Source organism: Vibrio sp. Isolate32, assembly GCF_022397955.1.
Classification (GTDB): domain Bacteria; phylum Pseudomonadota; class Gammaproteobacteria; order Enterobacterales; family Vibrionaceae; genus Vibrio.
In genome coordinates this window covers 57,672-115,342 of record NZ_JAKEUQ010000006.1, presented here as the reverse complement: position 1 = coordinate 115,342, position 57,671 = coordinate 57,672, and the positions used below count along the sequence as shown (strand labels likewise).

The following is a 57,671-nucleotide window of genomic DNA, read 5'->3' as shown; positions in this document are numbered from 1 at the left end:
CACTATATAAACGCCTTTAGTGGTAGTACGTTAAAGGCGTTTTTTGTCTCAATGGTATGCAACGAAGGTACTAATATTGCTTGTTTGTGTGATGCCAATCGTTTTATTGTGAAACTTGAAATCTTATTGCCATCATTGGTGTGAGGTGTATCACTTTATTTTGTGGTGAGCTTGGTTAGAGTGTGTTCGTACCCCACGAATTTACTATGAGCTTAAATAAGGGTAAAAAGCCCAATAAGCCAAAAGGAGCGAACTATGTCTCAAGCTGTTTTCCATTTAGGTGTTACTGAAGCAGATCTTAACGGTGCTACTCTTGCGATCATTCCAGGTGATCCTGCTCGTGTACAAAAAATTGCAGAAGAGATGGAGAACCCAGTATTTCTTGCTAGCCATCGTGAATACACACTTTACCGTGCAGAACTAGACGGTAAGCCAGTGGTTGTATGTTCAACAGGTATCGGTGGTCCATCTACCTCTATCGCTGTAGAAGAGCTAGCTCAACTGGGTGTTCGCACTTTCCTTCGTGTTGGTACTACTGGTGCTATCCAACCTCACGTAAATGTAGGTGACATGATTGTTTCTACTGGTTCTGTTCGCCTAGACGGTGCTAGCCTACACTTTGCTCCAATGGAGTTCCCAGCGGTTGCTGACTTCGAAGTTGCGACAGCAATGAAAGCAGCAGTTGAAGAAGCTGGTGCAACAGTTCACATGGGTGTAACGGCTTCAAGTGATACTTTCTACCCAGGTCAAGAGCGTTACGACACGTTCTCAGGTCGTGTAGTTAAGCGTTTCCAAGGTTCTATGCAAGAGTGGCAAGACATGGGTGTTCTAAACTTCGAAATGGAATCTGCAACATTGCTAACTATGTGTGCAAGTTCTGGTTTGAAAGCGGGTTGTGTTGCTGGTGTAATCATCAACCGTACTCAAAAAGAGACGCCTGATCACGACACACTAAAAGTAACAGAAGCACGTTCAATCAAAGTGGTTGTAGAAGCTGCTCGTAAAATGCTTTAAGTTGCAAAAGTGCTTCAGGTCTCAATCTGACAGCAAATTTTGAAATGGCTGCATCGATTGATGCGGCCATTTTTTATTTACTCGTTAAGTGACAGAGAAAAAACAGACAAGAAAAAGGCGAGTCACTAAATAGCGACTCGCCTTTGTTATATTGGTTTAAGAGATTTTTGCTCTTAGCATTCTTGATCTTCGTTACCGCCAGCAGCCGTAAACCAAGCTGTTAGGTGTGTTTTAAGATCTTTCAACTCATCAGGGCCGATCAAAGCAAGACCAAGATCTTCTGCGCGTGTTATGTCGCTATGGCGAAGCGGGCGGAAGCTCACTAGCATGGCGCGGGCTTGTAGACCACCTAATAGGTCTCTTAGTGATTCCAGTTTGTATAACGTGTCATCACCATCATCACGCATGCCTTTGGTCTTACATTCGATGATGTGAAGTTTATTGTTCACCACAGATGCCACATCTAGCTCATTTCGAACTTCACGCGCGCCGAGCTCGCGGTATACCTGAACATTCAAAGAGCGATCTTGAATAGTCGGCATGTCATCTTGGATCTGTTTTACTGTGCTGTGAACGAGAGTTTCAAGCCACTCGCCATTCGAGAAGCGTCGAGCATCTTCATTGGCAAAGGTTAGGGTGCCATTCTCATAAGTCGCAATTTGCGCTTCTACTAAATCGCTTAAAAGCATATTCAGTTCACGATAGCCTTGTTGCTTCTCTGATAACTCAACATCCAGCTTCTGCTCTTTACGACAGGTGGTTGCAAGGTAGTTAAGTGTCGCAAGACCAGGACCTAATTCAAGTGCGTTACTTGCCCAACGTTCACCTAGCTCGTATAGCTTCTGATCGAGTTGCGGAGGTAGCTGCACATCACTGAATTCGCCACGGGCGCCAAATACGGTTAGGTAGTCATCGATAGTGATGCGGTCTTGAACTTGCGCGTCTTCTTTTCCGTTCGGGTAAAGCCAGCAAAGCTTGTCACTATTTGGTTCTACAACGAAGATAGGCCAGTGGTAAGTTCGGAACACTTCGTAAACCGAAAGTAGACGGTGACGCAGACCACAACTTGCGTTGAGTTTTACTTCTTGGCCACGTGCTTTTAAATCTTCCGCAAGGTTTTGAATGGATTCTTTAATTACTGACGTGTTTACGATCGTCGGAATTTCAAAAAACTCGCTCGTAATATCACGTTTTTGTAAAACGCTGTCTAAGCGCTGATACATATCGACTTGATTCTTATCGCCGATGAACACGATGTGCGTGCTGATCGTGCGGTTATCAAGCAGTGGGGTAAGCAAGCGAATGGGGTCTTGATCGATAATGCCAACATGAACAGCCATATAAATTCCTTAATAGCGGCTCGCTCATAAAGGTAAAAGAAAACGGGAAACAGCAAGCCTTAATAACCATATAATGACAAAGCTCATAAAAAACAAGGGCAACTCTTGATAAAAGTTGCCCTTGTTCAAATAGTTACCACTATTGGGTAGGAAGTCCCAACAATCTCACCTAATAACTATGGTTTCATCATTTATCTATAGCTTAAATTGATGAACCAAATCTCCTTGTTGGTTCGCAAGAATCGTTAGGTTTTGGCTCGCCTCAGCGATCGATGACATTGCTTGATAACTTGCATCGGCAATTTGGTTGATGTCTTCAATATTACGCGCAATATCGCCTGACGTTTCACTCTGTTCAGCTGCTGCCTGAGAGATATGAGTACTCATATGGCTGATTTCCAGAATCAAGGCTTGAATTTCTTCCATTGCACTGTTGGCATTCGATGCTTGTTGTACCGACATGTCCATATCGCTCATACAGCTTTCAATCACATTACTTGCTGTCTTCGAACTTGATTGTAGGTTACTGATCATGGTCTCGATCTCAGAAGTCGATTGTGTGGTCTTCTGTGCTAGCACTCGAACCTCATCAGCTACCACGGCAAAACCTCGCCCTTGCTCACCTGCACGCGCCGCTTCAATCGCAGCATTCAGTGCCAGAAGGTTCGTCTGATCTGCAATGCCGCGAATTACGTCTAGGATTGAGCCAATTTGGCTACTCATCTGTTGCAGTTCACCCACAGCACTAACTGATTCGGTTAAGCGAGTTTCCAGTTGGTTGATGGTGCTGATGTTGGTGTTCATGATCTGACGACCCGATTCAGAAGCCGTCTCGACTTGCTGAACCATAGTCAAAGAGCTTTGTGCGCTATTTGCCACTTCCTGTACTGAGTGAGACATCTCTGTCATCGCAGTCGCTACTGTCGCAGTTTGCTCACGCTGGCTGTTAAGTTGAGCCTGAGTTTCTGAAGAGGTCTTCTGATTGACGCTTGCTGTTTTGGTTAGGTCATCTGACGCATCGTTAAGCTTCACAAGAATATTGTGTAGGTTATCGGCTAAGGTGTTGATGTGACCACTGACGCGGCTAAATTCGTTGTTGTAACGAATATCGATGCGCTGAGTCATGTCGCCTTCAGTTAAGCCTTCTAATGTACCTAGAATACGAGTTAATGGTTCTCTTACACTATGTGCAATGTGGTAACCAATTACTGCTGCGAACACGGTTACAACCAGGCCAATTGCAATCGCGTTGAATAGACCTTTATCGTAAATGCTGCTCGCGTCCGCTAGCGAAGAGCTAAGCAGCTCCTCCGCGCTGACGTTGAATGAATCCAAAACAGCCATCGCTTGGTCAACTTCAACCGCTAGGTTAGCAATGTTCACATACAGCGCTTGTTTCGCTTGCAGGTAATTGTTGTGTTTATCAAGAACGCCACCCTTTTGGCCAACATCTTTGGTAAATTTTTGAACTGATTCGTCGAACACATTTTTAAGAGCAGGTAGCTGTGTTGCCAAACCGCGGTAGGCGTAGTTTAGGTGAGTAACGGCTTTCTTGTTTTGGTTAACGGCTTTTTGTACGAATGCAACATCAGAGCTCGCAAGTGCGTCTGATGTGATCACTTCTGCGTCTTGCAGTTTAATGAAGTAGCTTTTTGCCATTACTTTCACAGAGATACTTTTTTGATCGGCAACGTAATCTTTCATACCAATCGTTAATTCTGAATGCAGACGTTGGAAGTCACGGGATGCTTTTTGCACTTGCTCTTGTGCTTCAAACATAGCAACGTAGTTATTCATCGCTTCATCCGCTTCGGCGAAGTAGCGTTCTTCCATTGCTCTTAACTGGGTGATACGTTCGGTAAGAGAGGTGTTGTTTTGACTCGCAGCTTCTAGATTGCCTAGGACTTCTGAGAAAGCGTTTTGTGATGCAGCAAACTCTGTACGTATTGCAGACATGCGTTTAGCGTTTTGTGTGGTTAAGAAATCTTTGAACGATTTATCGGCAGAAAGCAATTGAACACTTGTTTGATTTGAAAGCTCAACAAGCGGTAATGAGGTTTCTGAGACACTCTCGAAATTGCTGTGTATCTGATTCATGCTGTTCATCATGATGGTTATCGTGACTGCGAACATGATGATGATCAGTGCGAAACCAGCGTACATACGCTTGATCACAGATCCCTTCATGGCTTTCTCCCTAAATAAAAATGCAGACCTAATGTCAGGTTAAAGTAAAACTAACAAAATTATCAGCATTTTGTTGAGCTCGGTTTACGCATTTTATGACGCATACGTCAAAAATAACCCTCAGTTATAACCAACATGCCATTCTTGAGAAATAAGACTCGTTTTCTTTGATTTGAACGGTGTTTTTTATTATGCTTTAAAGCAGATTTATTGTGGTTTGATGCGGCATAGCGCATACTCAAAGCATTAAAAAATATATGTTTTATCGGAGAGAAACATGGCTGAAGAAACCATTTTTAGTAAGATCATTAATAAAGAAATTCCAGCAGATCTGCTATACCAAGACGATTTAGTGACAGCGTTCCGTGACATCAACCCACGCGCTCCTAGTCACATCCTTATCATCCCTAATAAGCTGATCCCAACGACCAACGATGTTGAAGAGGAAGACGAAGCAATGATGGGGCGCATGTTTACTGTTGCTCGTAAGCTAGCAAAAGAAGAGGGTATCGCGGAGGATGGTTACCGTCTTATCGTGAACTGTAACTCTCATGGTGGCCAAGAGGTTTACCACGTCCACATGCACTTAGTTGGTGGCCGTCCGCTTGGCCCTTTACTTATGAGTTAATCAAATAAGTTAACGAGTTAACAAAACAGTCCATGAACGAACTAGAAAGTTAATGAGTTAATTAACACAAACAGCAAGTTGGAAAATTTGTTGTTTGTATGCCAACTTTAATTGTTGTCTGTTGTCTGAATATCGGCTTTGCTTAGCCAGAGCCCGATGAAGCAAGCACTTACTTGCTTTGGATCCTTTTTACAGCACGTTTCGTTTTGATAACGAGACCATTGAAGTTGGCATTTTAAACATGCACGGAGACGATAAGTGAAGCAACAGTTTAGATTCGCTTCCATTGCCCTACTATCGGCGCTGACCACGGGATGTGCGAGTATGTCTGCAGGTAACCTGTTCAGTCATTACAGCGCACAAAATAAAATTATCTACCAAGCCGTTAAATCTGGAGATTATTCAGAAGCTCAGCAAGAGTTACCAGATTACGCAGCAGGCGATGTTCTCGATAATTTTGAGAGAGGCAGAATCAATCTGTTGGATCAAAAATACCCAGAGAGTAAGTCTTCGTTTGAAGCGGCGGATCAGGCTGTTACCGAGCAGCAGAGAAAAGCCGTAATCTCAATTTCAGACAACGCAACCAGTGTGGGTGCATTGGCTGTGAATGACAACATTACCGAGTATGTGCCGCCCGATTACGAGTTGGGCTTTCTTCATCTCTACCTCGGTTTGAATTATCTAAAGAAAAACGATTTAGAAGGTGCGGTGATTGAAATGCGTCGCGCTAACCAAGTTCAAGAGCAAGCAAAGAAGCAGCGTGAGGCGGAGCTAGAAAAAGCAGCCAGCGATGCGAAGAAGCAGGGGCTATCTGCCAATGTTGGCAGTATTCTCGCGAATTACCCAGATGCGGGTAAAAAGCTGCAGTCAGTGCAGAACGCTTATCTGATGTTTTTATCGGGTCTGCTTTATGAAGCTTCAAACGATCTTAACAGTGCTTATGTCGATTATCGACGTGCACTGGCGGTGATGCCTGATAACCAAGAGATTATCGACAGAACCATGGCTACGGCCGCACGCTTAGGTATGCGCCAAGATTTAGCCACACTTGAGAAGCGTTACAAACAGTCATCTAAGTTAAGTAGTGGTCAAGGGCGCGTGATTGTTCTTCAAGAGCAAAGTGCTGTTCAAGCAATGGACAGTTGGCGATTAGATTTACCTGTTTATGACAGTCGCGATCGGGGAGCAATATACTCTCTTGCGCTGCCATATTACCCAAGCCAGAACGTAGAGCGTTTTTCTCCGTTACGAATCAGTGGGCAGCCGCTGCAAGAGCATTTGATCACTAATGTAAACGCCATGGCTCAGAACGATCTATCTGAGCGTATGACGACAATTGTTATTCGCCAAGCGCTGCGTGTGGTCGCAAAAGACCGCATCCGAAAAGAGGCAACCAAGGGTGATGATGTTGGCAACATTTTGTTCAATGTGTGGAACACGCTGACAGAGCAACCAGATACTCGCAGTTGGCAATCATTACCAGCTCAGATTAAGAGCAGTACGTTTGTAGCAAACAGCGGCCAATATACCCTGGAAGCGGGTACTAAAACCTACGATTTTGATATTCGAGAAGGGCAGACCACTTTGGTATGGATTTCTCGACAAGGAAACAACGCAACAATGTGGCATAAACAGCTAGGGAGGCTGTAATGAAAAAGTGGTTAGTGAGCTTAGCAGCGGTTATGGCTCTGGCTGGTTGTGCTGATAATACAGCCGGCGTAAGGGTTGATAGTCTGACTCAGAACGTATTCTTTGGCGACAATGTATTGGGCAGCCGTTTACAGGTTGAAGATATCCGTACTGATCAAATTGATGGACATACGCGAGGCATTGTTCGCTTAAACAGTAACGATAAAGGTGACCAACATATCCTTTATCGTTTCTATTGGTATGACGATGCTGGGCTTGAGGTCAACTTGAAACAGGGGCCTTGGAAGCAAGCGATTGTACGTGGCTTTGAAAGCATTTCGTTGTCGGAAGTATCGGTAAACCCGAAAGCAACTCAATTCCGAGTGCAGTTCCGAGAGCAGTAAGAACAGATTTAGTTATAACCGGTGCTAGTTAACGTCGACTAGCACTTAAGAAAGCGAATTGATTCGCACAGATAAAAGTTTAAGAGTGTGGGTAACCCCACTCAATGATAAGTTGAGGAAACATCATGAAAAAGAGTGTCATTGCGCTACTAGGCTTAGCGGTTATTTTAGGCGGTTGTTCGAACAAGGTAAGCTACGGTGATGCACAAGCAGTAGAAACCACAACAATCGATTTCGGTTCAACTGACCTTCAAACTATTGCTGGTGAGATGGTTGATAGCATGATGGCTTCTGGTTCAGTGTCTTACATTACTCGTGATCAGCGTCCAATCGTGTTCGTAGAGCGAATCAAGAACAAAACAAGCGAGCACATCGATACTGAGTCAATCACTGACACAATCAGTACTAAAATGCTGAACTCTGGTAAGTTCCGTTTCGTTGATATGGACCGTGTAGAGTCTGTTCGTGACCAACTAAACTTCCAAAACAACGATGAGCTAGTGAACCAAAGCTCTGCGATTCAGTTCGGTAAGATGGTTGGTGCTCAGTACATGCTGTACGGCAACCTATCAAGCATCGTTAAGAAAGCGGGCAGCGACGAAGATGTGTACTACAAAATGACCATGCGCCTGATGGACCTTGAGTCTGGTTTGATCGAGTGGGCTGACGAGACTGAAATCCGTAAGCAGCAATCTAAGAGCCTACTAGGTCTTTAATTTCGCTTAACTGCCAACTATGAACACTTACTATTGAAAGTGAATAGATTAGTCACACGCCAATTCAGTACATGATGTGCTGATATTTGAAGACACTGGCTCTGGTCAGTGTCTTTTTTGTAGGGAAACGAAGACGTTTATAGGGAATGAGCAATGGCAATTTTTTCTTGGTCTGAGGCTAAGCTTCTTGACATCAGTTTGAGTTCGCTTGATGGCTATTTTTCGCAGCCGCCAGTGAAGGCGCAGACACTCACCGGTGGTCTGACTAACCGATGTTGGAAGTTATTTTCTGCTGATGGCGCTGAATACGTGTGGCGTCCGATCACACCAATTACCAGCGCCTTCTTTATTTCCCGTCATGAAGAGTACCAAGTGTTGTCTGGCATCGAGCGTCTTGGTATTGGACCAAGCCCGATAGTGGTGAATGAGCAGGGCTTATTGGTTGAATGGGTTGCTGGGGATACGCTCTATGAAGGTTTAGATATTGATGACCTTCTGAAAACGCTTATCTCTGTGCATTTGGTGAACATCGCGCGATTACCACTTAAGCCGTTTAGCTTTACAGCGCGAGTGGACCATTATTGGCTTCAGCTTGATGCCGTTCATAAGACTGAAGCGTACACCAAGGTTTATAAAGAGTGGCGCACAACGCCAAGTATCCCGAGTGTTGAGCTTTCTTTATGTCACTTTGATCTAGGCGGTTATAACCTAGTGAAGAACAGCGACGGGATTAGAATCATTGATTGGGAATACGCGGCAATTGCTGACCCTAGGTTAGATTTAACGTTAACCATTTCAGTCGCAGATGTCCCGGTGCAAGAAACGGTTGAAAAGTATTGCCAGCTATGCGGAATTCACGATGTTCAGCCCTGGCTAGATGGTGTAGAAGCGTGGTTACCACGAAGTCGAATGATGGCAATGTTGTGGTATTTGCTCGCTCATCAACTGTGGGGAGATGAAAGTTACCTGCGTGAAGCTGAGGCTCTTAGTCATACTTTCTGTAGCTAGGATCACGTTTAGGAAGTGAAAAATATAATTTCGATGGTCTTCCCTTTAAAACCTTGTTTTTCGTGTTAGATTGATCAAAACGTACCAATATTCAATGGGGGAGGTACAATGATCATCTATCTTCACGGCTTCGACTCAACAAGCCCGGGCAATCACGAGAAAATACTGCAGTTGCAATTCATTGATGATGACGTTCGTTTCATCAACTACAGTACTTTGCATCCAAAACACGACATGCAGCACCTACTGAAAGAGGTGCATAAAGTGATAGAGCAATCAGACGACCCGCACCCAATTATCTGTGGTGTTGGCTTAGGTGGTTTTTGGTCTGAGCGTATTGGCTTCTTGTGTGGTATCAAACAGGTTGTTTTCAATCCAAATCTTCAACCTGAGAAGAACATGGTGGGTCGAATTGATCGCCCTGAAGAATATGAAGATATCGCGACTAAATGTGTTGAGCAGTACCGCATGAAAAACAAAGGTCGCTGCCTAGTGGTGCTTTCTCGCGAAGATGAAATTCACGACAATAGCAAAACCGCCGCTGCACTTGAAGACTACTACGATGTGATTTGGGATGAAAAAGAGAGTCATAAATTCAAAAAAATCTCTCAACATCTTCAAGCAATGAAAGCTTTCAAAGACGCTTAAGATCCTAAGTATTTTATAAAAAGCGGCACTCAATGAGTGCCGTTTTTTTTATTTTGAATGTAACGTTACTATTGATGATGCTGTCGTAGCTGCTATGTTGATAAGTTTGCGCAAACGTTAACTATTTGGCGGCGAATCCTCATTGAGGGTAAGGATTTTAGTTGCGGTCATCGGTTTGCTATATATAATGTTCCAAAGCAAAATATTTTGATAAATATCAAAAAAATTGAGAGCGAGTGATAAAACTTGCCCATTATTTGTGTACTGCCTCTAAGGTCGTCACCTTTTTTTATCCACGTGAGCAAGTGGACAAGCGGATGTTTGTTGCTTGTAATCCCTCTAACTACTCGGTGAGCTGTCGTTATTCTTTTTCGCGGTTATCCAATATGTCACAGCCTTATGTAAAGGCCGGGTAGATACATAGAATTTATCGGTTGGAGTAATCGAGCCGAACCCTATTTATTCATTTTGTAGAGGATTGTCATTGTGACAAAAATTATCGTAGTAGGCGGCGGTGCTGGTGGTTTAGAGCTAGCAACTAAGCTAGGCCGAACTTTAGGCCGTAAGAAACGTGCCCAGATCACTCTGGTAGACCGTAAAGCAAGCCACCTATGGAAACCATTACTTCATGAAGTAGCAACTGGCTCACTGGATGAAGGTGTTGATGCACTAAGCTACCGCGCACACGCAAAAAACCATTACTTCGACTTCCAAATGGGCAGCCTGAACGACATCGATCGTGAACGTAAAGTGATTGCACTGAGCGAACTGAAAGATGAGCACGGCGAGCTGTTGATGCCAAGCCGTGAACTTGAATACGATATTCTTGTTATGGCACTGGGTTCAACGTCGAACGACTTCAACACTCCTGGCGTTCGTGATAACTGCATTTTCCTCGATAGCCCAGAACAAGCGCACCGTTTCCGTACTGAAATGAACAACCAGTTCTTAAAACTTCACGCTAAGAACGGTCAAGGTACGGTAGACATCGCGATTGTTGGTGCTGGTGCAACGGGCGTAGAGCTTTCTGCAGAGCTACATAACGCGGTAAAAGAGCTTCGCACTTACGGTTTCGGCGACCTAGATTCCAGCAAGTTGAACGTTAACCTTGTTGAAGCGGGTGAACGTATTCTTCCTGCTCTTCCTCCTCGTATTTCAAGCGCCGCACACTCTGAGCTAACTAAGCTTGGTGTAAACGTTCGTACTAATACTATGGTGACGCAAGCTGATTCTGATGGTCTAACAACCAAAGACGGTGACAAGATCCCTGCTCAAATCATGGTATGGGCAGCAGGTATTAAAGCGCCAGATTTCATGAAAGATATTGGTGGCCTTGAGACTAACCGTATCAACCAATTGGTTGTGAAAAATACGCTGCAAACCACGCTTGACGACAGTATCTTTGCTATCGGTGACTTGGCACAATGTACACAAGCGGATGGTTCATTCGTTCCACCACGTGCACAAGCGGCTCACCAAATGGCAAGCTGTGCATTTAGCAACATCATTGCTAAGTTGAATGGCCGTGACCTGAAAGACTATATCTACAAAGATAAAGGCTCACTGGTTTCACTAAGCCGTTTTTCTACAGTGGGTAGCTTGATGGGTAACCTGACTAAAGGTTCGATGATGGTTGAAGGTCGTATTGCTCGCGTGGTTTACATCTCTTTGTACCGCATGCACCAGATGGCGCTTCACGGCTTGATCAAAACATCACTGATGATGTTGGTTGGTCGTATTAACCGTGTACTTCGTCCAAACTTAAAGCTTCACTAATCAGCTAAGCCTGATAAATAGCTTCATGTTGATAATAAAAAAGAGCTCTTAGGAGCTCTTTTTTGATCGTGTCAGTTAAGTGACATTTACCCAGTTTAGTGTTATTTGCGCTTATCACTGAGCAGCAACGGTTAAGCCGTTGGCGGTAATACTGAGTAAACGATGCCATCTTTCGGCTTTCCGTTAAAGATAAATCGATTCTTGGCGATGGTTTCTCGCTCTGCACCACACCTCTCTATCAGCTTTTGGCTTGGTAGATTTTCGGTATCACAAACGATCTCCAAGCGCGTTAGCTTAAGCTGAGCAAAGCAGAATTCAAACAAGGCTAGCATCGCTTCTTTGGCAATACCTCTCCTTTGAAATTCGTCACCGACCCAATAACCTAAACTTGCCATATTGAAGGTTTGGTAAAGCTCATTGATCGCCACCATTCCGACCAGCTTATCGGTTTTTTGCTCAAAGATACCAAAACCAAACGCATCGGCTTTTACCCAATTGAGGCGAGTTGCCAGAATGAATTTTTCGGCTTCGACGATAGAAAGCTCATCATGACACCAGTCTACCCAAGGTAATAAGCTTGGTGAAGATTTGATCAGTTGAGCAAACTCTTTAGCATCTGAGGGTTCAATGATTTTGAGGCTGAGATTCTGTGTATTGATCTGAAAGTCTGGGCTCATAGGATGCACCAAATAATGTGTAACGGCTAATAAAACGCCCTCATAATGGAGGGCGTATTGAATGCTTAATTCAACTTCAATGCTTTATACCAAGTTCCACTCTCTGTAGGAGTAGTTGAGCTGCTAGTTGAAGACTGATTACATGGCTTATTGAGCGACGCGACGTACTTGAATCACCATGCCAAGAAGCGGGTGGTCTAGGTAATGAGTCTCTGTACTGCGCATGCGACGTTTTTGGTCCATACGGTAGCTCTTAAGGAACTCCTGCACTTCTACGGTCGGAGATATCTCGGTAAGGTTACCCACCTGAACATTGCTCTCTGCACCACTTACTGGCGAGTCTAGTTCGATTTGCTGTTCTTGTAGAGTCACCTCACGAACGCTTGGCGCTTTCAAATCGAGTGTCGTTTCTGCATATAGGTAGTGCTGCACGTAGATTTGAAGTTTGCCATCTAACTCGTAAAGCGGCTTATCAATCGTCTCTTCTTGGAAGCCATCCGGGTTTGATGCAGTCACAGCGCCTTTCTCAGAACCGTCCGCATTAAACTGTTTAGAGAAGTCTTTACCTGCTTGAATGTGGAAAACAGGTGCTGAACTCTTACCTTGGTCACCTTGACGCCAAGCAGTATGCATCAGAACTTCAAAGCCTGCGTGTTTGCGTAGCTTGTCTTTCTGAGGTGTTAACTTGTATTCCGAGTAAGGAAGCATCTGCACGCCTTTCTTCGCTCGGTATTGGGTATCTTGAAATGAACCAACGCGCTCAAGTGAAATCTTTGGCTGTGTGTTTGGCCAAGATTCATTCACTTTCTCTGCATCAACAGCGCGCTTAAAAATGATCACTTCTATATCAAATTGTCTCTGTGCCAAACTTGGCAGTGAGACGAACAATAGTAGCAGTGGGATCAGTCTTTTCATTTTTACTCCGTCTTCCAGCCGAACTACCGGCTGGATAATTTATATGTGCAAGTGGGTTGGGTCTTATGCTGAAGGCAGCAAGTTTTGTCTGAATTCGCCCAATAAATCACTAACAAATTGAATTCGTTTCCGTCTGTCGACCAATGGTATCGTAAACTTGAACTTTGTTGGTCCTTCCATTGAAAACTTTTGCGGTTGAGATTGCAACAGTTTAACAAGGTAGGTTGGGTTTATGTCAGCATCCGGGTAGAATTCTAAGAACCCCCCCTTATCGTGAGCTTCAATTTTTTTAGCCTTGATAGACGCCGCGGCTAATTTTAGCTCTGAAACTGACAACAAGTTTTTGGTTGCATCAGGCAGAAGGCCGAAGCGATCAATCAGCTCGACTTTCAATTCTGCCAATTCGTCGGTATCACTCACACTCGCTATACGTTTGTACGTTGATAAGCGTGTGTTGATGTCTGGGATGTAGTCATCAGGCAATAGCGCAGGCAGACGCATTTCAATCTCAGTTTGCTCACGCAGTAGGTCATCAAGCGATGGCTCTCGACCTTCTTTCAATGCTTCAACTGCTTGTTCAAGCATCTCCATGTACAAGGTGAAACCAACCGATTGAATTTGACCACTCTGTTCATCACCTAACAGTTCACCCGCCCCACGAATCTCTAAGTCATGGGTTGCTAGGGTAAAGCCTGCGCCCAGGTCTTCGAGTGAAGCAATCGCATCCAATCGCTTGATCGCATCTTTGGTCATTGCTTTAGGGTGTGGCGTTAACAAGTAAGCATAAGCTTGGTGGTGAGAACGACCGACACGACCACGTAATTGGTGCAGCTGTGCTAAACCGAGGTTATCGGCTCTGTCCATCAAGATGGTATTGGCCGTTGGGACATCGATACCCGTTTCAATGATGGTTGTACACACCAGTAAGTTAAAGCGCTGGTGGTAGAAGTCATTCATGATGCGTTCTAGTTCACGCTCACGCATCTGGCCATGAGCCACGGTAACGCGCGCTTCTGGAATCAGCTTCTGTAGTGACTCTGCTGTTTTCTCAATCGTGTCCACTTGGTTGTGCAGGAAGTAAACTTGACCACCACGCATTATTTCACGAAGTACCGCTTCTCTTACGATGGCATCATCACTCTCGCGAACAAAAGTCTTTATTGCCAAGCGTCGTGCGGGTGGTGTTGCGATGATAGACAAATCACGCATGCCACTCATTGCCATATTCAGCGTTCTCGGGATTGGTGTCGCGGTAAGCGTTAGGATGTCGACATCCGCGCGCATCGCCTTCACTTTCTCTTTCTGACGCACACCAAACCTGTGTTCTTCATCGACTACTAACAAGCCAAGGTCTTTAAATTTAATATCACTGGAAAGTAGCTTGTGAGTACCAACCAAGATGTCGACTTTACCGTCGGCGACATCTTGCATGATTACTTTCTGCTCTTTAGCTGACTTAAATCGAGACAGTACCTCAATACGAATCGGCAAGTTGGCGAAACGGTCTCGGAAGTTTTCAAAGTGTTGCTGAGCAAGTAGGGTGGTTGGTACTAATACCGCGACTTGTTTACTGTTGTCAGTACAAACGAATGCCGCACGCATCGCCACTTCTGTCTTACCAAAACCAACATCACCACACACCAAACGGTCCATGGCTTTGGCTTGGCACATGTCAGACATAACAGCATTGATGGCCATCGCTTGGTCATCGGTTTCTTCAAATGGGAAACCAGACTTGAAAGTCGCGTATTGGCCACGGTCGAGCACAAATTTGTAGCCAGGTTTTAGCTCACGTTTAGCGTAAACATCAAGTAATTCTGCGGCAACGTCACGGACTTTCTCCGCCGCACGCTTGCGCGCTTTCTGCCAGGCTTCACCACCGAGCTTATGCAGTGGTGCAGAGTCTTCAGCGCCGCCAGAGTAGCGTCCGATGAGATTCAAAGAAGCAACAGGCACGTACAACTTGGCATCGTTTTGATACTCAAGGGTTACGTATTCGGTTTTCATGCCACCGGCTTCGAGTGTCTGCAGGCCGATGTAACGACCAATACCGTGGTCAATGTGAACAACTGGCTGACCCGGTTTAAGTTCCGCAAGGTGACGAATTACGGTGTCGCTATTGACGCTTTTCTTATCTTTCTTACGACGCTGAACAACGCGATCGCCAAGTAAGTCGCTTTCACAGATAAGCGCGATGTTTTGCTCTTCATGGATAAAACCATGTTCCGCAGAGCCAAGGATGAGGCTGAACTTGTCCTTGGCTTTAATTGCGCCATCGAGGTTTTCAACTTCGCTTGGTCGTACTTTAATACCACGAAGCAGTTCACTCAGTGCTTCACGGCGACCTTCTGATTCAACCGAAAATACCACTTTGCCATTGAAGGCCTCTGTGAACTTTCTTAGGTTAGCTAAAGGTTCTTTATTTTGATGCTGAACGCTGAGGTCAGGTAATGACACGACAGGTAAGTTAGTGCGGCCTGCTTTCTCTTCAATCGACTCTAGGCTTAGGCTGACCTGTGGCTTCTGTTTGAAGTGTGCGAATAGTTCGTCTTTCTTCAACCAAAGTTGCTCAGGCGTCAGCAGTGGTCGCAGTGGATCAACGCCACGTTGCTCGTATCTGTGAGCGACATCAGCAAGGAACGAATCAACAGCGGTTTCTACGTCACCAAGAACCAAGAGTTGCGCTTCATCGGCAACATAGTCAAAAAGCGTTTCTGTGTGATCGAAGAACAGTGGTTGCCAATACTCAATACCAGCCGGCCATGTGCCTTTAGATACCTGCATGTAAACCGATTCTGGTTCGCGGCGGGCATCAAACTGTTGGCGCCAACGAATACGGAAGTCTTCAATCGCCGTTTCCGAGGTTGGGAATTCGTGAGCAGGTAACAGGCGGATCTCAGAGATGTCTTCGATAGAACGTTGGTTTTCAGGATCGAAGGTACGAATGGTATCGATCTCATCATCGAAGAAGTCGATACGATAGGGGTCTTTGCTGCCCATCGGGAACAGATCGAGAATCGAACCACGGCTTGCGTATTCACCCGGGCCAAACACTTGGTCAACGTAACGATAGCCCGACTTTTCAAGTTGCAGGCGTAGTTTCTCAAGCGAGTAGAGATCGCCCGTTTTCACCATTAGGGTGTGTTGCAGCAAGAAGTCACGCGGTGATTGACGCTGAAGTAGCGTGCTGATCGGTACGATCGTGATGCCGTCTTTTAATGTCGGTAAGGCATAAAGGCGCGCGATACGATCTGAAATGATCTCTTGGTGCGGCGAAAAGCTGTCGTAAGGCAGTGTTTCCCAGTCTGGGAATAGTGCGACTTCATGTGCCGTAAACTGTTCAATTTCAGATTGCAGCTTAAGTGCCACTTGTGGGTCTGGCACTGCAAGTACAGTATGGCTGTTGTGCTGCTCTGCGAGTTTAGCGATGGCTAGAGCGAGAGACGAACCGACTAGGTTACCGATGTGCTTTTTGTCACCGGCTCCTTTGAGTGTAGGTAGTGTAAAAATAGATTGTTTGGTCATGTTAATTTACTTGTTATCTCGTTCTAGAGAGCGTTGACGCAAAAGTTTCTGTTGTTGATGAAGTGCCGCTTTGATTAGCAGGTCTTGGTCGGTATCGCGAAGATGAGCGTATTTGAAGTTGATTTCGAAACCTGAATCTTTAGGTTGGCTGGCAAACACTTCTGCATAGCAATAAATGGCTGCGGCAGGGTGTTCTAGAAACAGTTTAGCTTTTACCAAACGTCCCGCTTCGATATCTGTTTTTGAAAAACAGGAAAATTGACTCGCACCGAAAGAGTAGGTGTGAGTACGAAACTTCTCTTCATCTTGCTGCGATAACATAAAGCTCAACAACAGGTTTAATTTAGAGTTTTGTGCATCCAATAAACTGGTGACATTCTTCAAGTCGCTGTTTTTCAGTTCAGCGCGAGCACTGTCGGCTAACAGGTCCAATTGGCTAAATTCACTCGCCACAACAAAAGGGGCAGGGATCTCCGATTCGAACTGAATTTGAGAAGGTAAAGTGAAGTTACTTTCCATTGGTTCTATATTAGCGGTAAGGCTGTGGTGAACGGTGAAAAACTCTTGTTCTGTCATGCGTTAGTTCCTTGAAGTGATCTATTGATTATCGCTATGTGGCCGCAGTAATCAAGGTCAGTTAATTGAAACTATCAAATAGTTGTTTGAAATTTGGTGTTTTGACAGGGTTCTGTTTTTCAGGCCTAACTAATTGAGTTAATTCACTCTATATTTTCAATTAACCCCTACACAGTAACAGCAATACCCGTTACATTAACCCGCATCCCTTTTTGATGGTTCAAAGTATGTTTCATCCTATTTCAATGTTTGTTGGCCTGCGTTATTTGAAAGGCCGTTCAGGTGATCGCTTTAGCCGTTTTGTTTCTTATATGTCGACAGCGGGTATCACCATTGGTGTGCTGTCTTTGATTACTGTTTTGTCGGTAATGAATGGATTCGAAGCGCAATTAAAAGACCGAATTCTCGGCGTTCTTCCTCAAGCTGTGGTTTATGAGCCAGGTGGTAAGACGCTACTCTCTGAACAAGCTCCTAGTTTTGCTAAGCAGATTTCGCTTAATGGTCACGTTGAACCGGTTGTTCGCAGTGAGGCGGTGATTCAGAGCCCTGCTCAGCTGTCAGCGGGCCTCTTGATTGGCATCCAACCCAATTCTGATGACCCACTTCAAGACCACCTTATTGCGGGTCGATTATCTTCACTTAAAGCTGGACAATATCAGCTATTTCTCGGTCACACGTTGGCGAGAAACCTAAAGGTATCGATGGGCGACAAGGTTCGTCTAATGGTGACCAGCGCCAGCCAATACACACCACTTGGCCGTATTCCTAGCCAACGTAATTTCACCGTAGCCGGTATCTTTAATACGGGCTCGGATATTGATGCGCAGCTCATGGTAACGGATATTCAAGACGCTGGGCGTTTGATGCGTTACAAGTCAGACACGATTTCAGGCTGGCGACTGTTTTTTGATGACCCGTTTGAAGTCGAGGAGCTATCTAACCAACCTTTACCAGATGGATGGTTGTGGAGCGATTGGCGCGACCAGCGTGGCGAACTGTTCCAAGCGGTTCGTATGGAGAAAAACATGATGGGCCTAATGCTTGGGCTGATCATCGGGGTTGCCGCATTTAATATTATCTCTGCGCTGATTATGGTGGTGATGGAGAAGCAATCTGAGGTTGCGATACTTAAAACCCAAGGCATGACCGATGGCCAAGTTATGGGCATCTTTATGGTTCAGGGGGCAAGTAGTGGTGTGATTGGCGCACTATCCGGCGGCGCACTAGGCGTTGTTCTGGCAATGAACCTTAACCCGATTTTAGAAGCGATGGGTGTTGCTCTATTTTCGTTTGGTGGTCAGTTACCTATTTTGATTAACCCAGTTCAAATCGCCGTTGTTGTGGTACTTGCTATTGCACTTAGCTTGATTGCTACTATTTTCCCTTCTTACCGTGCATCTTCTGTGAAACCTGCTGAGGCCCTTCGTTATGAGTAATTTTCTTCAATGTAATGATATCTGTAAAACGTACCGTGAAGGCTCGTTGGATACTGAAGTCCTCAAAGGGGTAAGCTTTGAGATCGAAAAAGGTGAACTGGTTTCTATCATTGGTACTTCTGGTTCAGGTAAGAGTACGCTCCTACACATATTAGGAGCGCTTGATGATGCTTCTGCGGGGAGCGTGAGCTTTCTTGGTCAAGACTTAGCGTCACTGAGCTCGAATAAGCAGGCTAAGCTTCGCAACCAACACCTTGGTTTTGTGTATCAGTTCCATCACTTGCTATCCGACTTTTCTGCACTAGAAAACGTCGCTATGCCACTGCTGATAGGCGGTGAAAAGCCTGCGAAAGCGAAACAAGAAGCGCAGTTGCTACTTGATAAAGTGGGGTTAAGCCATCGTGTTGATCACCGACCTTCTGAGCTGTCTGGTGGTGAAAGGCAGCGTGTGGCGATTGCCCGTGCATTAGTCAACAAGCCAGCTCTTGTATTAGCGGATGAGCCGACGGGTAACCTTGACCACAATACAGCGCTTTCTATTTATGACTTAATGCGAGAGTTAAACCGGGAATACGATACAGCCTTTTTAGTCGTGACCCATGATGGAGAACTCGCTGCCAAAATGGATCGTCAACTGCACATGCAAGATGGTTTGTTGGTTAACGTAGAAAAAGAGGAGCGCTAAGTGTTTTCTTCTTTATCTCTATTGATAGGCGGCCGCTTCAGCCGTGCTAAACAGCGAGACAAGATGGTGTCTTTCATCTCTTTGTCTTCTACGATTGGTATTGCGGTTGGTGTAGCGGTGATCATTATCGGTCTGTCAGCGATGAATGGTTTTGAGCGTGAACTAGAATCACGCGTTCTATCTGTGATTCCCCATGGTGAGTTTGAAGGGGTTAATGAACCTGTAACTCGCTGGGAACATGTGATAGAGCAGTCGGTCAAAAATGACAAAGTCGTTGCAGCAGCACCTTATGTGAAAATCACAGCGCTGGCTGAAAAGGGCAAAGAACTTAAAGCGATTGAAGTGCGTGGTGTTGACCCACAGCTTGAACCACAGGTATCGAGTCTATCAAGCTTCATTGATAAGCAAGTGTGGAGCGATTTCAAAGCAGGACAGCAGCAGATCATCTTAGGCTCTGGTGTGGCTAATGTGCTTGGTGCGCAAGTCGGTGATTACTTGACCTTAATGATCCCAACAGTCAACGGTTCGGTTAAGGTTCAGGCGCCCAAGCGCGTACGAGTAAAAGTTGCCGGCTTACTGACGCTTAATGGACAAATTGACCATAGCTTAGCGCTCATTCCGATTGGTGATGCTCAAGTGTACGCGAACTTAGGGGAGGCTGTGACGGGTGTCTCTTTGAAAGTGACCGATGTACTGAACGCGAATGAGATTGTCCGAGAGGTCGGTAATCAGCTTGATGTGTATGTTTACCTGCGTAGTTGGCAACAGAAGTTCGGCTTCTTATATCGAGATATTCAATTGGTTCGCACCATTATGTATTTAGTCATGGTGCTGGTGATCGGTGTGGCGTGTTTCAACATTGTCTCGACATTGATGATGGCGGTAAAAGATAGAGCTTCGGAGATCGCAATCTTAAGAACCATGGGCGCTTCCGACGGTTTAGTTAAACGTATCTTTGTTTGGCAGGGCGTGTTCTCTGGTGTATTGGGTAGTTTAGTTGGCAGTACGATAGGTGTTTTGGTGGCACTCAATCTGACCACTCTTATTAAAGGGCTTGAGAAGTTGATCGATCACCAGTTCCTGTCTGGTGATATCTACTTTGTCGACTTCTTGCCATCGCAACTGAATATGATGGATGTCGTTGTGGTATCAGGTACTGCAATTGCTTTAAGTTTGCTGGCGACATGGTACCCAGCATCTCGAGCTGCGAAGTTAAATCCAGCTTCTGTGCTGAGCTCCAAATAACAAATCTACTGTTTCGACAGATACAAAAAAGGATCCCTGGTGGGATCCTTTTTTATTGAATTCAAACTGTATTATCTAAGACTTTCATTACATGCCTATCATCTAATGGCTTATAACTTGTCTGATTTTTATCGCTACCCGTTAAAAGTGGAGAGCGCGTCAGTATAGATTCACTATCTTGCTTGTCGTTTCTTCCAGCTTCTTACTACTGAGTAGCGCCATAAGCCACGAATACCGAAATAACCAATCATTGCTGAAATCACACCACAAATCATACAGCCCAGCAGGAACGGAGGTCCGATGGTGCTCATTTGCTCCAAGATAAAGTCCCAAGATAGTTCGAAGTGAAAGGCTTGCGGCGGAATATGCATAACGAATGCACCTACTTTATAAGCAAAGTAGAACAAGACTGGCATGGTTACGGGGTTACTGATCCAAACGAGAGCGACAGCCAGCGGTAAGTTAACACCGCATACAACGGCTAAGCCTGCAGACATAATCATTTGGCTAGGTAGAGGGACAAACGCCATGAATAACCCAACAGCGAACGCGCCAGCCGCGGAGCGACGATTAAGGCACCATAAGTTGGGGTTGTACAAAACATTGCCAAAAACTTTTAATGCTTTCTGACGCTTGATGAGCTCATGGTCAGGCATAAATCGTTTGATAAACTTTCTTGGCATAGGAGGAAGCTACTCTCTTGTTTAACACTTGGTTCTTGATTTCATTTGCTGCGACAGTTGTGTCAGCCAGCTTCTGGCCTGTGATGCCACATTGGGTCTTGGCACCAATGATGCTGTTATTACTTATTGTATCAATAAAGTATAGCGTTTTCCGGCTTACAAGAGGTCTAGCTACTGCGTTGATACTCGTTGTATGCCTAGGGAATGCGATTGAAATCCAAACAAGTCGCTTATTTCAATCAGGGCAGAATACTACCATAAATGCCTCAGTAGTTAGTCTTTTTAGTAAAAATAGCCATGGTTTTGAAAGCGTAGTAGTAGTTAGATCAATTGACGGTGAAAAATTAATCTTTCCTCAATTGATAAAATTGCGATTGTTTACGCCTTTCAAGCTAACTTTGGGTGATGAAGTATATTTGTCGGTAAGTCTCAAGCCTGTTTTTGGGAAGCTTAATGAAGCGGGTTTTGATTTAGAAATGTACGTGTTTAGCACTGGGGTTACGGCAAATGCGAAATATAGAACGGATACTAAATATAGAATCCACTCTAGCAGCCATCTACGTGCGAGGTGGTTCGATCGCAGTCTTGATAATCTTAGCCAGCTAAAAAATAACGACCTAATTGTCGCTTTGAGTTTCGGCTACCGAGAGCTTATTCCTCCTCAGCGATGGGAGCTGTTAAAAAGCAGCGGCTTGATTCATTTGATGGCGATTTCAGGGCTTCACATTGGTATTGCATTTGGTATCGGTTATCAGGTAGGGAAGTTGGCGCGTTTGTTGTCTCATCAGCTGTTATGGTTTCCGACACTATTTGGTTTAGGCTTCGCTTATTTCTATAGCTGGTTTGCTGGGTTTACCCTGCCGACCCTGAGAGCGCTAGTGATGTGTATTGTGGCGGGTTACTTTCTGTGGCGTGGACAAAGTATCAGCGTGGCACGCTATGTTTTAATCAGCTTGTGTATCGTTCTCGTTATTTGGCCTTTTTCTGCGTTATCCAGTAGTTTCTGGTTATCTTTTGGTGCATTGGGTGCGGTTCTCTACATTGCATTCAATAGTAATCCCTCTTCTTCACAGCCTACCTTTATTGAACGAGTGCTTAAACTCATCAAAATACAGGTCATGCTGACCTTGTTAATTGCTCCGTTTTCGATGTTGTTTTTCAAAGGCGTTAGCTTGATCTCGGTCGGCTACAATTTGCTGCTAATGCCTTGGGTATCAATGGTGACGATACCTTTGCTGTTTTTGTCGATGTTTCTAAGTTTAGTGGCTGAGTCTTTATTTGGGAGCAGCGCCTCAATGGCTCGTTTCTCTGCTCAGTTATGGAAACTGGTTGATTTGTCACTTGAACCATTGGTGTTTAGCTTGCCTTTTTCTGAACAGTTTTGGATTCAGGTGGATCATCACGTAACCGTGTTGCTCGTTTTTCTTATCTTATTCTTCGGTTTTATTGCTCGATACCTCAAACATGGGGCAGCTGCTGTCATCATTTCTGTATTCCTGTTGTGGTGGGAGTTTGGCAAAGTTAAACAGGACCAGTTAACTATTGATGTCTTGGACGTAGGGCATGGCCTGTCTCTCATCTTTGAAAAGAACAACCACGTGGTGGTGTACGATTTAGGCAACGCGTGGCCGGGAGGATCGATGGTCGAGTCACTATTGGTTCCTACTTTATCTCAAAGAGGTATTGATGAAATTCAAGGAGTGATAATTAGCCATTTCGATTCTGATCACGCTGGTGGTTACTCTGCGCTGCTTGAGAGTTATCAACCTGAATGGATCAGAGCTAGCCAAAGTTTGAATCACCAAATGAGCTCAGTCATGCAAGCATGCACGCTAGGTGAGGTATGGGAATGGCAGAGCGTGCAGTTCGAGGTGTTATGGCCGCCACAAATAGTGAATAGAGCGTATAACCCACACTCTTGTGTAATAAGGGTTGTTGAACTAGGTTCGGGCTTTTCGTTGTTGCTCACGGGTGATATTGAACTTGTCAGTGAGTGGTTACTTGCTCGGGAAGGCGAACGGCTAAAAAGCGATGTCATGCTAGTACCTCATCATGGCAGTGACACTTCATCTATTACACCTTTGATAGAAGCCGTTTCACCAAAGTTAGCAATTGCTTCGTTGGCAAAAGGTAATCAATGGGGGATGCCAAGTGAGTCGGTCATTCAACGTTACCTACAAAGTGGAAGTGCTTGGCTTGATACGGGTGGAAGTGGACAAATAACCATCACTATTGACCAAGAAGGTTGGCATTATCATACGATTAGAGAGGAACAAGGACGGCAGTGGTATAGGCAGATGCTTCGTAAGGGAGTAGAATAGATAGATTATTGTGAGAAAATTAAGCGATTTTATGTCAACACAAAAAGATGAAACTACCTGGGTCACATTTAAACGACTTTGGACTTATATTCGACTATATAAGGCTGGCCTTGGTGTTGCGGTTATTGCGCTTATTATAAATGCCGTCTCTGATACCTACATGATTTCTTTGTTAAAGCCACTACTTGATGAAGGCTTTGGTAGTGCAGAATCTGATTTCCTACGCACACTTCCTCTTATTATCTTTGCCATGATGTTCATTCGTGGCGTCAGCGGTTTCGTATCTACCTATTGCTTGAGCTGGGTTTCTGGCAATGTGGTGATGGAAATCCGCCGTAAAATATTCAGTCACTTTATGCACATGCCTGTCTCTTTCTTTGATAAAGAGCAGACGGGTGCGCTGCTGTCACGAATCACCTACGATTCAGAGCAAGTTTCTGCAGCAACCAGTAAAGCACTGGTAAGTATTGTTCGTGAAGGCGCGAGCATCATTGGCTTGCTAACCTTGATGTTCTGGAACAGCTGGCAGTTGTCTTTGGTTCTATTTGCGGTTGCTCCACTGGTAGCTTGGGCAATCAGCATAGTATCGAAGCGATTCAGAAAGATTTCTAAGAACATGCAAACCAGCATGGGTCACGTTGCTTCTTCAGCAGAACAAATGCTGAAAGGGCACAAAGTGGTGCTTACTTACGGCGGTCAGGATTTAGAAAAACATCGCTTTGATAAAGTAAGTAACCAGATGCGTCAACAGAGCATGAAGTTGATCACTGCTCAAGCTGCAGCAAACCCGATCATTCAGATGATCGCATCGGTTGCTATTGTGGTTGTTCTTTTTCTTGCTAGTGTCGATTCAATTAAAGCTGAGTTAACTCCGGGTACGTTTACGGTAGTATTCTCCGCAATGTTTGGTCTGATGCGCCCTCTAAAGTCACTGACCAACGTTACCTCTGAATTCCAACGTGGTATGGCTGCAAGTACGACACTGTTTGGCTTGATGGACTTAGATACTGAGCAGAACAAAGGTACATTGAAGCCAGAAACAGTAGGTGGTGATGTTGCGGTAAAAGACGTGACCTTTACTTACGAAGGCGCTGAGAAGCCTGCATTGGATAATGTATGCTTTAATATACCTAAAGGTAAGACGGTTGCGCTTGTTGGGCGTTCGGGCTCAGGTAAGAGTACTATTGCTAACCTATTTACTCGTTTCTATGACGTAGACTCTGGTTCTATTGAACTGGATGGTCATGATATTCGTGATTACGAACTGAAAAACCTGCGTGAGCACTTTGCTCTGGTTTCTCAAAACGTACACCTATTCAATGACACCGTTGCGAACAATATCGCTTATGCTGCGAAAGATAAGTACTCCCGAGAACAGATCGAACATGCCGCTAAGCTTGCCCATGCGAGTGAATTCATTGAAGGCATGGAAAATGGTATTGATACTGTAGTCGGTGAAAACGGTGCAAGTTTGTCTGGCGGTCAAAGACAACGTATTGCTATCGCACGAGCACTATTGAGAGATGCGCCAGTTCTGATTCTTGATGAGGCGACGTCTGCGCTGGATACTGAGTCAGAAAGAGCGATTCAATCTGCACTAGAAGAGCTACAAAAAGACAAAACGGTACTAGTTATTGCTCACCGATTGTCGACGATCGAACAAGCTGATGAAATCTTGGTGGTTGATGATGGTCAGATTGTGGAAAGAGGCCCTCACGTAGAGCTAATTGCTCAGGACGGCGCCTATGCTCAACTGCATCGAATTCAGTTCAGCGGATAGGATTGGGTCTTTGTTGTGATCGAAAAGATTTGGTTTAACAATCACCCGTTAAAATACCTGCTTTGGCCGCTATTGTGGCCATTGAGTCTGCTGTTCAAAATGATCAGTGGGCAGCGTCGTGATGCTTATCTATCTGGAAAGAAAGAAACCTATCGACCACCTCTACCTGTAATTGTTGTTGGTAACATTACCGCTGGTGGCAACGGTAAAACCCCCGTTGTGATTTGGTTGGTAGAGATGCTTCAAGCCAATGGTTTTAGGCCTGGTGTGGTCTCTCGTGGCTACGGTGCAAAAGCACCGAGTTCCCCTCTGGTTTTGGACGAGAACACGCCCGCTGAACACTCGGGTGATGAACCCCGCTTGATTCGGAAGCGAACGGGTGCACCAGTAGCGGTTGACCCAGTAAGAGCGAATGCGGTAAAGGCTTTATTGAATCAAGGCGTGAATGTCATCATTACTGATGACGGCCTGCAGCATTATGCGCTTGAGCGTGATATTGAAGTCTCAGTTATCGACGGTGTAAGGCGTTTTGGTAACCAGAGTCTGATTCCATTAGGCCCGTTGCGAGAGCCTGTATCGCGTTTGGCTGACGTAGATTTCTTGATTAACAATGGCGGAAAGGCACAAGGGCGAGAGTTTTCAATGTCTTTGGCACCGAGTGAAGCCGTTAATCTAAAGACTGGTCAGAAAAAGCCAGTTTCAGAATTACCAAAGCTGGTGGCTTTTGCTGGAATAGGACACCCGCCACGCTTTTTCAAAACATTAGACGATCTTGATGGTGATGTGGTTTACACACAAGGCTTCGCCGATCATCAGGATTTTGATAAAGATGAACTTCATGCCTTAGCAAAGAAAGGTATGAATATGATTATGACAGAAAAAGACGCTGTAAAATGTGAAGAATATGCTCAAGACAACTGGTGGTATCTTCCAGTTTCTGCGCAGTTCGATGAAGAAGCGCAACAGCAAATTTTAAAAAGAATAAAAGAGGTTATGGAATACTATGGATCACCGTCTGCTTGAGATCGTTGCTTGCCCTGTATGTAAAGGTAAACTAACTTTTGACAAGGATAAGCAAGAGCTTGTTTGTAAAATCGATCGCCTAGCTTACCCAATTAAAGAGGGTATTCCTGTTCTTCTTGAACCTGAAGCTCGTACTCTTTCAATGGACGAGGGCAAGTAATGTCTTACACGGTAGTTATACCAGCAAGATACCAATCGAGCCGTTTGCCAGGTAAGCCTTTGGCTGACATTGGCGGCAAGCCGATGATTCAATGGGTATACGAACAGTCAATGAAAGCGGGGGCTGATAACGTTATTATCGCAACCGATGATGCTCGCGTTGAAAAGGCTGCGAAAGCATTTGGTGCAACTGTGTGTATGACGTCACCGAATCACGAGTCTGGTACTGAACGCCTAGCTGAAGTGATTGAAGTGATGAACATCCCTGACGACCACATTATTGTGAACGTACAAGGGGATGAGCCACTTATTCCACCTGCGATTATTAATCAGGTAGCGAATAACCTAGCAAACAGCACTGCGCCGATGGCTACACTCGGGGTAGAAATCTCGCACGTTGATGAGGTGTTTAACCCCAATGCTGTAAAAGTAGTAACGGATAAAGACGGTTATGCGCTGTACTTTAGCCGTGCAACGATTCCTTGGGATCGTGACGCTTACGCTAATAACGGTACTGCTGCAGAATCTCCGTTGCTTCGTCATGTTGGTATTTACGCTTACCGAGCGGGTTTCATCAATACCTACATCAACTGGGAACCAAGTACCCTAGAGCGTATTGAGTGCCTAGAGCAACTTCGCGTACTTTGGTACGGTGAGAAGATTCACGTAGATGTTGCTGTTGAAGCGCCCGCTGCGGGGGTTGATACTCCAGAAGATTTGGAAGCGGTGCGCGCTATCATCGGTTAGGCTCGTTTGAAGCAATAAATATACTTAGCCTCGCTTGTTCGAGGCTTTTTTGTGCCGATTTACTGCCAGTAGAAAGCCATATTAGTATCAGGTGATTGATATTAGGCCAGTTGCATTGTCGAATGCATTATCATCTTGGAATTATCTGAGATTTACCTCGCTCGACTTCTAATTTTTATCTATAATATGCCGCCTATAAAGTGGTGGCGACTCGCTAGTACAGAATAAAACTTACGACTAAACGTGGAGTAAAAGATGCCTTCTCAAAGCCCAGTGATTACGGTTGATGGACCAAGTGGTGCAGGTAAAGGTACCCTGTGTATGTTACTAGCAGATAAGCTAGGCTTTCATCTTCTAGATTCAGGTGCGATCTATCGCGTATTGGCTTTAGCAGCAATTCATCACGGTGTAGATACTGAATCGGAAGACGCTTTAGTTCCTCTTGCAACTCACTTAGACGTTCAGTTTATTGCTGAAGGCGACCTTGTGAAGGTTATCCTAGAAGGTGAAGATGTGTCGGGTGAACTTCGTAAAGAAGAGACCGGCATGGCGGCTTCAAAAGTTGCTGCATTACCTCGCGTACGTGAAGCACTACTTCGTCGTCAGCGCGCATTTAGCGCAGCGCCAGGTTTAGTGGCTGATGGTCGCGATATGGGAACCGTTGTCTTCCCTGAAGCAGAAGCAAAAATATTTTTAGATGCAAGTGCAGAAGAGCGTGCGACTCGCCGCCTTAAACAGTTGCAACAGAAGGGGTTAGATGTTAAATTTGACGACCTTTTGAGCGAGATCCAAGAGCGAGACGACCGAGATCGTAATCGCCCAGTGGCACCACTTCGCCCTGCAGAGGATGCTCTCGTGCTTGATTCCACCTCAATGAATATTGAGCAGGTAGTAGAAAAAGCACTACACTATATTGAATCGAAACTAGCTGGGTAATTCTGCCCGGCTGGCAAGAACGTTGGTCGCAAGGATGATGACCGGCGAATTTATCAACCCCATGCGGTAGGATACCCATGGACGTTTAATTATTGAAGATTAAATAATGACTGAATCTTTTGCTCAACTCTTTGAAGAGTTTCTAAACGAAACAGAATTCCAACAAGGCAGCATCGTTAAAGGTACTGTAGTAGCTATCGAGAACGGTTTCGTTCTTGTTGACGCTGGTCTTAAGTCTGAATCTGCTATCCCTGCTGAACAGTTCAAGAACGCTGCAGGCGAACTTGAAGTTGAAGTTGGCGCTGAAGTAGACGTAGCTCTAGACGCTGTTGAAGATGGTTTCGGTGAGACTCAACTTTCTCGTGAGAAAGCTAAGCGTCACGAAGCTTGGATCGTTCTTGAGAAAGCTTGCGAAGAAGCTGAAACTGTTGTTGGTATCATCAACGGTAAAGTTAAAGGCGGTTTCACTGTTGAACTAAACGGTATCCGTGCTTTCCTTCCAGGTTCTCTAGTAGACGTACGTCCTATCCGTGACACTGCTCACCTAGAAAACAAAGAGCTAGAGTTCAAAGTAATCAAGCTAGACCAGAAGCGTAACAACGTTGTTGTTTCTCGTCGTGCTGTTATCGAATCTGAAAACAGTGTTGAGCGTGATGAACTTCTTGAGACTCTACAAGAAGGTACTGAAGTTAAAGGTATCGTTAAGAACCTTACTGACTACGGTGCATTCGTTGACCTTGGCGGTGTTGACGGTCTTCTACATATCACAGATATGGCTTGGAAGCGCGTTAAGCACCCATCAGAGATCGTTAACGTTGGTGACGAAATCCTAGTTAAAGTTCTTAAGTTCGATCGTGAGCGCACTCGTGTTTCACTAGGTCTTAAGCAACTAGGCGAAGATCCATGGGTAGCAATCGCTAAGCGTTACCCAGAAGGTCACAAGCTTTCTGGTCGTGTTACTAACCTAACTGACTACGGCTGCTTCGTTGAAATCGAAGAAGGCGTTGAAGGTCTAGTACACGTTTCTGAAATGGATTGGACTAACAAGAACATCCACCCTTCTAAAGTTGTTAATGTTGGCGACGAAGTTGAGGTTATGGTTCTTGATATCGACGAAGAACGTCGTCGTATCTCTCTAGGTCTGAAACAGTGTAAAGCTAACCCATGGCAGTCATTTGCAGAAATGCAAGCTAAGGGCGACAAAGTTACTGGTAAGATCAAGTCTATCACTGACTTTGGTATCTTCATCGGTCTAGAAGGCGGTATCGACGGTCTAGTACACCTATCTGACATTTCTTGGAACGCTGCAGGCGAAGAAGCTGTACGTGAATACAAGAAAGGCGACGAAATCTCTGCTGTTGTTCTCGCAGTAGATGCAGAGCGTGAGCGTATTTCTCTTGGCGTTAAGCAAATGGAAAACGACCCGTTCAACGCATACGTTGCTGACAACAAGAAAGGTGTTCTTGTAAACGGTACTGTTACTGCAGTTGACGCGAAAGGCGCTACTATCGAGCTAATCGAAGGCGTTGAAGGTTACATCCGCGCTTCTGAAGTTTCTCGCGACCGTATCGAAGATGCATCTCTAATCCTAAGCGTTGGCGACAGCGTTGAAGCGAAGTTCACAGGTGTAGACCGCAAGAACCGCGTAATCAACCTATCTATCAAAGCTAAAGATGAAGCTGATGAGCAAGAAGCAATGGCTTCACTGAACAAGTCTGAAGAAGGCGCGTTCGGTAACGCAATGGCAGACGCATTCAAAGCTGCTAAAGGCGAATAATAGCTTCTCGTTAAGAGAATTATAGCTATATAGCCAAGAAAGGAGCCGTAAGGTTCCTTTTTTTTTGCTTATTTTTCCGATAGGTCTATAATTTCTAAAAAGAAAACAAACGAGGGTAACTATGACTAAGTCTGAATTGATTGAAAGACTGTGCGCTGAGCAAACGCATCTTTCTGCAAAAGAAATTGAAGACGCTGTAAAAGATATTTTAGAGCATATGGCTTCAACACTAGAAAGTGGTGATCGAATCGAAATTCGCGGTTTTGGCAGCTTTTCTCTGCATTATCGTGAGCCTCGTGTTGGACGTAACCCAAAGACTGGTGACAAGGTAGAGTTAGAAGGTAAATACGTTCCTCACTTCAAACCAGGCAAAGAGCTACGTGAACGAGTAAACACAGGAATGTAGTCTACTTATCGGAATTATGAAAAGCGGCGTACTATAATGTATGCCGCTTTTTTATGACCATAATATGGTGGTCTGATTAGTAATTTTCCTGCATAATCGTACAGCTAACCAACCAATGAGTGATGAACTATGAAAATTATAAAAATAGTCGCCGTTATCGCACTTTTCCTAATTGCACTGGCTTTAGGCTCTCAAAACCAAACTATCGTGAATTTTAATTACCTGCTAGCACAAGGTGATTTCCACCTCTCCAGCCTATTAGGTATTGTCTTCATTTCTGGCTTTGCTCTTGCTTGGTTAGTCTTTGGTAACATGCACATGCGATCTCAGCTGAAAATTCATCGCTTGAAGAAGCAACTCAATAAGCAATTAAAGCAGGTCGCTGCTGATACTAAAGCTTAAAGGCTATATTTGATGTTAGAGTTACTGTTCTTACTTTTGCCGATTGCAGCCGCTTATGGTTGGTATATGGGTAATCGTAATGCTCAGCAAGAAAAACAAAAGCAATCACACCAGATCTCCCGTCAATACGTGACGGGTTTGAACCTATTACTGTCAGACCAATCTGACAAAGCGGTTGATCACTTCATAGAGCTGCTTCAAGTAGACAATGAAACCATAGATACTCACTTGGCCTTGGGCAATCTGTTCCGTTCAAGAGGCGAAGTCGACCGTGCTATTCGCATTCACCAAAACCTCATCTCCCGTTCAGGGCTTACTCTCGACCAGAAAAACCTCGCACTGCAACAGTTAGCGAAAGACTATATGGTCTCTGGCTTTCTTGATCGTGCTGAAAAAATCTTTGAACAGCTGGTTGATGAACCTGATCACAAAGAAGCTGCTCTGCAGCAGTTAGTTGCGATTTATCAGCAAACTCGAGAGTGGAACAAAGCAATACATTACGGAAATATCCTAGTAAAGCTGGGTAAGAAGAAAATGAAGATGCGTGCTACGGTTGCGCATTTTTGGTGTGAACTTGCGATGCAAGAACAAGCCGATGGTAATCGCTCTAAAGCATTAGCGCATTTTAAGAAAGCGTTATCTGAGGACCCTAAGTGTGTGCGTGCCAGCATCGCTTTGGGTAAATTCCATTTAGCGAATGAAGATTACCAAAAGACGATTGATTGTCTTGAGGCTGTTCTTGAGCAAGATATTGATTTTATCAGTGAGGTGTTACCGACCCTTTCTGAGTGCTATCACAAACTTGGGCACGAAGCTCAGCTGGTCGAATTCCTTAAAGCTTGTATCCAGAAGAAAGCTGGTGTGTCGGCTGAATTGATGCTGGCTCAGTTAGTCGCTCATCATGAAGATATTGGTTCTGCTCAAGAGTTACTGACTAAGCAACTCGTGAAAAACCCAACCATGAAAGGTTTCTATCGATTGATTGATTACCACCTAGCAGAAGCAGAAGAAGGCCGAGCAAAAGAAAGCTTAACGACGCTTCAATCTATGGTTGGTGAGCAGATTAAGGTTAAGCCTCATTACCGTTGTCGTCAGTGTGGCTTCTCAACACACTCAATGTATTGGCACTGCCCTTCATGTAAAGGTTGGGGGACGATCAAGCCTATTCGTGGCCTAGATGGTGAATAGATTTGTGGTCATTTAAGACCAAATTATTAATTGCAGCTTTCGGGCTGCATTTTTATGACTGTTATATATCACCTGCATAGGTGGGAAATATTTTTTAAGAAAGTTAACTGCGTTAGGAGATCAAATGAACGACCAAAAAATCATTGTAGCTTTGGATTATGACAACCAAGCGGATGCGTTAGCCTTTGTTGACCGTATTGATCCAGCATCTTGCCGCCTAAAAGTAGGTAAAGAGATGTTTACCCTGTTTGGTCCTGAATTTGTTCGCGAATTACATAAACGTGGCTTCTCAGTATTCTTGGATCTTAAATTCCACGATATCCCTAACACATGTTCAAAAGCAGTACGTGCAGCTGCTGAGCTGGGCGTATGGATGGTGAACGTTCATGCAACTGGTGGCGAGCGCATGATGACGGCGTCACGCGAAATTTTGGAACCTTATGGTAAAGATCGCCCATTACTGATCGGTGTAACAGTACTGACGAGCATGGAGCAATCGGACTTGGCTAGCATCGGTTTAGACCTTGAGCCACAGCAGCAAGTAATGCGTTTGGCTTCTTTAACTAAAAACTCAGGTCTTGACGGTGTGGTGTGTTCAGCACAAGAGGCTTCATTGTTGAAAGGTGCTCTTGGCCAGGAGTTCAAACTGGTGACGCCGGGTATTCGCCCTGTAGGTGCCGATGTTGGTGACCAGAAGCGCATCATGACGCCTTCTAAAGCGATTGAGTCAGGTTCTGACTACTTAGTTATTGGTCGCCCAATTACTCAAGCTGTAGACCCAGCAGCTGTGCTTGCTAAAATCAATGGCACACTAGCTTAACTCTATCTTATAGCTAGCTCGATATAAATTAAGAAGGCCAGCAAATTACTGGCCTTTTTTGGAGCGGGTGATATCTACTTTTCGGTTTAAACCGGTGCACCACTATGGAATTTAAAGTCGCTGTCGTCTGAAGTGATCAGGTCAGCTTCTACTTGAGCAAAATGTGCAATACGCTCTGAAATATCTTTGCCTGCGATCTGCTCTGCTAACTCAAGGTAATCTTGGTAGTGACGCGCTTCTGAGCGAAGCAGAGACACGTAAAACTTCTCCATGTCTTCTTCCAAGAAAGGAGCTAATTTAGCGAAGCGTTCACAAGAGCGCGCTTCAATGAAGGCACCGATGATAAGCTTATCAACCAATGCATCGGGCTCGTAAGTTTTAACTTGTTTGATCAAGCCTTTAGCGTAACGTCCTGCTTCGATTGGCTGATAGATCACGCCTTTCTTTTCCATCAATTCCATCACTTGATAGAAGTGGTGCAGTTCTTCTTTGATCAGTAGAACCATCTTATCGATAAGGTCAGCGCCGTAGTTACAGCCTTCTTTCGCTGTGATTTGCTTTGATACATTGCTCTTGCCGCGAAGTGACTCTAAATCACCAATGCGACGGTAGGCAAATTGCTCGTATGGCAGTATCCATTCATTCAATTGCTTAGCACTTTCTTTATCTACCGCGTATTTACGGATAAGGAATAATGCGCTTTGCGCTGCTTTAAGTTCACACAGCATGTGATCGCGCAAAATAATGTGTAGGTTTTCAGGCTTTTTGGCTTCATTGATCCATGAATCTGGCGTTTCAGCTTTTAGAAAAGAGTGGATTGGAGCGAGTAGTTCTTGATACATGGTCGGAGCTGGTTTGTTGATAATGCGGGAGTTTATCACAGCTAATAAGATCTCCCTATATCGAGAAAGGAAATTCGTCAGCGATAAAAAAGGCCACCTTAGATATCTAAAGGTGGCCTTCTCAATAGTTTGAATTAAGTAGCATTTACCACTTTTTCTTCTGACCGAATAGCGCGTCCATGTCGTCTTCGCGCTCTTTTGATTCGATCTGTTGTAAATCGTGTGCGTTTTTATCTTGGCGTTTTTGGTCAAGGTCATTCAGCATCTGCTGAAGCTTCTCTTTCGCTTTTGTCGAGTAAGCATCATTCTTGGTCGCCAATGCGTCAATACCTTTACGAAGTAGCTGGATTGCGGTACCAGGTTGGCCTCGCGAAATTGAATCATTGGCACGCTTGATTACGTTCTCAATGTTTATTCGAATTTGAATTGTCTCTAGGCGAGCGTTTTCAACCACATAAGCTTGAGTCTCGAAGCGACCCTTATTGTGCTCGTTACGGACTGTATCACGTAGGCGCTTAACGAGCTTTAGCATCATGATTGCTTGCTTGTCACTACTTGGTACGCGGAAAACTGTGCTCTCACCACCTTTGTAGTTCTCTTTGAGCTGAGTAATCTGTTGTTTTACGCTTTCAATGCGTTGGGCTAGCTGCTTATTTTTTGGATCGAGTTGATGCATATTTTCTAATGCATCAAGAATTCGATTGTTTAAGCACACAAGAAGATCTTGGCTAAAAGGCATGTGATGAGCGTTGCCAATTAGTTCTTCTGTACCGTCAATAATGGTTAGATAACGAGAAGCTTCCTGTTTCTTTGCTGTTTCTACCTTAACTTTATATTGAAGCATGATGTTGTAGCCTAAAACTAACACCAAAAGAACGGCTACTAAGGCGATTATTAAACCAATATTCATATGTTTGAGTCTGCTTATTATTTTCTATAGCTAACCTGAGAGGATACACGATTCCATTGTGTATCGGCACTCGTAAATTGCAATTTCTAATTATCTCTTGTTGAGCGAAATCGGCAATCAAAACTTACCCACTAATGTATGAGAATGAGGGTTGGGTTGCAAAGCGTTAGTGATGTTTTTGTTTGTTAAGCTAGAAAAACTCAATTTTTCTGTCATTTTTGTGTTTGAAGCGTTATAACTATTAATTATATTACACGAGACTATAACGCTCTCTTTTCAAATAAGTTAGCACAGAAATGAGTAAAGGATTACGAGGTTAGATATGAAGTTACAGCAACTGAAGTACATTGTTGAGGTTGTGAACCATAACCTAAATGTTTCAGCTACAGCAGAGAGTTTGTATACATCTCAGCCTGGTATTAGTAAGCAAGTTAGATTACTTGAAGACGAGCTAGGTATTCAGATTTTCGAGCGTAGTGGTAAGCATTTAACACAGGTTACCCAAGCTGGTGAGGAAATCATTCGTATCTCCCAAGAGATCTTGGCGCGTGTCGAGAGTATTAAAGCGGTAGCGGGTGAGCACACTCATCCTGAGAAGGGCACATTGAATATCTCAACGACCCATACTCAAGCTCGTTATGCATTGCCAAATGTGATTAAAGGTTTCACGGCGCGCTACCCTAAGGTATCGCTTCACATGCACCAAGGCACACCAAGCCAAATGTCAGAAGCAGTTGCTAAGGGTACCGCGAATTTTGCGATTGCCACGGAAGCGCTGCACCTTTACCAAGACGCAATTATGCTGCCTTGTTACCACTGGAACCGTTCGATCGTCGTGACCAAAGATCACCCTCTGGCACAGAAGCGTAAGATCACGATTGAAGATCTTGCGGCTTATTCTCTAGTGACCTATGTATTTGGTTTCACTGGTCGTTCTGAGCTTGATACAGCGTTCAACAAAGTTGGTCTAACACCGCGCGTTGTGTTTACCGCAACCGATGCAGACGTCATCAAAACCTATGTTCGTATGGGCATTGGTGTGGGTGTCATCGCAAGTATGGCGATTGACCACGAGCAAGATACCGATTTGGTTGCGATTGACGCGAGTCATCTATTTGGCGCTAGCACAACCAGCATTGGCTTTAGGAAAGGTACGTTCCTGCGTTCTTACATGTTTGATTTCATGGAACGCTTTGCACCTCACTTAACTCGCCCAGTGGTGGAGCAAGCTATCTCTTTGAAATCTAACGAGGAAATTGAAGAAATGTTTAAAGATATCGAGCTGCCTGTTCGTTAATTCTATCTCGAAAAACAAGATTATTAATCGGCCTGTAGTGACAGGCCGTTTTTCTATCAGCTTTTTAACTTTCACTTCTAAGTTCTCTTTGTCTCGCACCTTTTCATTTACGCCTGTTACCCCTACAATCCACGCATCATAGGGGGAAGCATGCATTCACGATTTAAAATACTCGATTCATTTTTGCTAGAGCACCAGATTTACTGGCGTTCAGAGCCTTTTCACCTATGCCAAACTAAACAGCAGCCGTGGAAAGAGGTCAATCGTCCACTCGTTGATTGGTTAGAAAGCTTAGATAATGAAAGCATTCAAACTTTAAAAGAGCAGCCTCAGCTTTTGGTCGAAGAACTGACTCGCTTCCTACCTGAATTAGATACTGCTACCCAAAACATCCAGTTCGATAACACTGCTTTGTTTGGTTTAGACCTCCCACGTGGTACTGCTGATGGTATTCCCGGCCGAAAGCTGAAACAAATTGTCGCGATGGGCGAGGCTGTATTAAAGCATCACTATGGCAAAGAGTGGCTCGAGTGGTGTTCTGGTAAAGGCTTTCTTGGTCGAATCTTATCTCAACAATCTGATCAAAAAGTTACTAGTTTTGAATGGCAGCAATCGTTGTGCGAAAGTGGACAAAAGATTGCTGATGACCAGAAGTTAGAGATGAACTTTGTTCAAGGTGATGCTTTTTCTGAAAGTGCTGATAACGTGTTTAACTCAGACCAACATGCAGTTGCCCTTCATGCTTGTGGCGATCTTCATGTTGAGTTAGTTAAAAAGTCAGTGTCACATAGGCTACCAGCGGTCACTATTTCCCCTTGTTGTTATCATCTTATTCGAGATGAAGCGTATCAAGCGATGTCTTCTGTCGTGAAAAGCTCAGCGTTGACACTGAGTAAAAGCGATTTGAGAATCCCACTGCAAGAAACTGTCACTGGTGGTGAGAGGGTTAAGCGTCATCGTCAATTGGAGATGAGTTATCGCCTAGGCTTCAGCCAGTTACTTAAGGTTGAAATGGGAATGGATGAATACATTCCTGTGCCGAGTATCAAAAAATCAGAGCTAGCCGAAGGGTTTGAATCGTTCTGTCGTTGGGCTTCTAAAGTGAAAGAGTTGCCTCTTGGTTCTAATATCGATTTTGACTCTTATCTAGTGCAAGGCGAAGCACTTTTCTGGGATATGGAAAAGTTAAGCCTGGTTCAGCAGGTTTTTAGGCGCCCATTAGAGATATGGCTAGCATTGGACCGAGCGATTTACTTAAAAGAACAAGGCTATAAAGCAACCATAGAAGAGTTTTGTGAACGTAGCGTCACACCCAGAAACCTGTTGATTCATGGTGTTAAGAGCGATCGATAAACGGTGCGGCTACTAGAAAGTGTGCTTCTCACAGCTTTCGAAAATGAGTGTTACAAAGACAAAAAAGCCAGTTCGACATAATCGGACTGGCTTTTTTATATGTATGATTCAATTGAGCGCCTCAACGAGAAAATTTGACGCTCAGTGAGTCAGGACATCATTAGTTGAACATCGCGATAGCTTCAGCTGGATCTACGTATTCTAGGTCAAAGCTCTCTGCAACTTCTTTACAAGTCACTTTACCGTGAATCACGTTAAGACCTTCTAGGAAGCCTTTGTCTGATAGAAGTGCTTCGCGGTAACCTTTGTTCGCTAGCTTAACAATGTAAGGAAGTGTTGCATTGTTTAGTGCGTAAGTTGAAGTACGAGCAACAGCACCAGGCATGTTTGCAACACAGTAGTGAACTACGTCATCAACGATGTAAGTTGGTTCTGCGTGAGTTGTCGCGTGAGAAGTTTCGAAACAACCACCTTGGTCGATTGCAACGTCAACAACTGCTGAACCTGGTTTCATCTTAGCGATGTGCTCTTTTGTAACCAGTTTAGGCGCTGCTGCACCAGGGATCAGTACTGCACCAATCACTAGGTCTGCTTCTAGAACATGCTTCTCGATAGCGTCTTCAGTAGAATAAACCACTTTTGCGCGACCTTGGAATTCTTCATCAAGACGACGAAGTGTATCTACGTTACGGTCAAGGATTGTAACATCAGCGCGAAGGCCAACAGCCATACGTGCTGCGTTAGCACCTACAACACCGCCGCCAACAACAACAACTTTTGCTGGTTCAACACCTGGAACGCCGCCTAGAAGAAGACCACAACCACCGTTAGATTTCTCTAAAGTTTGTGCACCTGCTTGAATAGACATACGACCAGCTACTTCAGACATTGGTGCTAATAGTGGCAAGCGACCCATATTATCTGTTACAGTCTCATAGGCTACGCAGACAGCTTTGCTCTTGATAAGCTCTTCAGTTTGTGGAAAATCTGGTGCAAGGTGTAAATAAGTAAATAATATTTGCCCTTCGCGAAGCATAGCTCGCTCGACAGCTTGAGGTTCTTTAACCTTTACAATCATCTCTGCTTTCGCGAAAACGTCAGCAGCAGTAGGAAGAATGGATGCGCCTACAGCGATGTAATCATCGTCTGAAAAACCGATACCAGTACCGGCATTGGTTTCAACAAAAACTTGGTGGTCGTGTGAGATTAGTTCTCTCACGCTAGCTGGGGTCATACCAACGCGGTATTCGTGGTTTTTGATTTCCTTAGGTACGCCAATGATCATCCTGACTCCTCATTTTATTTTGGTTGTTTTATCTATGTGTAGGGTAATTCTGTCGAATTAACATCTAGTATAGTTATGTTCAGATAAAATTTGATACTGAATATTAAAAAGTTGTAGTATATTTTTTTGCAAGGAAGTAATAAGGTGGAATAAAAAATGGCAGACAATTATAAGAAGCCGTCCAAGGAACTAGATCGTATTGACCGCAACATTCTTAATGAGTTGCAAAAAGACGGTCGTATCTCGAACGTTGAACTCTCAAAACGAGTAGGACTTTCTCCGACTCCGTGTCTTGAACGTGTTCGTCGTTTAGAGCGTCAAGGTTACATTACTGGGTACACAGCGTTGCTGAACCCCCAGTACCTTGATGCTTCACTTTTGGTGTTTGTTGAAATTACTTTGAACCGTGGTGCGCCAGATGTGTTCGAACAATTCAACACCGCTGTACAGAAACTGGATGACATCCAAGAGTGTCATTTAGTGTCGGGTGACTTTGACTATCTTCTAAAAACACGTGTATCTGATATGGGTGCTTACCGTAAGCTACTTGGTGATACGTTACTTCGTCTACCGGGCGTAAACGACACTCGAACTTACGTGGTAATGGAAGAAGTGAAACAAACCAATCAACTTGTGATTAAAACTCGTTAGTCATAATTGGTGAAATGAAAGAAAGCGGACATTTGTTCCGCTTTCTTGCTTTCTGGAATTGGGTTTTTTGGTTTGATATGGTTAAATCAACAGTAGTTTCATTGAAACGGGCGGCCTGTACCGCTCGCTATGTTTTTATCCCGTTTAATTATTAAGTTGGTTTATGTTCAAGCAGAGCAGTAATAAAGTAGAAACAATCATTAAAACGAGTGAAGAGCCCCAGTCTTCTCGTTTGAATGGTTCTCAACGCCTTAAAGAGTGCAGCCTGATACTGGGTGTTCTTTTCTCTATTCTACTTGCCGTTGCGTTATTAACCTTTAGCCCAGCCGATCCATCATGGTCGCAAACCGCGTGGGGTGGTGACATTCAAAACGCAGGTGGTTATCTAGGTGCATGGTTAGCAGATACGCTTTTCTTTGTGTTTGGCTCTCTGGCTTATCCACTGCCTATCTTAGTGACCGTTGCCGCATGGGTCTTATTCCGTAAGCGCAATGAAGACGAACAGATTGACTTTATGTTGTGGGGCACCCGTTTACTTGGCTTAACGGTGCTGATCCTGACCAGCTGTGGTTTGGCAGACATTAACTTCGATGATATCTGGTACTTCTCGTCAGGTGGCGTGGTTGGTGACGTGTTAACGAGTCTTGCACTGCCAACGCTGAATATTCTGGGCAGTACGCTTGTGCTTCTTTTCCTTTGGGGTGCTGGCTTTACGCTTTTAACCGGTATCTCTTGGTTGAGAATTGTGGAATGGTTAGGTGAATGTGCCATCAAATTCTTCACATCTGCTGTTAATAAGGCTCGTGGCCAAGATCAAGAGCTACTTGAGCCTCAGTTAAGAGAATCAGCAGACCGTGATTTAATCGAAGAGCGTCATCAAGAGTCAACTTACCGTGATGCTCCTGCTCAAGAAGACAACAAAGAATCAACAGAGCATGATCCACTCGATCCGGTGATGAGCTTTTCCGCGACTAATGATTCTTCAGGCGTGGCTACAAATGCGTCAGATAATGCTGCATCGCCGAAGCGTCATTACAATATTCACATGCCAGTCGATGCTCCTGCGAAGCAAGATGTTTCTGTTCAGGAGGAACATCGGGTTCAGCCTCAAGCTGTAATTGAGCCAGAGCAACCGATCCCAGCAGCGCCTGTTTACCAAGCGCCAGAAGAACCATTAGAACAAGGTATTGAGCGATCGAAGCAGTTGAATGCAACGATAGAGCAGCTAGAAAATGCGGCTATGTATGAAGATGATCTAGCGGAACAAGATCAGGTCGACGCGCATGAGTCTCAGGTTGCGTACCAACAATACATGCAGAACGAACAACCAGAAGTTAGCCCTACTAATGCTGAGCCTGAAAGTGCTGAAGCAGAAATGGAGAGCTCACCACAAGTAAATGGCGAATTCGGGGCTGAAGATGTTCAACCTGAATCTTTATACGCTTCACCTATGGGCGAGCCAGAAGCAGCAGTGAAAAACGATTTCTCTGCACAATCTTCACCGTTTGATGCAGCGGAAGAGCAAAGCTACGAACAGGGCTCAGATCTTGAATCTGAACAGAATGAAGCTGAGTTAGCTGACGTAGCATTAACCGACGAGCAGTTTGAATCTTTCTCTTATCAAGAAGAACATTCAGAGCCTGAACAGCCAACAGCACAAAGCCAAGAACCAGCTGTTGATCTTCCTTGGGAAGAAGTAACGGAAGAAGAACCTTCGCAGCAAGATCAAGATGTCGCCGCATTCCAAAGCATTGTTTCTGAAGCACAAGCGAATATGGCAGCGGCGCAGAACCCGTTCTTGGTTCAACAAGATGTTAATTTACCGAAACCTGCTGAGCCATTACCAACGCTCGAATTGCTGTTCCACCCTGAAAAGCGTGAAACCTTTATTGACCGTGATGCACTAGAAGCGATTGCTCGCCTTGTTGAATCTAAGCTAGCGGACTATAAGATCAAAGCCGATGTGGTTGATATTTTCCCTGGTCCAGTAATCACTCGATTCGAACTTGATCTGGCTCCAGGCGTGAAAGTGAGCCGTATTTCGGGCCTTTCTATGGACTTGGCTCGTTCGCTCTCTGCATTGGCTGTACGTGTTGTAGAGGTGATTCCGGGTAAACCTTATGTTGGCCTAGAGCTGCCGAACATGAGTCGTCAAACGGTATTCTTCTCAGATGTGGTTGCTAGCCCTCAGTTCCAAGAAGCGAAATCGCCGACGACAGTGGTTCTCGGGCAAGACATCGCAGGTGAAGCGGTCATTGCTGATCTATCGAAAATGCCTCACGTTCTGGTTGCTGGTACAACCGGTTCTGGTAAGTCGGTAGGTGTGAACGTAATGATTCTGAGTATGCTTTACAAAGCATCACCGGAAGATGTTCGCTTCATCATGATCGACCCGAAAATGCTTGAGCTATCGGTTTATGAAGGCATCCCTCATCTGTTGTCTGAAGTGGTAACCGACATGAAAGATGCGTCGAACGCCCTTCGTTGGTGTGTTGGCGAGATGGAACGCCGTTATAAGCTGATGTCAGCGTTAGGCGTTCGTAACATTAAAGGTTACAACGATAAGCTCAAGATGGCTGCGGAAGCTGGTCACCCAATTCACGATCCACTGTGGAAGCCGGGCGACAGCATGGACCCTGAAGCACCATTGCTTGAGAAACTGCCTTACATTGTGGTTATCGTCGATGAATTTGCCGACCTAATCATGGTGGTCGGTAAGAAGGTTGAAGAACTGATCGCGCGTTTGGCACAAAAAGCACGTGCGGCGGGTGTTCACTTGATTCTTGCAACTCAGCGTCCATCGGTTGACGTTATTACCGGTCTGATTAAAGCCAACATTCCAACGCGTGTTGCCTTTACAGTATCAACTAAGACTGACTCTCGAACCATTCTTGACCAAGGTGGTGCAGAATCGCTGCTTGGTATGGGTGATATGCTTTACTTACCGCCAGGTTCTAGTCATACAATCCGTGTTCATGGTGCGTTTGCGTCAGATGATGATGTACACGCAGTGGTAAACAACTGGAAAGCACGCGGCAAGCCAAATTACATTGATGAAATCACCAATGGCGAGCAAACGCCTGAAACCTTGCTTCCAGGTGAGAAGATGGAAGGTGATGAAGAGGTTGATCCTCTGTTTGATCAAGTAGTCGAGCACGTTGTTCATTCTCGTCGTGGTTCAGTTTCTGGTGTACAACGTCGATTCAAGATCGGTTACAACCGAGCGGCACGAATTGTGGAGCAGCTTGAGGCGCAAGGCATTGTAAGTGCTCCGGGTCATAACGGTAACCGAGAAGTCTTGGCTCCAGCGCCACCAAAAGATTAGTTCCACTAGGAACTCATCCCCATTAAGTCGGTCAAATCGAGAATATGACCGACTTATCTTCTAACAGGACTATTAATGAAAAAAGTATTCGCACTTTTATTTATGAGCTTCTCAGTGTTTGCTTCTCCGAAAGAAGAGTTGAGTAGCCGCTTGGCATTGAACGCAGGGTTTAGCGCTGACTTTAAACAAGTCGTCACAAGCCCTGATGGTGATGTTGTAATGGAAGGTGAAGGCACGGTTGAAATTGCACGTCCAAGCTTATTCCGTTGGGAAACCACTTTCCCGGATGAAAACCTATTGGTCTCTGATGGTCAGAGTTTGTGGTATTACAGCCCGTTCATTGAGCAAGTCAGTATTTACTGGCAAGAACAAGCGACATCGCAAACGCCTTTTGTACTGCTGACACGTAACCAAGAAAGCGATTGGGATAACTACAATGTCGCGCAATCGGGTAACCAATTTACGTTAACACCAACGGCAGTTGACTCTAATCAGGGTGACTTCCAGATTAATATCAATGAAAAAGGTATTGTTCAGGGCTTTAATGTGATTGAACAAGACGGTCAAAAAGGTGAGTTTACCTTCAGCAATGTGAACCTGGGTAAACCAGCAGCAGACCGCTTTACTTTTGTGGCACCGGAAGGTGTCGAGGTCGACGACCAAAGAAACTGATCGAAACAAGTCGATCGTTTGGTAGTACGTCGATAGGCATTAATGCCATCAACGAATCAAGAGATTGCAATTGAGTAATTACAGCTTAGATTTTGCAGGGGACGAAGATTTTCGTCCCCTTGCTGCTCGTATGAGACCAGAAACTGTAGAACAGTATATTGGTCAGCAGCACATATTAGGTCCAGGTAAACCTCTTCGCAGAGCTCTGGAAGCGGGTCATATCCACTCGATGATTCTGTGGGGGCCTCCTGGTACCGGTAAAACCACGCTCGCAGAAGTGGCCGCCAATTATGCTAATGCAGAAGTGGAGCGTGTGTCCGCCGTGACATCGGGTGTGAAAGACATTCGCATCGCTATCGAAAAAGCGCGTGAAAACAAGCAAGCAGGGCGAAGAACCATCTTGTTTGTGGATGAGGTCCACCGCTTTAACAAAAGTCAGCAAGATGCTTTTCTGCCTCATATTGAGGACGGTACGGTTACCTTCATTGGTGCGACGACCGAAAACCCTTCCTTCGAGTTAAACAACGCTCTGTTATCTCGTGCGCGAGTGTACAAGCTGACTTCTCTCAATACCGATGATATTGCGACGGTAATACGCCAAGCGATTGAAGACAAGCAGCGTGGCCTTGGTGACGTTCCTGCTCACTTTACTGACAATGTTTTGGATCGCTTAGCTGAGTTAGTGAACGGTGATGCGCGTATGTCGCTCAACTATCTTGAGTTGCTGTACGACATGGCCGAAGACAACGACAAGGGCGAGAAGTCGCTCACCTTACAGTTACTTGCTGAAGTAGCAGGTGAGAAAGTGGCTCGCTTTGATAATAAGGGGGATATTTGGTACGACCTAATATCCGCTGTTCATAAGTCGATACGGGGTTCAAAACCTGACGCGGCCTTGTACTGGTCGGCTCGAATGATTGCAGCCGGCTGTGACCCACTTTATATCGTTAGGCGCTTATTGGCGATAGCTTCTGAAGATATTGGTAACGCTGACCCTCGTGCCATGCAGGTTGCTATGTCTGCTTGGGATTGCTTTACACGCATTGGCCCAGCGGAAGGTGAACGCGCGATTGCACAGGCAGTTGTTTATTTAGCGTGTGCACCAAAGAGTAATGCGGTTTATACGGCTTGGAAGCAAGCGTTAACCGATGCTCATAATCTTCCTGAGTACGAAGTGCCACATCATTTGCGAAATGCACCAACAACTTTGATGAAGGACATGGGCTATGGGCAAGAATACCGTTATGCTCACGACGAACCAGGTGCCTACGCGGCGGGTGAAAAGTATCTTCCTCCTGAAATGGGCGAGAAACAATATTATTTCCCAACAAAACGAGGCTTAGAGACCAAAATTGGCGAGAAGCTAGATTATCTGGCGGATTTGGACGCAAAAAGCCCACAAAAACGCTATGAAAAGTAGTCTTTTTTGGATATCTTTACCTAGTCATAAAATTCAGATTAAATCGTTACAAATTGGTTGAAATAGCACCAGTTTTAGGGGTTTAGTGGTGATTCGGTAGCCAAGCTACTGAATATTCAAATAACTAAAGCATAGGATTAGCAATGCTGGATTCTAAATTACTTCGAGCTGAGCTGGATGAAACAGCGGCAAAATTAGCACGTCGAGGCTTTGACCTTGATGTAGAGACAATTCGTGAACTTGAAGAAAAGCGTAAGTCCCTTCAGATGAAAACTGAAGAGCTACAAGCGTTACGTAACTCTCGATCGAAGTCCATTGGTCAAGCGAAAGCAAAAGGCGACCATGAAGAAGCTGAGCGTATCCTTGCTGAAGTAGGCAACTTAGGCGCAGAACTAGATCAAGCTAAGGCAGCATTGGCTGAGCTTCAATCTGATCTAGAAACGATCACTATGTCTATTCCAAACCTGCCAGACGAGTCTGTGCCAGAAGGTAAAGACGAAGATGATAACGTTGAAGTTTCTCGTTGGGGTCAACCTAAGACTTACGACTTCGAAGTGAAAGATCACGTTGATCTTGGCGAAATGTCTGGCGGTCTTGATTTTGCTAGCGCCGTAAAAATCTCAGGTTCTCGTTTCATCGTGATGAAAGGTAAATTTGCACGTCTACACCGTGCGATTGCTCAGTTCATGTTAGACCTTCACACTGATGAGCACGGCTACACAGAAATGTACGTACCGTACCTAGTGAACCACGATAGCCTATATGGCACGGGTCAACTTCCTAAGTTTGGCGAAGACTTGTTCCACACAAGCCCGCTAACTGAGCAAGTAAGTGATGTTCCTCTTAAGACGCTATCACTTATCCCTACTGCGGAAGTACCGGTAACGAACATGGTTCGCGATACCATTACAGACGAAGCTGAACTGCCACTTAAGATGACAGCTCACACACCATGTTTCCGTTCTGAAGCAGGTTCTTACGGTCGTGACACTCGTGGTCTTATCCGTATGCACCAATTCGACAAAGTTGAACTAGTACAAATTACTAAGCCAGAAGACTCTATGGCTGCTCTTGAAGAGCTAACAGGTCACGCTGAGAAAGTACTTCAACTTCTCGAGCTTCCTTACCGTAAAGTGGTTCTATGTACTGGTGACATGGGCTTCGGCGCTGCGAAAACTTACGACTTAGAAGTATGGGTTCCAGCACAAGAGACTTACCGTGAAATCTCTTCTTGTTCAAACATGTGGGATTTCCAAGCTCGTCGTATGCAAGCTCGTTTCCGTCGTAAAGGCGAGAAGAAACCTGAACTTGTGCACACACTAAACGGTTCTGGTCTTGCTGTTGGTCGTACTATGGTTGCGATTCTTGAGAACAACCAAGAAGCAGATGGCCGTATTGCTATCCCAGCAGTACTTCAGCCATACATGGGCGGCGTAACGCACATCGGCTAATCGTTTTACGATTTAATGAGCTCATAAAATATTGAAAACCCAGCCTATTGGCTGGGTTTTTTATTACCTTAATAATTGGTTGATGCATTCCTTAACAACTTTTATTTAATCACTATTACCAAAGTGTAATAGTATTTTGTTATTTGTGGTTATTATTACTTGATTGATATCCGGCTATAATGTCCTCTTACCGCGGTAGGTAAAGATTTTCTCGTTTATGTATAGAGGAGGGCTTATGGCCGTAGGATGGGCTGGAGATGACAGTGTCAGCCTGCAAATACAAAACACCATCGATGATGAGATCTCTCGTGTAAGAGGAAACCTTCGAGGTGGTGAGAGTTTGCGTTATTGTGATGAGTGTGGCGACGAGATACCAGAAAAAAGACGACTCGCGATAAATGGCGTTCGTTTGTGTATTGAATGTCAGTCATTATTAGAGTACGACGCACATCGACATTCATTGTTTAACCGTAGAGCAAGTAAAGATAGTCAATTACGTTAAACTGACGGTTATCTTTAAAATAGATAAGGCCTTACTTTTATGTAAGGCCTTTTAGTTCTATTAAATGGTTTATTATTGAAGATATACGGAAATAACCATCGCTCTTGTTTAGAACAATAAATGCATTATTTAATGACTATTTAAAGCAATGAGTATTTTGTAATGCAGTGTCGATAGCAGCGACCAATTTCTCGATATGTTGTGGTTCGCTAATAAACGGAGGCATCATATAAATTAACCGTCCGAACGGGCGAATCCAAACACCTTGCTCGACAAAGTGAGCCTGTATAGTTTCCATTTCGACTGGCGAGTGGGTCTCTACGACGCCAATAGCGCCTAACCAACGAACGTCTTTAACCAGTTCATGTTTGAGCAACGGTGGCAGTAACTCTGAGAAGAGCTGTTCAATTTGTAGAGTTTGATTTTGCCAGTGGCCTTGCTCTATTAGGGATAAACTCACGGCCCCAACGGCACAAGCTAATGGGTTACCCATAAAAGTTGGGCCGTGCATGAAGCAACCTGCTTCACCTCCACATACGGTGTCCGCGACTTCTTTGCTTGCTAGTGTTGCTGAGAGAGTCATGTAACCACCAGTCAGCGCTTTGCCGACACACAAAATATCCGGTTGAATATCTGCATGCTCGCAGGCAAACAGTTTACCTGTGCGGCCAAAGCCAGTCGCAATCTCATCCAAAATTAACAGCACGTTAAACTCGTCACAAAGCAAGCGAACTTGTTTTAAGAACTCAGGGTGGTAAATACGCATACCGCCAGCGCCTTGAACAATCGGCTCTAAGATTACGGCGGCGACTTCTTCATGGTGTGCGGATAGCTTTTCACGAAAACTATCAATGTCACTTGGGTTCCACTCATCCCAAAAGCCGGTCTTTGGTGAGTCAGCGAAAATATGCTCAGGTAAAAAGCCCTTATAGAGACTGTGCATTGAGTTATCGGGATCTGTCACTGACATCGCAGCGAACGTGTCACCATGATAACCATCTCTCAATGTTAAGAATTTAGAGCGAGGCTGTCCTTTTGCATGCCAAAACTGAAGTGCCATTTTTAGGCTCACTTCTACCGCAACTGAGCCCGAATCAGCCAAAAATACGTGCTCTAGATTGTCTGGAGCTAGCTTAAGAAGCTTCTTACATAAATCGATAGCGGGCTGGTGGGTGATGCCACCAAACATTACGTGTGAAACCTTATCGATTTGGTTATGCGCGGCTTCATTTAAGACCGGATGATTGTATCCGTGGATCGTTGACCACCAAGAAGACATACCATCAATAATTCGATTTCCGCCTTCTAGTTCTAGGTAAACGCCGTCTGCATTGGTAACAGGATAGCAGGTCAGAGGTGTTAACGTTGATGTATAGGGATGCCAGATATGCTGGCGATCAAAGGCGAGATCCATAACGATTTCCGTTCCTGTTGTGATTAAAAAATAACCAAATGTAAACTTTTGTTATTATCAAAGTGTTGACAGTCTAAAGCTTGTCGGTAGACTAGCCAAGCATAAATGCAATCTTCATTGATGGAGATGCGACATCAAATAATAAAAAAGGATCGACACGTGGAAGTTCGTCATGACTGGACAGTCGCTGAAGTAAAGGCACTGCTTGAAAAACCATTTATGGATTTAATGTTTGAAGCACAACTGGTTCACAGACAGTACCAAGAGCACAACCACGTGCAGGTGAGTACGCTTTTATCGATAAAGACAGGTGCTTGCCCTGAAGATTGTAAGTACTGCCCTCAAAGTGCTCACTACCGAACGGATGTCGACAAAGAACGCTTAATGGAAGTTGAGCGTGTTTTGGATGCGGCGCAAAAAGCTAAGAATGCGGGCTCAACTCGCTTCTGTATGGGCGCGGCATGGAAAAACCCGAAAGAACGCGATATGCCTCACCTAACTGACATGATCAAAGGTGTGAAAGGCATGGGTTTAGAAACCTGTATGACACTGGGCATGTTAACGCCGGATCAAGCAGGTGAGTTAGCAGACGCAGGTTTGGACTACTACAACCACAACCTGGATACGTCTCCTGAGTTCTACGGCAGCATCATTACTACTCGTACTTACCAAGATCGTTTAGATACGCTATCTCACGTGCGTGACGCAGGTATGAAGATCTGTTCGGGCGGTATCATTGGTATGGGTGAAAGCACCAATGACCGTGCAGGCCTGCTAGTGGAATTGGCGAACCTTCCAGTACATCCTGAAAGTGTGCCAATCAACATGCTTGTTAAAGTGAAAGGCACACCGATGGAAAACGTCGATGATGTTGAATCTTTTGACTTCATTAAGTTGATTGCGATTGCTCGAATCATGATGCCAATGTCTGCGGTTCGCTTATCTGCAGGTCGTGAAAACATGAATGAACAGATGCAGGCGATGTGTTTCATGGCTGGCGCGAACTCTATTTTCTACGGCTGTAAGCTACTGACTACGCCAAATCCAGATGAAGATACGGACATGCAGTTATTTAAGAAGTTAGGGATCAACAGCCAACAAGTGGCTCAGAAGCCTGATGAAATTCAAGAAAACGAACTGTTAGATCAAGTGGTGGAGCGCGTCGCAGCTCGCCCTACGAAAGATGACATGTTCTACGATGCCACGGTTTAGATCTCGCATTAAAGAAGCCCTTGTTCATCGCCGTGAGCAAGGGTTAACCCGTCAACTCAAGGTGCTTGAAAACAGTAATGGTCCATTGCTTAGTAGTGAAGGTTCACACTTCATAAACTTTTCGAGCAATGACTATTTGGGACTGGCTAACGATCCTGAGTTGGTCGAAGCATGGCAAAACGGGTTGTCTCAGTATGGTGCTGGCAGTGCAGCGTCGCCATTAGTCACCGGGTTTAGCTCAGCTCATCGAAACCTAGAAGCTCAGCTGTGTGAGTGGCTTGGCTTCGGGCGTGCCATTCTTTTCAGTTCTGGATTCAGCGCCAATCAAGCCTTGTTGTTTTCTCTGCTCGAGAAAGACGACGTTTTGCTACAAGACAAGCTCAATCACGCCTCTCTGATGGAAGCGGGTGTGCTTTCTCCTGCCACAATGAAACGCTTTAAGCACAACAATGTGCAGCATCTTGAGTCGTTACTAAACCGTTCTCCACAATCGTTAGTCGTGACGGAAGGCGTGTTCAGCATGGATGGTGATCAAGCGCCCCTCGAAGATATCGTTAGTCTTACCAATGAATACGACAGTTGGTTGGCGGTTGATGACGCTCATGGCATCGGTGTATTAGGTAACAGAGGGGCTGGGAGCTGCAATGCTGCGCGAGTCTCACCTGATATTTTGGTGGTGACCTTTGGTAAAGCATTTGGTCTTTCCGGAGCTGCAATTCTATGTTCGGCAGATGTGGGGGATTACTTAACCCAGTTTGCACGTCATCATGTCTATTCGACGGCAATGCCACCCTCACAGGCTGTCGCTTTGTCCCATGCGTGTCAGATGATTCAAACCCAAGAGTGGCGAAGAGAAAAACTGATTGAGCTAGGTGGTATCTATGCGGAGCAGATGGAAGGTGTACAAGGTTTTGTTTTTACCAAGACTCCTATTAAGCCATTTGTGATAGGAGAAACGCAGGCGGGATTATCGATAGCAGAAGAGTTAAAGCGCAATCAGATATGGGTGACGGCGATAAGACCGCCGACCGTTCCTGCTGGGACGGCTCGTTTGAGAATCACATTAACCACCAATCACACTAAAAAGCAGGTTAACCAATTAAGCCGTTCGTTGCTTCAAGCTATCGAATCAAGCTTTGCACTAAAAGGAGAGGTTTAGTTAATGTCACAGGAAGCAGTAGTGCATGAATACCTAGGCCAAGATAAAAGTGCGATTGCCGAAGCGTTTGGTAAAGCGGCAACTACCTATGATAAACACGCTGAGTTTCAGCGTGATGTGGGTCATCGCTTGCTGGATAAGCTACCAAACGATCTTTCTGGTCTTAAGGTGCTCGATCTCGGTTGTGGAACGGGCTATTTCTCAGAACAGTTGTTGAATCGCGGTGCTGAAGTGGTTTGCGCCGATCTCTCTCTTGGAATGCTAGAGAAGGCAAAGCAGCGTTGTGGTTCTGATGTCTCTTTATATCAACAAGCTGATGCCGAACAATTGCCGTTTGCAAATGGAAGCTTTGACATTGTTCTCTCTAGCTTAGCGTTGCAATGGTGTAACGATTTATCGTCGCCGTTGAAGGAGATGAAGCGTGTTACGGCGGCTGATGGACAAGTATTATTCTCAACCTTGCTTGATGGGTCACTGTTTGAGCTGAAAAAGTCATGGTCTAAAATTGACGCACATCAACACGTTAACCATTTTATTACAACCAATCAGGTAAAAATTGCGTTAGCGCAATCTAGCTGTACGGCTCATCAACTAGACTTGCCCACCATCACCGTTTGGTACGACACTGCGTTTGAACTGATGCGCGACCTCAAAGGTATCGGCGCTAATCACGTAAGTGGTCGCTCACAAGGTTTAACAAGCCGTCGAATGTTGCAGCTTGTTGAACGGGAATATCGAGAGTTTAAAAACCATCAAGGTTTCTTGCCAGCAACATATCAAGTTTGTTTAGGGGTTATTCAATTATGATTGATGCATTATTCATTGCAGGTACGGATACCGAAGTGGGAAAAACTGTGGTTTCAAAAGCGATTCTTCAAGCTTTGGCCGCACAAGATCTATCAACAATTGGTTATAAGCCAGTTGCAGCAGGGAGTGAACAATCCCCTGAAGGTTTACGTAATAGTGATGCACTGCATCTTCAAGAAGCTGCGACGCAAGATATCGCTTACGAAGACGTTAATCCATACGCGTTGTTGCTACCATCATCACCTCATATTGCTGCAAAGCATGACGGTGTTGTGATTGATGAAGCGGTATTATCTGCTAAGTTGGAAGTGCATAAGCAAAACTCTGACATCGTGTTAGTTGAAGGCGCTGGTGGTTGGCGTGTACCGGTTTCCGATGATGAATATCTGTCTAGCTGGGTCAAGAAAGAGCAGTTGCCAGTGGTACTTACGGTTGGTATTAAGCTTGGTTGTTTGAGCCACGCTCTATTAACGGCAGAAGCGATTCGTGCTGATGGCCTAAACCTAGTAGGTTGGGTCGCAAACCGTATCAATCCGGGTACTGAGCACTATGCAGATATTATTGCGATGCTTGAAGATAAGCTAGGTGCGCCAAAGCTAGGTGAAATCCCTTACGTACCCAAAGCCAAGTCTAAGAACATTGGTAAGTACATCGATGTTCAGCCTCTTCTGAATCTATAGTTTTAGTATCTTGATTACGTAAAAACCGAGTGTAACTTTGCACTCGGTTTTTTTATTTTGGCATCACTATCCCGCATTACAGCTTTCTATCTTCTTTATTATCTTCCGGCTTATAACCCATGGTACGGATGTGCTCGCCGTGAATGGTATTTTTCATTAATGCCCACAAAGCTTCAAGGAATCGTTTGTGCGCAGCATGGTGCCGAATGTATTTAATATGGATAAATAGATATATGGCGATGAAAATCAGGGTAGCGATGGTGACACCGTAGGCTTCATACAAAGTAATTATATTCATTTTTAATCTCTTAATTTTTGTATAGGTAAATCGTGTCTATTGAGCTAAGTAGTTAAACCAACGCTTACTTCGAAATCGATAGATACAAGCGAACCACTTAAACAGAGTTTCCAAAAAGAAAAGCGCGAAGACCCACTCCGGGCTTAAACCCATCAGTAAAGCACCTATCGCGGCTAAAGGGATGCCAAAGCACCATTGAGTGATTAGGTCTTGGTATAAGCAAAATTTTACATCACCTCCAGCTCGCAGCACGCCAACGACCATGGTTGTTGGGAGTGAGCGCAAAATAATTCCTATGCACAAAATCCCATAGAATTTATTTGCTAGCTCTATAGTTGTTGCTTCCAAGGAAGTGAAGAGACCGAGAATCGTGTCTTTTAGTGCATACAGTGATAATGACACACACAGAGTAACCGTGAATGCGATCACAGTGATCAGAATGGCGTGACGGTATGCCGAATCAAAGTCTTTGGCACCGATGTGGTTACCAACAATAACTGCGGAAGCATTTGCAATACCGATCAAAAAGCTAAGAGAGAAGGCTTCAATCGGAGTAATGATCGACAAGACTATAAGCCCTTCATCGCTAGATCGCCCCATGATGGAGGTGTAAGCGAATAATCCCCCGGCCCATAATGCAAAGTTGATAGTGGTAGGGAGAGCCAAACGAGTAAGCTGTTTGATATGAGAAAGCCGCAGTGCTTGTCTTATATCTGACAGATTAAACAAAACCACATTTTTATTCAGTTTCAGGTAAATAATCGTTATTGCCACTTCGATCAAGCTACTGATTAATGTGGCAACTGCAGCCCCCTTTAATCCCATCTGAGGTGCGCCGAAGTGTCCAAATATCAATATCCAGTTGAGTAAGATATTGAGAATGATACCAATACTGCTTAGATATAAACTGATCGAAGCTTGGTGTACTGAGCGTAGATAGGCTGCGATACTGCCAGTAAATGCCACGCAAAATAAACTAAAGCTGGTTATAAATAGATATTGAGAGCCCAGATCTTGCACTTCGACGTTATTGGAAGAGAGCCCCATAACTTGTGAATTTGTCAGTGCTAGAACGCCGAAAGGTACTAGTGCAAGCAGGCTTGATAGTAACCAAGTCAATGCAGTACTTCTTTTGGTTCCTTGGTTGTCCTTTTTCCCAAAGTACTGAGCAATTAAGATAGCTCCAGCCGTTGTCACACCGGAGAGAATGATGGTAGCAACAAATAAGGCACGGCTAGAGACGCCTGCTGCTGCTATATCGTTCTCGCTCAATTGACCAATCATGATCAGGTCAATGACTCCCTTGCTAGAAAAAAAGATGCTTTGTAGCGTTATTGGGACTGCAAGAGCAAAAAGCTGCCTTAAGAGTGGTGCATTAAATTGCACCTGTGGACTTGAAGTTATTGTTCGAGTTTTGAGAGTCATAGCACTAACAAGTAAGAAATACTGCTAGTAATTATGCTAGGAATTTAACACTCTTAAAAATCACTTATGATGGGGTTAAGCGTTCAAAAGGTGTTTTATGCATACGTTGGAACAATTGCGAGCTTTCATTGCTGTTTACGAGAACCAGTCCTTTAGCGGAGCCGGGCGGTCTTTAAATAAAGATCGTACAACGGTTAGGGAGTTGGTGAAGTCTTACGAAGATGCTTTAGGTTACGCTTTGTTTAATATCGTAGGAAGAAAGGCAGTAGCAACATTTGCGGCGGAAAAACTGTATCCACATGCGATTCTGGTGATTCGGCAGGAGAGTAAACTGGCCGAAGTGAGTCAGTTCTTATTCTCTGCGTCGAGAACACATTTTAATATTGGCTATGATGTCGATTTTCCATTTGATTTTTTGAAGAGTGTCGAGGTATGGGCGACTAAATGCTTTCCATTAGTGAGTATTAACTGGTTGGCGAGAAACCGTGAGGTTGGCCTTGATGAGCTGAAATGTGGCGAACTCGATTTTGCTTTTTTCCCGACTAGAGGCGCTATTTCCTTAGGTTTTCCTGCTCACTTCCAACACCTTGGGTATATTGATTATGGTGTATACGTTGGGAGCGATACTTCGTTGGCGAATAAACCTATTTTTGATCTTGAAGATGCTCAGTTGGAAGTCCAATATCTGAGTGAAAACGCATTGAAAGCAGAGGGCGCTATAAAAGCGTTTTCCTATAGCACGCGTATTGTCAGTAGTAGCGATTTAATCATACAGCTGCTTCAATACCAAGGGTGGGCACTATTGCCTAACCGAACTGCTGAAGGAGCTGTTAAGGTGGGTAACATAGAAAAGAAAGAGACGAGTTTGCTAAGCAATGATTTGAAAGTCCCATTTAGCCTGTTTCACACTATTGAGTTAGAAAGTGACCCATTTATTAAAGCTCTTCGAAATGAGTGTGACTTGTTGGCTAAGCAATATTTTAATTAATGTTGTAGTGAGTTAAATAGAAAAGGGCTGCGATTGCAGCCCTTTTGCTATGTTAAGCCTGTGTAGAGTTAAGCCTGGGATTAGTGATCTTTTGTCAGCCCCATTAGTGCTTGCTGTGTCTCTGTGATGTTTTTTGGAGCTGCTTCTGGCGTAAGAATACCGATCTGTTTTTTCGCTTCTTCTTCAGTAATCCCTAGGTGACAGCACAGTAAATCGATAGCCATTTGAGTGTTAGTACCTTCAACCATGATCCTTTCCTTTTGTTACATGAACTAGCCAATACAATTAATTGATTGACACTTTAAACGGATCGCCAGAGGTAGACCATACGACTTAGGTCTAATGGACGAGTGCGAATTGCGCTACTCCCGTAATCAAATGTTTCAATTTAATGCTTAACCTTGTTTTCTTAATCTAAGACTATATGTATAAGTAAGTATAAGTCGTCAAGGTTAGAATCAATTGCTGCCTGCCTTGTCTATAACAATAAGTTTGATAAAAACAGCTTTCATGCGGAGATAAGTAATGAAGCGAGTAATGTTGTTCCTTGCCACCAACCTTGCGGTTGTATTGGTTCTAAGTGTTGTTCTTAATATTGTATACGCAGTCACAGGTATGCAACCAGGTAGCCTCTCAGGTTTACTGGTAATGGCTGCGGTATTCGGTTTCGGCGGCTCATTCATCTCACTAATGATGTCAAAGAAAATGGCACTTCGTTCTGTTGGCGGTATGGTTATTGAGAGCCCGCGTAACGAAACAGAACATTGGTTGATGGAGACGGTAAGCCGTCAATCTCAACAGGTTGGCATTGGTATGCCGACAGTGGCGATCTACGACTCGCCAGACATCAACGCATTTGCAACAGGCGCTAAGCGTGACGATTCATTGGTCGCGGTATCAACTGGTTTGCTACATAACATGACGCGTGATGAAGCTGAAGCGGTACTGGCTCACGAAGTTAGTCATATTGCGAACGGCGACATGGTGACAATGACGCTGATGCAAGGTGTTGTAAACACGTTCGTTATCTTCCTATCTCGTTTCATTGCCAACATTGTGGCATCGAATGACAACGAGGAAGAGGGTGGCAGCAACATGATGGTGTACTTCGGTGTGTCTATGGTGCTGGAGTTGGTATTTGGTTTCCTAGCGAGCTTCATCACCATGTGGTACAGCCGCCATCGTGAGTTCCACGCCGATGCAGGTGCTGCTCACTTGGTGGGTAAAGAGAAGATGATTGCTGCTCTAGAGCGTCTGAAGGTAAGCCACGAGCCACAACTAGAAGGTTCTATGATGGCATTTGGTATCAACGGTAAGCGTTCTCTAACAGAGCTTCTAATGAGTCACCCACCGCTAGATAAGCGTATTGCGTCTCTACGTAACATGTAATCTCTAACACCATTCGAGAATATTAAAGGCTTCCTTCGGGAGGCCTTTTTTGATCTCAGTTGTTAAGACTGGATATTAATTGGATGTGGTTTTCGTTATTTTGAGAGCTTAGCTCTATCAAGGTGAGTTGAGAAGATGAGTCTGAATGCTTGTATGGTAACTCTTGTGTTTCTCGCGCACGTTATCGCACGCAATAAAAAGGCTTCCACATAGGAAGCCTTCTCGTATCATCTAATTCGAAGCTCGAATTACAGTTTGTCAGTTAGCTCGACAGCTTGACCTATGTAGTTTGCTGGAGTCATCTCTTTCAGGCGAACTTTCTCGTCTTCAGGGATCTCTAGGCCGTCGATGAATGCACGCATGCCTTCGCCATCTACACGCTTACCACGAGTTAGCTCTTTAAGCTTCTCGTATGGCTTCTCGATGCCGTAACGACGCATTACTGTTTGTACTGGTTCAGCTAGAACTTCCCAGTTCTTGTTTAGTTCAGCAAGTAGTGCTTCGCGGTTAACTTCTAGCTTGCTAATACCTTTTAGAGTTGAAGTGTATGCAATGATAGCGTAGCCAACACCAACACCTAGGTTACGAAGAACCGTAGAGTCAGTTAGGTCACGTTGCCAGCGAGAAACTGGAAGTTTTTGCGCTAGGTGGCCGAATACAGCGTTAGCTAGACCAAGGTTGCCTTCTGAGTTTTCGAAGTCAATTGGGTTAACTTTATGCGGCATTGTAGAAGAGCCGATTTCACCAGCAATCGTCTTCTGCTTGAAGTGACCAAGAGCAATGTAGCCCCAAACGTCACGGTCGAAGTCTAGAAGGATAGTGTTGAAACGAGCAATCGCATCGAATAGCTCAGCGATGTAATCGTGAGGTTCGATTTGAGTTGTGTACGGGTTCCAAGTTACACCAAGAGATTCAGTGATGAACTCTTCAGAGAACTGGTGCCAATCTACTTCTGGGTATGCAGAAAGGTGTGCGTTGTAGTTACCAACAGCACCGTTGATTTTCGCTAGGATTTCAACGTTTTCGATTTGCTTGTATTGACGTTCCATACGGTACGCAACGTTAGCCATCTCTTTACCCATAGTAGAAGGAGAAGCCGGCTGACCGTGTGTACGAGATAGAAGAGGGATGTCGCGGTATTCGTTCGCAAGTGCTTTGATTGCGTCGATTACGTTGCGGATTTCTGGAAGAACAACTTCATCACGAGCTTCTTTAAGCATAAGCGCGTGAGATGTGTTGTTGATGTCTTCAGAAGTACATGCAAAGTGAATGAATTCGTTTACAGCGTGAAGCTCAGGAACGCCAGCTACTTTCTCTTTTAAGAAGTATTCAACCGCTTTTACGTCGTGGTTTGTTGTGCGCTCGATCTCTTTGATACGTAGAGCATCTTCTTCGCTGAAGTTAGCGGCTAGTTCATCAAGAAACTGGTTAGCTTCTGCACTGAACGCTGGAACTTCTTTGATTGCATCAGTAGCTGCAAGCTTTTGTAACCAACGAATTTCAACGATAGAGCGGTACTTTAGTAGACCAAACTCACTAAAGATGCTGCGTAATGCAATAGTCTTACTTCCGTAACGGCCGTCTACTGGTGAAACAGCAGTCAATGCTGACAGTTCCATGGTGTTCTCCTGAATTGAGTTTTCTATATTTTGAGAGGTTTATACCAGTAACAATCTCAATTGTCACGCACATTGCGCAAACGTTTGCGTGAGAGTTGTGTTGATACAAAAAACAAGCTCGCGACGAGGCGCGAGCTAATAAGTTACATTCGAGCTAATAGTATTTGAGCCTGCTCGATCATCTTCTTGCGACCGAAGATAAGGTGACGACGTTTGCCGCCCACCTGACGCCATAGAACAGCACTTCGAATCCCTGAGAGTAGTAGGGCACGAACCTTATGTTGGGTCGAGGTTTGTTGAAGTACCGCTGGTGTACCAGAA

At 44.7% G+C, this 57,671-nt stretch carries 51 protein-coding genes and 1 pseudogene (1 of these 52 only partly in view); 36 read left to right on the top strand and 16 right to left on the bottom strand.

Annotated features, from left to right (window positions below; translation table 11 throughout):
• Positions 1–255 precede the first annotated feature (255 nt).
• Positions 256–1,014, top strand: a complete 759-nt coding sequence (gene udp, locus L1D11_RS06650) for a uridine phosphorylase (protein WP_008221668.1) — start codon at positions 256–258, stop codon at positions 1,012–1,014.
• A gap of 173 nt (positions 1,015–1,187) precedes the next feature.
• On the opposite strand, the gene L1D11_RS06645 is transcribed toward udp, so the two are convergent.
• Positions 1,188–2,354, bottom strand: coding sequence for a DUF1887 family protein (locus tag L1D11_RS06645; protein WP_239831535.1), 1,167 nt, complete (start codon positions 2,352–2,354; stop codon positions 1,188–1,190).
• A gap of 195 nt (positions 2,355–2,549) precedes the next feature.
• Positions 2,550–4,541, bottom strand: a complete 1,992-nt coding sequence (locus L1D11_RS06640; RefSeq protein WP_239831534.1) for a HAMP domain-containing methyl-accepting chemotaxis protein — start codon at positions 4,539–4,541, stop codon at positions 2,550–2,552.
• Positions 4,542–4,818: 277 nt separating this feature from the next.
• On the opposite strand from L1D11_RS06640, the gene hinT reads away from it, so the two are divergent.
• The 7 genes from hinT to L1D11_RS06605 all read left to right on the top strand — a co-directional run bounded on the left by hinT (position 4,819) and on the right by L1D11_RS06605 (position 11,350).
• Positions 4,819–5,169 (top strand): purine nucleoside phosphoramidase, encoded by a 351-nt coding sequence (hinT, locus tag L1D11_RS06635; RefSeq protein WP_239831533.1) that lies wholly within the window; start codon positions 4,819–4,821, stop codon positions 5,167–5,169.
• 258 nt (positions 5,170–5,427) lie between these two features.
• A complete protein-coding gene (locus L1D11_RS06630; RefSeq protein WP_239831532.1) occupies positions 5,428–6,819 on the top strand; it encodes a hypothetical protein in 1,392 nt (463 codons plus the stop codon).
• Positions 6,819–7,202 carry a YcfL family protein gene (locus tag L1D11_RS06625; RefSeq protein ID WP_239831531.1) on the top strand — a complete coding sequence of 128 codons (384 nt, stop codon included), beginning with the start codon at positions 6,819–6,821 and terminating at the stop codon, positions 7,200–7,202. The genes L1D11_RS06630 and L1D11_RS06625 overlap by 1 nt, the downstream gene beginning before the upstream one ends.
• A gap of 125 nt (positions 7,203–7,327) precedes the next feature.
• Complete coding sequence (lpoB, locus tag L1D11_RS06620; RefSeq protein ID WP_004741952.1) at positions 7,328–7,918, top strand: penicillin-binding protein activator LpoB; 591 nt, start codon at positions 7,328–7,330, stop codon at positions 7,916–7,918.
• A gap of 153 nt (positions 7,919–8,071) precedes the next feature.
• On the top strand, positions 8,072–8,926 hold the full coding sequence (locus L1D11_RS06615) for a phosphotransferase (RefSeq protein WP_239831530.1): 855 nt from the start codon (positions 8,072–8,074) through the stop codon (positions 8,924–8,926).
• Between the two features lie 108 nt (positions 8,927–9,034).
• A complete protein-coding gene (ycfP, locus tag L1D11_RS06610) occupies positions 9,035–9,574 on the top strand; it encodes an alpha/beta hydrolase YcfP (RefSeq protein WP_239862297.1) in 540 nt (179 codons plus the stop codon).
• 486 nt (positions 9,575–10,060) lie between these two features.
• A complete protein-coding gene (locus L1D11_RS06605) occupies positions 10,061–11,350 on the top strand; it encodes an NAD(P)/FAD-dependent oxidoreductase (protein WP_086712215.1) in 1,290 nt (429 codons plus the stop codon).
• Between the two features lie 131 nt (positions 11,351–11,481).
• Here the strand turns inward: L1D11_RS06605 and L1D11_RS06600 are convergent, their stop codons facing one another.
• The 4 genes from L1D11_RS06600 to L1D11_RS06585 form a co-directional block, all read right to left on the bottom strand.
• The gene (locus L1D11_RS06600) at positions 11,482–12,027 is read right to left on the bottom strand and encodes a GNAT family protein (RefSeq protein WP_239831528.1); all 546 of its coding nucleotides are present in this window, start codon (positions 12,025–12,027) and stop codon (positions 11,482–11,484) included.
• 147 nt (positions 12,028–12,174) lie between these two features.
• A complete protein-coding gene (locus L1D11_RS06595; RefSeq protein WP_086712213.1) occupies positions 12,175–12,942 on the bottom strand; it encodes a peptidoglycan binding protein CsiV in 768 nt (255 codons plus the stop codon).
• 63 nt (positions 12,943–13,005) lie between these two features.
• Positions 13,006–16,467 (bottom strand): transcription-repair coupling factor, encoded by a 3,462-nt coding sequence (gene mfd / locus L1D11_RS06590; RefSeq protein ID WP_239831527.1) that lies wholly within the window; start codon positions 16,465–16,467, stop codon positions 13,006–13,008.
• A 6-nt stretch (positions 16,468–16,473) separates the two neighbouring features.
• Positions 16,474–17,043 carry a hypothetical protein gene (locus tag L1D11_RS06585; RefSeq protein WP_048669044.1) on the bottom strand — a complete coding sequence of 190 codons (570 nt, stop codon included), beginning with the start codon at positions 17,041–17,043 and terminating at the stop codon, positions 16,474–16,476.
• Positions 17,044–17,270: 227 nt separating this feature from the next.
• Here L1D11_RS06585 and lolC point away from each other — a divergent pair, with 227 nt between their 5' ends.
• The 3 genes from lolC to lolE are packed head-to-tail and all read left to right on the top strand — an operon-like array spanning position 17,271 to position 20,409.
• Positions 17,271–18,479, top strand: a complete 1,209-nt coding sequence (lolC, locus tag L1D11_RS06580) for a lipoprotein-releasing ABC transporter permease subunit LolC (RefSeq protein WP_239831526.1) — start codon at positions 17,271–17,273, stop codon at positions 18,477–18,479.
• Positions 18,472–19,164, top strand: coding sequence for a lipoprotein-releasing ABC transporter ATP-binding protein LolD (gene lolD, locus L1D11_RS06575; protein ID WP_239831525.1), 693 nt, complete (start codon positions 18,472–18,474; stop codon positions 19,162–19,164). Before lolC ends, lolD begins: the two co-directional genes overlap by 8 nt.
• Positions 19,165–20,409, top strand: coding sequence for a lipoprotein-releasing ABC transporter permease subunit LolE (gene lolE / locus L1D11_RS06570; RefSeq protein WP_239831524.1), 1,245 nt, complete (start codon positions 19,165–19,167; stop codon positions 20,407–20,409).
• A gap of 173 nt (positions 20,410–20,582) precedes the next feature.
• On the opposite strand, the gene L1D11_RS06565 is transcribed toward lolE, so the two are convergent.
• Positions 20,583–21,092, bottom strand: coding sequence for a DUF2062 domain-containing protein (locus L1D11_RS06565; protein ID WP_239831523.1), 510 nt, complete (start codon positions 21,090–21,092; stop codon positions 20,583–20,585).
• 17 nt (positions 21,093–21,109) lie between these two features.
• On the opposite strand from L1D11_RS06565, the gene L1D11_RS06560 reads away from it, so the two are divergent.
• From L1D11_RS06560 to pyrF, 11 genes and pseudogenes are all read left to right on the top strand, one after another.
• A complete protein-coding gene (locus tag L1D11_RS06560; RefSeq protein WP_239831522.1) occupies positions 21,110–23,413 on the top strand; it encodes a DNA internalization-related competence protein ComEC/Rec2 in 2,304 nt (767 codons plus the stop codon).
• A gap of 31 nt (positions 23,414–23,444) precedes the next feature.
• The gene (gene msbA, locus L1D11_RS06555) at positions 23,445–25,193 is read left to right on the top strand and encodes a lipid A ABC transporter ATP-binding protein/permease MsbA (protein WP_239831521.1); all 1,749 of its coding nucleotides are present in this window, start codon (positions 23,445–23,447) and stop codon (positions 25,191–25,193) included.
• Positions 25,194–25,208: 15 nt separating this feature from the next.
• The gene (lpxK, locus tag L1D11_RS06550; protein WP_239831520.1) at positions 25,209–26,216 is read left to right on the top strand and encodes a tetraacyldisaccharide 4'-kinase; all 1,008 of its coding nucleotides are present in this window, start codon (positions 25,209–25,211) and stop codon (positions 26,214–26,216) included.
• Positions 26,197–26,376, top strand: coding sequence for a Trm112 family protein (locus L1D11_RS06545; protein WP_004741973.1), 180 nt, complete (start codon positions 26,197–26,199; stop codon positions 26,374–26,376). The genes lpxK and L1D11_RS06545 overlap by 20 nt, the downstream gene beginning before the upstream one ends.
• Positions 26,376–27,122: a 3-deoxy-manno-octulosonate cytidylyltransferase gene (kdsB, locus tag L1D11_RS06540; protein ID WP_239831519.1), complete on the top strand. Its 747-nt coding sequence runs from the start codon at positions 26,376–26,378 to the stop codon at positions 27,120–27,122. Before L1D11_RS06545 ends, kdsB begins: the two co-directional genes overlap by 1 nt.
• Before the next feature lie 255 nt (positions 27,123–27,377).
• The gene (cmk, locus tag L1D11_RS06535) at positions 27,378–28,058 is read left to right on the top strand and encodes a (d)CMP kinase (RefSeq protein WP_004741977.1); all 681 of its coding nucleotides are present in this window, start codon (positions 27,378–27,380) and stop codon (positions 28,056–28,058) included.
• 106 nt (positions 28,059–28,164) lie between these two features.
• The gene (gene rpsA, locus L1D11_RS06530) at positions 28,165–29,835 is read left to right on the top strand and encodes a 30S ribosomal protein S1 (RefSeq protein ID WP_076650986.1); all 1,671 of its coding nucleotides are present in this window, start codon (positions 28,165–28,167) and stop codon (positions 29,833–29,835) included.
• Positions 29,836–29,953: 118 nt separating this feature from the next.
• A pseudogene (ihfB, locus tag L1D11_RS06525) lies at positions 29,954–30,241 on the top strand (integration host factor subunit beta); the annotation flags it as partial.
• 129 nt (positions 30,242–30,370) lie between these two features.
• A complete protein-coding gene (locus tag L1D11_RS06520; RefSeq protein WP_239831518.1) occupies positions 30,371–30,643 on the top strand; it encodes a lipopolysaccharide assembly protein LapA domain-containing protein in 273 nt (90 codons plus the stop codon).
• 12 nt (positions 30,644–30,655) lie between these two features.
• Complete coding sequence (gene lapB / locus L1D11_RS06515; RefSeq protein WP_239831517.1) at positions 30,656–31,831, top strand: lipopolysaccharide assembly protein LapB; 1,176 nt, start codon at positions 30,656–30,658, stop codon at positions 31,829–31,831.
• 124 nt (positions 31,832–31,955) lie between these two features.
• On the top strand, positions 31,956–32,651 hold the full coding sequence (gene pyrF, locus L1D11_RS06510) for an orotidine-5'-phosphate decarboxylase (protein WP_239831516.1): 696 nt from the start codon (positions 31,956–31,958) through the stop codon (positions 32,649–32,651).
• Between the two features lie 86 nt (positions 32,652–32,737).
• Here the strand turns inward: pyrF and miaE are convergent, their stop codons facing one another.
• Both miaE and L1D11_RS06500 read right to left on the bottom strand, forming a co-directional pair.
• Positions 32,738–33,532 carry a tRNA isopentenyl-2-thiomethyl-A-37 hydroxylase MiaE gene (gene miaE, locus L1D11_RS06505; RefSeq protein ID WP_345772734.1) on the bottom strand — a complete coding sequence of 265 codons (795 nt, stop codon included), beginning with the start codon at positions 33,530–33,532 and terminating at the stop codon, positions 32,738–32,740.
• Between the two features lie 106 nt (positions 33,533–33,638).
• Positions 33,639–34,403, bottom strand: coding sequence for a DNA repair protein (locus tag L1D11_RS06500; protein WP_239831515.1), 765 nt, complete (start codon positions 34,401–34,403; stop codon positions 33,639–33,641).
• Between the two features lie 322 nt (positions 34,404–34,725).
• On the opposite strand from L1D11_RS06500, the gene cysB reads away from it, so the two are divergent.
• Both cysB and L1D11_RS06490 read left to right on the top strand, forming a co-directional pair.
• Positions 34,726–35,700 (top strand): HTH-type transcriptional regulator CysB, encoded by a 975-nt coding sequence (gene cysB, locus L1D11_RS06495; RefSeq protein ID WP_239831514.1) that lies wholly within the window; start codon positions 34,726–34,728, stop codon positions 35,698–35,700.
• A 150-nt stretch (positions 35,701–35,850) separates the two neighbouring features.
• On the top strand, positions 35,851–37,053 hold the full coding sequence (locus L1D11_RS06490; protein ID WP_239831513.1) for a methyltransferase: 1,203 nt from the start codon (positions 35,851–35,853) through the stop codon (positions 37,051–37,053).
• A 160-nt stretch (positions 37,054–37,213) separates the two neighbouring features.
• Here L1D11_RS06490 and ald read toward each other — a convergent pair whose 3' ends face one another.
• Positions 37,214–38,338, bottom strand: a complete 1,125-nt coding sequence (gene ald / locus L1D11_RS06485) for an alanine dehydrogenase (RefSeq protein WP_239831512.1) — start codon at positions 38,336–38,338, stop codon at positions 37,214–37,216.
• Positions 38,339–38,494: 156 nt separating this feature from the next.
• Here ald and lrp point away from each other — a divergent pair, with 156 nt between their 5' ends.
• From lrp to L1D11_RS06455, 6 genes are all read left to right on the top strand, one after another.
• Positions 38,495–38,989 carry a leucine-responsive transcriptional regulator Lrp gene (lrp, locus tag L1D11_RS06480; protein WP_004734558.1) on the top strand — a complete coding sequence of 165 codons (495 nt, stop codon included), beginning with the start codon at positions 38,495–38,497 and terminating at the stop codon, positions 38,987–38,989.
• A 163-nt stretch (positions 38,990–39,152) separates the two neighbouring features.
• Positions 39,153–42,314: a DNA translocase FtsK 4TM domain-containing protein gene (locus tag L1D11_RS06475; RefSeq protein ID WP_239831511.1), complete on the top strand. Its 3,162-nt coding sequence runs from the start codon at positions 39,153–39,155 to the stop codon at positions 42,312–42,314.
• A gap of 75 nt (positions 42,315–42,389) precedes the next feature.
• Positions 42,390–42,986 (top strand): outer membrane lipoprotein chaperone LolA, encoded by a 597-nt coding sequence (gene lolA, locus L1D11_RS06470; protein ID WP_004741992.1) that lies wholly within the window; start codon positions 42,390–42,392, stop codon positions 42,984–42,986.
• A gap of 70 nt (positions 42,987–43,056) precedes the next feature.
• Positions 43,057–44,406, top strand: a complete 1,350-nt coding sequence (locus tag L1D11_RS06465) for a replication-associated recombination protein A (RefSeq protein ID WP_239831510.1) — start codon at positions 43,057–43,059, stop codon at positions 44,404–44,406.
• Between the two features lie 143 nt (positions 44,407–44,549).
• Positions 44,550–45,857, top strand: a complete 1,308-nt coding sequence (serS, locus tag L1D11_RS06460; protein WP_137409009.1) for a serine--tRNA ligase — start codon at positions 44,550–44,552, stop codon at positions 45,855–45,857.
• A gap of 235 nt (positions 45,858–46,092) precedes the next feature.
• Positions 46,093–46,359, top strand: coding sequence for a DksA/TraR family C4-type zinc finger protein (locus L1D11_RS06455; RefSeq protein WP_239833974.1), 267 nt, complete (start codon positions 46,093–46,095; stop codon positions 46,357–46,359).
• Positions 46,360–46,495: 136 nt separating this feature from the next.
• Here the strand turns inward: L1D11_RS06455 and bioA are convergent, their stop codons facing one another.
• The gene (gene bioA, locus L1D11_RS06450) at positions 46,496–47,773 is read right to left on the bottom strand and encodes an adenosylmethionine--8-amino-7-oxononanoate transaminase (protein WP_239833975.1); all 1,278 of its coding nucleotides are present in this window, start codon (positions 47,771–47,773) and stop codon (positions 46,496–46,498) included.
• Between the two features lie 159 nt (positions 47,774–47,932).
• Here bioA and bioB point away from each other — a divergent pair, with 159 nt between their 5' ends.
• From bioB to bioD, 4 genes are read left to right on the top strand one after another with little or no spacing between them, the layout of a single operon-like run.
• The gene (gene bioB / locus L1D11_RS06445) at positions 47,933–48,985 is read left to right on the top strand and encodes a biotin synthase BioB (RefSeq protein WP_239833976.1); all 1,053 of its coding nucleotides are present in this window, start codon (positions 47,933–47,935) and stop codon (positions 48,983–48,985) included.
• Positions 48,972–50,144 (top strand): 8-amino-7-oxononanoate synthase, encoded by a 1,173-nt coding sequence (gene bioF / locus L1D11_RS06440; RefSeq protein WP_239833977.1) that lies wholly within the window; start codon positions 48,972–48,974, stop codon positions 50,142–50,144. The genes bioB and bioF overlap by 14 nt, the downstream gene beginning before the upstream one ends.
• Positions 50,145–50,147: 3 nt before the next feature.
• Positions 50,148–50,951, top strand: coding sequence for a malonyl-ACP O-methyltransferase BioC (gene bioC / locus L1D11_RS06435; protein ID WP_239833978.1), 804 nt, complete (start codon positions 50,148–50,150; stop codon positions 50,949–50,951).
• Positions 50,948–51,631 carry a dethiobiotin synthase gene (gene bioD / locus L1D11_RS06430; protein ID WP_239833979.1) on the top strand — a complete coding sequence of 228 codons (684 nt, stop codon included), beginning with the start codon at positions 50,948–50,950 and terminating at the stop codon, positions 51,629–51,631. Before bioC ends, bioD begins: the two co-directional genes overlap by 4 nt.
• A gap of 76 nt (positions 51,632–51,707) precedes the next feature.
• Here the strand turns inward: bioD and L1D11_RS06425 are convergent, their stop codons facing one another.
• Entirely contained in the window at positions 51,708–51,929 is a 222-nt protein-coding gene (locus L1D11_RS06425; RefSeq protein WP_239833980.1) for a hypothetical protein, read from the bottom strand.
• A gap of 36 nt (positions 51,930–51,965) precedes the next feature.
• The gene (locus tag L1D11_RS06420; RefSeq protein WP_239833981.1) at positions 51,966–53,354 is read right to left on the bottom strand and encodes an MATE family efflux transporter; all 1,389 of its coding nucleotides are present in this window, start codon (positions 53,352–53,354) and stop codon (positions 51,966–51,968) included.
• Between the two features lie 97 nt (positions 53,355–53,451).
• On the opposite strand from L1D11_RS06420, the gene L1D11_RS06415 reads away from it, so the two are divergent.
• Positions 53,452–54,342 (top strand): LysR family transcriptional regulator, encoded by an 891-nt coding sequence (locus tag L1D11_RS06415; protein ID WP_239833982.1) that lies wholly within the window; start codon positions 53,452–53,454, stop codon positions 54,340–54,342.
• 80 nt (positions 54,343–54,422) lie between these two features.
• On the opposite strand, the gene L1D11_RS06410 is transcribed toward L1D11_RS06415, so the two are convergent.
• Positions 54,423–54,590: a hypothetical protein gene (locus L1D11_RS06410; protein ID WP_239833983.1), complete on the bottom strand. Its 168-nt coding sequence runs from the start codon at positions 54,588–54,590 to the stop codon at positions 54,423–54,425.
• A 277-nt stretch (positions 54,591–54,867) separates the two neighbouring features.
• On the opposite strand from L1D11_RS06410, the gene htpX reads away from it, so the two are divergent.
• Positions 54,868–55,731: a protease HtpX gene (gene htpX / locus L1D11_RS06405; RefSeq protein WP_032498836.1), complete on the top strand. Its 864-nt coding sequence runs from the start codon at positions 54,868–54,870 to the stop codon at positions 55,729–55,731.
• A 248-nt stretch (positions 55,732–55,979) separates the two neighbouring features.
• Here htpX and purB read toward each other — a convergent pair whose 3' ends face one another.
• Complete coding sequence (gene purB / locus L1D11_RS06400) at positions 55,980–57,350, bottom strand: adenylosuccinate lyase (protein WP_239833984.1); 1,371 nt, start codon at positions 57,348–57,350, stop codon at positions 55,980–55,982.
• Positions 57,351–57,493: 143 nt separating this feature from the next.
• Positions 57,494–57,671: the final stretch of a high frequency lysogenization protein HflD gene (hflD, locus tag L1D11_RS06395; protein ID WP_239833985.1), read on the bottom strand. Its footprint extends 440 nt past the window's final position; 178 of the gene's 618 nt are visible here — the last part of the coding sequence; the start codon falls outside the window, past its right edge; it ends in the stop codon at positions 57,494–57,496.

Excerpts from the sequence above, each read along its gene's own strand:
- L1D11_RS06545 (WP_004741973.1), top strand. The coding sequence starts at position 26,197 with ATGGATCACCGTCTGCTTGAGATCGTTGCTTGCCCTGTATGTAAAGGT.
- hinT (WP_239831533.1), top strand. The coding sequence starts at position 4,819 with ATGGCTGAAGAAACCATTTTTAGTAAGATCATTAATAAAGAAATTCCA.
- udp (WP_008221668.1), top strand. The coding sequence starts at position 256 with ATGTCTCAAGCTGTTTTCCATTTAGGTGTTACTGAAGCAGATCTTAAC.
- lrp (WP_004734558.1), top strand. The coding sequence starts at position 38,495 with ATGGCAGACAATTATAAGAAGCCGTCCAAGGAACTAGATCGTATTGAC.
- L1D11_RS06410 (WP_239833983.1), bottom strand. The coding sequence starts at position 54,590 with ATGGTTGAAGGTACTAACACTCAAATGGCTATCGATTTACTGTGCTGT.
- lolA (WP_004741992.1), top strand. The coding sequence starts at position 42,390 with ATGAAAAAAGTATTCGCACTTTTATTTATGAGCTTCTCAGTGTTTGCT.
- lolD (WP_239831525.1), top strand. The coding sequence starts at position 18,472 with ATGAGTAATTTTCTTCAATGTAATGATATCTGTAAAACGTACCGTGAA.
- bioF (WP_239833977.1), top strand. The coding sequence starts at position 48,972 with ATGCCACGGTTTAGATCTCGCATTAAAGAAGCCCTTGTTCATCGCCGT.
- L1D11_RS06625 (WP_239831531.1), top strand. The coding sequence starts at position 6,819 with ATGAAAAAGTGGTTAGTGAGCTTAGCAGCGGTTATGGCTCTGGCTGGT.
- cmk (WP_004741977.1), top strand. The coding sequence starts at position 27,378 with ATGCCTTCTCAAAGCCCAGTGATTACGGTTGATGGACCAAGTGGTGCA.
- ycfP (WP_239862297.1), top strand. The coding sequence starts at position 9,035 with ATGATCATCTATCTTCACGGCTTCGACTCAACAAGCCCGGGCAATCAC.
- L1D11_RS06640 (WP_239831534.1), bottom strand. The coding sequence starts at position 4,541 with ATGAAGGGATCTGTGATCAAGCGTATGTACGCTGGTTTCGCACTGATC.
- bioC (WP_239833978.1), top strand. The coding sequence starts at position 50,148 with ATGTCACAGGAAGCAGTAGTGCATGAATACCTAGGCCAAGATAAAAGT.
- rpsA (WP_076650986.1), top strand. The coding sequence starts at position 28,165 with ATGACTGAATCTTTTGCTCAACTCTTTGAAGAGTTTCTAAACGAAACA.
- ald (WP_239831512.1), bottom strand. The coding sequence starts at position 38,338 with ATGATCATTGGCGTACCTAAGGAAATCAAAAACCACGAATACCGCGTT.
- serS (WP_137409009.1), top strand. The coding sequence starts at position 44,550 with ATGCTGGATTCTAAATTACTTCGAGCTGAGCTGGATGAAACAGCGGCA.
- L1D11_RS06520 (WP_239831518.1), top strand. The coding sequence starts at position 30,371 with ATGAAAATTATAAAAATAGTCGCCGTTATCGCACTTTTCCTAATTGCA.
- L1D11_RS06645 (WP_239831535.1), bottom strand. The coding sequence starts at position 2,354 with ATGGCTGTTCATGTTGGCATTATCGATCAAGACCCCATTCGCTTGCTT.
- L1D11_RS06615 (WP_239831530.1), top strand. The coding sequence starts at position 8,072 with ATGGCAATTTTTTCTTGGTCTGAGGCTAAGCTTCTTGACATCAGTTTG.
- lolC (WP_239831526.1), top strand. The coding sequence starts at position 17,271 with ATGTTTCATCCTATTTCAATGTTTGTTGGCCTGCGTTATTTGAAAGGC.
- L1D11_RS06600 (WP_239831528.1), bottom strand. The coding sequence starts at position 12,027 with ATGAGCCCAGACTTTCAGATCAATACACAGAATCTCAGCCTCAAAATC.
- L1D11_RS06490 (WP_239831513.1), top strand. The coding sequence starts at position 35,851 with ATGCATTCACGATTTAAAATACTCGATTCATTTTTGCTAGAGCACCAG.
- L1D11_RS06415 (WP_239833982.1), top strand. The coding sequence starts at position 53,452 with ATGCATACGTTGGAACAATTGCGAGCTTTCATTGCTGTTTACGAGAAC.
- lpoB (WP_004741952.1), top strand. The coding sequence starts at position 7,328 with ATGAAAAAGAGTGTCATTGCGCTACTAGGCTTAGCGGTTATTTTAGGC.
- msbA (WP_239831521.1), top strand. The coding sequence starts at position 23,445 with ATGTCAACACAAAAAGATGAAACTACCTGGGTCACATTTAAACGACTT.
- L1D11_RS06420 (WP_239833981.1), bottom strand. The coding sequence starts at position 53,354 with ATGACTCTCAAAACTCGAACAATAACTTCAAGTCCACAGGTGCAATTT.
- purB (WP_239833984.1), bottom strand. The coding sequence starts at position 57,350 with ATGGAACTGTCAGCATTGACTGCTGTTTCACCAGTAGACGGCCGTTAC.
- L1D11_RS06425 (WP_239833980.1), bottom strand. The coding sequence starts at position 51,929 with ATGAATATAATTACTTTGTATGAAGCCTACGGTGTCACCATCGCTACC.
- cysB (WP_239831514.1), top strand. The coding sequence starts at position 34,726 with ATGAAGTTACAGCAACTGAAGTACATTGTTGAGGTTGTGAACCATAAC.
- L1D11_RS06595 (WP_086712213.1), bottom strand. The coding sequence starts at position 12,942 with ATGAAAAGACTGATCCCACTGCTACTATTGTTCGTCTCACTGCCAAGT.
- L1D11_RS06455 (WP_239833974.1), top strand. The coding sequence starts at position 46,093 with ATGGCCGTAGGATGGGCTGGAGATGACAGTGTCAGCCTGCAAATACAA.
- L1D11_RS06475 (WP_239831511.1), top strand. The coding sequence starts at position 39,153 with ATGTTCAAGCAGAGCAGTAATAAAGTAGAAACAATCATTAAAACGAGT.
- pyrF (WP_239831516.1), top strand. The coding sequence starts at position 31,956 with ATGAACGACCAAAAAATCATTGTAGCTTTGGATTATGACAACCAAGCG.
- kdsB (WP_239831519.1), top strand. The coding sequence starts at position 26,376 with ATGTCTTACACGGTAGTTATACCAGCAAGATACCAATCGAGCCGTTTG.
- L1D11_RS06565 (WP_239831523.1), bottom strand. The coding sequence starts at position 21,092 with ATGCCAAGAAAGTTTATCAAACGATTTATGCCTGACCATGAGCTCATC.
- bioD (WP_239833979.1), top strand. The coding sequence starts at position 50,948 with ATGATTGATGCATTATTCATTGCAGGTACGGATACCGAAGTGGGAAAA.
- L1D11_RS06500 (WP_239831515.1), bottom strand. The coding sequence starts at position 34,403 with ATGAATATTGGTTTAATAATCGCCTTAGTAGCCGTTCTTTTGGTGTTA.
- bioA (WP_239833975.1), bottom strand. The coding sequence starts at position 47,773 with ATGGATCTCGCCTTTGATCGCCAGCATATCTGGCATCCCTATACATCA.
- mfd (WP_239831527.1), bottom strand. The coding sequence starts at position 16,467 with ATGACCAAACAATCTATTTTTACACTACCTACACTCAAAGGAGCCGGT.
- L1D11_RS06585 (WP_048669044.1), bottom strand. The coding sequence starts at position 17,043 with ATGACAGAACAAGAGTTTTTCACCGTTCACCACAGCCTTACCGCTAAT.
- lapB (WP_239831517.1), top strand. The coding sequence starts at position 30,656 with ATGTTAGAGTTACTGTTCTTACTTTTGCCGATTGCAGCCGCTTATGGT.
- htpX (WP_032498836.1), top strand. The coding sequence starts at position 54,868 with ATGAAGCGAGTAATGTTGTTCCTTGCCACCAACCTTGCGGTTGTATTG.